Source organism: Salinigranum halophilum, assembly GCF_007004735.1.
Taxonomy (GTDB): Archaea; Halobacteriota; Halobacteria; order Halobacteriales; family Haloferacaceae; genus Salinigranum; species Salinigranum halophilum.
Genome location: NZ_ML660182.1, coordinates 222484 through 277902 on the forward strand (window position 1 = coordinate 222484; position 55419 = coordinate 277902).

Below are 55419 nucleotides of genomic sequence, written 5' to 3' on the forward strand. Positions count from 1 at the left end.
GACGTACCCGACGAACGGACGCACGAGGTGTCAGTACACCTCGAACTACCACGCGGCGACCGGGTCGGGCCCTGCGGTCCGCGTCTCGTCGGTGACGGGTGTCCGCTCCTCGCCGTACGGACCGAACGAGAGGCCGGCGATGGTTTTTGCGTATCCACGAGGTCCGGGGTGGTCGACCGCCAGCACCGCCTCGTACCGTAGCCCGGTGGGTATCCCGGCCCCGTCGGTGACCGGCAACGGTCCGACGGCTCGGCCGGGACGCGTCGTGTGCACGTGGTCTCACCGTCCGAACGGCGGGAGCCGGCGCGAAGTACTCGTGAACTGGGCTCGCGAGTCGAGAGTCGTGACTCGGACCCGGTGAGGACGAACCGTAACGCGGGCGCGAAAAGTGTCGGGAGTCGTGTCGCGTCTCAGGCGTCGTCGGCTTCCGTGTCGACGTCAGCGTCGCCGTCGACCGCCCCGCCGTCGGTCGCGACTTCGAGTTCCTCCTCGCCGCCGTCGGCGATGGCCGTCTCGAGCTTGCGCTCGTACCACTGCCACTCAGCGGTCTCGAGGCCGTAATCCTTGAGATTCCACGGGTCGCCGTCTTCGACCTTCGGGCCCTCGAGCCAGGAGTTGACGAAGTTCCAGAGCCAGATGAGCTGCCCGACGAAGATGATGAGCGCGCCCAGCGTGGCGACCTGGTGGAGCGTGGCGAACTCGGGGAGGTAGGTCGCATAGCGCCGCGGCATGCCGCCGTAGCCGAGCAGGATCATCGCGATGAACGTCACGTTCGTCCCGATCATCGAGAGCCAGAAGTGTGCCTTCCCCAGGGTCTTCTGGTACATCCGCCCCGTGTAGAGCGGGAACCAGTAGTAGAGGCCCGCGAAGCCGGCGAACGCGATACAGCCCATGACGATGTAGTGGAAGTGACCGACCACGTAGTAGGTGTCGTGGAGCACGAGGTTGACGGGAATCGAGGCGAGGAAGACGCCCGTCACGCCCCCAATGATGAAGTTGGAGACGAAGCCGATGCAGAACAGCATCGGCGTCGTCAGTCTGACCTTCCCGTTCCACAGCGTCGTGATCCAGTTGAACGTCTTGACTGCCGAGGGAATCGCGATGGCGAGCGAGACGGCCATGAACGAGGCGCGGAGGCGCGGGTCGATACCCGTCGCGAACATGTGGTGCGCCCAGACGCCGAACGAGAGCACGCCGATGGCGAGCGTCGAGTAGACGACGAACTTGAAGCCGAACAGCCGTCGTCCCGCAAAGCGTGGCAGGACGTACGAGACGATGCCCATCGGCGGGAGCACGAGGATGTACACCTCGGGATGGCCGAAGAACCAGAAGAGGTGCTGCCAGAGGATGTAGCCGCCGTCGACGGAGAAGAACGTCGTGCCGAGGTTGCGGTCCATGAGCAGCATGATGATGGCGCTGCCGAGCAGCGGGAACGCGAAGAGGATGAGCCCCGACTGGGTGAGGATGGTCCACGAGAAGATGTCGAGGTTCGCCCAGGTCACCTCCTCGGCACGCTCGGTGAAGATGGTCGCGATGAAGTTGATCGCACCCATCGTCGCCGAGACACCGGTGAGGTGGAGCCCGAGCAGCATCAGGTCGACGCCGGCGTTGGCCTGGTTGCCCGACCCGACGCCCGACGACAGCGGCGTGTACATCGTCCACGCGGTCTGTGCCGGAATGAGGTCCGGGATGGGGAAGAAGCCGGCCCAGATGAGCAGCGCACCGGGCGGGAGGAGCCAGAAGGCGATGGCGTTGATGCGCGGGAACGCCATGTCGTCCGCGTCGATGATGAGCGGGACGAGGTAGTTCGCAAAGGCTGCGATGATGGGCGTTCCGAACAGGAACAGCATCGTGATGCCGTGGCTCGTGAGCATCGAGTTGTAGAACGTGTTCGAGATGAGGGTCATGCCGGGGTCGGCGAGTTCGATTCGCATCAGCGTGACCATCACCCCACCGACGACGAACGCGACGACCGCGTACGCGCCGTAGAGGATGCCGATGTCCTTGTGGTCGACCGTCGTGAGCCAGCGGATGATTCCCGCGGGCTTCTCGCGCGACACGTAGGTACTCTCGCCGCCGAAGCCGCCACCTCCGGCCAGCGGTGTGTACGAGCGCCAGTTCTCGACCCGTGCGAGCCAGACGGCGACGATGACGAGGAACACCCCCATGAGAACCGTCAATGCCAGCTGTCCACTCATCCCCGAACCGCCGGATGACGATTGGAGAAGAGCCGACGCCAGCTGTCCGTTAGCAACCATGAGTATGCCTGAGGATTGGAGCGTAATGAAAGATTCGGGATGCACGCCATCGGGCGTTTGTCCACAGCGACCGCCGTCACATCGCCCGAACGCCGACGTCGCGAGCGCGGTGGGCACTCGTGGCCGTCCGTGACGCCCTTCGTCGCTACCGCACGGCGGGGAACGGGGACAAAAAGGACGTTACCCGTCGGTGTCGGACCGCTCGTCGCCGGCTTCGAGCTGCGGCTCGTCCGCATCGGCCTCGGCTTCGGCTTCGAGGTCGTGCAGGGGCTTCGCGCCCGTCACCGTCGCCTGGCCCGGCAGGTAGACCGTGTAGTCCTTCTCCGCGCCCGCGATGGCCTTCCCGGAGATGTACGTCAGGATCGCCAGGAGGATGAACGGGGCGATGAGCAGGCCGAACTGGATGCCTGTCGGCAGCGTCTCGACGCCGAACGGGTTGAACACCACGAACGCGACGATGAAGAAGAAGATGATGAACAGCGGGATGATGTTCACCACCAGGTCGAGCATCGTGTCCCGGTCGAATATCTCGTTCGCCATATCTCTCGCTTACGACCAGCACTCAAATAGGTTGTCGATTCTCGCTCGTGGCTGGAGCCCGCGCCGTCAGACCGCCGGGGCGTCGTCGGTGACGAAGAGCTCCCCCGCGGCCGCACCGACGACGAGGAGTACGCCGGTGACGATGATGGCGTACCCCCGAGTGACGAGGTTCAGGTCCGTGAAGGTGAACGCCGCCCCGATTCCGAGGAGGACGACGGCGAGGACGCCGAGCGCCCGCCACGGTGACTCGACGTAGCCTGCCTCCTGCAGGATGCCCGAGACGCTGCCGCAGAAGAGGATGAGCCCGCCGACCGAGAGGGGAAACAGGTCGAAGAGGATGCCCAGTTCGGCGATAGGAATCCCCAGCGCGATGAATATCGGCCACGGGCTGGCCATCCGGTACTGCTCTGAGAGCCCCGGTTGCTCGTCCATACGCTCTCTGGGGAGTGAACGGTAAGAAGCGCTTCGGTCCTCGGTAGTGGCTTCAGTGGAGTTGGTGACGCACTCAGTCGTACTCGTTGCCGTGCCCGTCCGCACGTCGCCACGCAGAATACCCGGTACGGACACGGTCATACTTACCCTCACCCGACTCGACCCCGGCGGTCACGTAGCGTCGTAATGAACAGGTTTTTCGACGGGCGTGACGGACCGTCGGACAATGGGACTGGAGGAGGAGATCGAGGAACTCCGCGAGGAGATCTCGAACACGCCCTACAACAAGTCGACCGAGCAGCATATCGGCCGGCTGAAGGCGAAGCTCGCGGAGAAGAAGGAGAAACTCGAGAATCAGTCCTCCGCGGGCGGCGGCCACGGCTACGCCGTCGAGAAGACCGGCGACGCCACGGTGGCGCTCGTCGGGTTCCCCTCCGTGGGCAAGTCCACGCTCATCAACGCGCTCACGAACGCCGACAGCGAGGTCGGTGAGTACGAGTTCACCACGCTGAACGTGAACCCGGGCATGCTGAAGTACAACGGCGCGAACATCCAGATCCTCGACGTCCCGGGGCTCATCGAGGGTGCGGCGGGCGGACGCGGCGGCGGGAAGGAAGTCCTCTCGGTCGTCCGAACCGCCGACCTCGTCGTCTTCATGCTGTCGGTGTTCGAGATCGAGAAGTACGAACGCCTCAACGAGGAGCTGTACTACAACAAGGTCCGCCTCGACACCACCCCAGCGAGCCTTTCGATCAACAAGACGGCCAAGGGCGGCATCCGGGTGACCAAGAGCGACGCCGTCTCACTCGACGAGGACACCATCAAGAGCGTCCTCCGCGAGCACGGCTTCGTCAACGCCGACGTCACCGTCCGTGGCGACTGTGACATCGACGAACTCATCGACGGCATCATGGACAACCGCGTCTACCTGCCGTCGATGGTCGCGGTGAACAAGGCCGACCTCATCGACCGCGACTACCTCCCCACGGTGGAAGAGAACCTCCGCGAGTGCGGCATCGACCCCGACGAGGCCGTCTTCATCAGCGCCGAGAAGGAGAAGGGCCTCGACGCGCTGAAAGAGAAGATGTGGGAGTCGCTCGGCCTCATCCGGGTGTACATGGACAAGCCCGGCCGCGGCGTCGACTACGACGAACCGCTGGTGCTCAAGATGGGGGAGAACACGGTCGAGGACGCCCTGCACAAACTGGGCGGCAACTTCGACGAGCGGTTCCGTTTCGCCCGCGTGACGGGGCCGAGCGCCAAACACGACGAACAACAGGTCGGTCGCAGCCACGAACTCGCAGACGAGGACGTCATGCGCATCGTCGCGCGGAAGTGACCCGCCACCTGCGGAAGCTCCCGTCCACCTCAGAGGGCTTTTCTTCGCCGACGACAACTCCCGGCCATGCCCGACCGGACCGACCGCGCCTCGTTCGTCGTGCTGCTACTCCTCGTCGCCATCCCCTGGTCGGTCCAGACCTTCTCGCGCGGCGGTGGGACGACGTTCGTCTTCGCGTGGGGCCTGTTCAACACGGCACCGCCAAACGCGACGTACATCTGGGACTTCTTCTTCGTCTACACGCAGGGACTTCCCGGGTACATCTACGCGTGGCCGCTCAGCGTGTGTTGTTACCTCGGGGCCGTCGTGAGCGGGTTCGTCGGCCTCGTCTTCGGCCGAGAGGACCCCCGCGTGACCGGTGGGTTGCTGGTCGTCGCGGGCGTGGCACAGCTGTCGCTCGCGCGTGACTTCTCGGTGCAGCCGTACCGGACCGCGTGGCCCCTCGGGACCTTCGCCTTCCTCGTCGTCGCCTGGTGGCTCTACTGGCCCGCGGCGAAGCGGCGCTTTCAGTCCGTGTGGTCCTGAGCAGTTCGGCCCGCCGACCGCGTGAACCGGGCTTCGAAAGGCCGACGATTCGACCGATACCACACCCTTTTTCGCGCACGCACGCGTGCTGTGATGCATGTCCGGAGTACTCGACCACGTCATGATTCGGGCGGAGGACCTCGACGCCTCCCTCGACTGGTATCAGACACACCTCGACTACGAGGAGAAGGACCGCTACGAGGGCGACGGCTTCACCATCGTCTACCTCGGTCCCGAGGTGATGCACGAAGACGGGGCGATGCTCGAAATCACCGCCAACCACGACGACTCCGACCTCGAGATGGGCGACGCGTGGGGCCACATCGCCGTGCGCGTCCCCGAGGACGAACTCGAGTCCTCCTACCAGCAACTCATGGACGAGGGCGTCGAGGACTACCGCGACCCCGAGTCCTGCGGCGGCCGCTACGCCTTCGTGAAAGACCCCGACGGCCACGAGGTCGAGATCGTCAAGCGCGACCACGGCGAGAAGTGGAGCATCGACCACACGATGATTCGCGTCGAGGACGCCGACGAGGCGCTCGGCTACTGGACCCGCAAGTTCGAGTACGAACACACCGGCCGCTGGGAGTCCGACACGTTCGCCAACTACTTCATGAAGCCCGAGGGGGCCTCCGAGGAGGCGATGGCGGTCGAACTCACCTACAACTACGACGGCCGCTCGTACACGATGGGCGACGCGTGGGGCCACCTCTGTGTCCGTGTCGACGACCTCCACGACGACTGGGACGAGTTGATGGTGCGTGAGGCCCCCGACTACCGTGACCCCGCGTCCTGTGACGACATGTACGCGTTCACGAAGGACCCCGATGGCCACGAGGTCGAACTCATCGAGCGCGACCCCGAGGCCGACTCGCTGTTCCCGTTCTGAGCGGTCGGACTCCTCACTCGCGGTTTTCTCGCGTCGCACCGCCGGCAACGTGGGAGCGGCCCGTGGAAACACGGCTCGCGTGCCGTGTCAACATCCGAGCAGTTGTGCAACCGGGACGTCACTAACGACAAGGACTTTAGTTCGAGACGCACATCTCGGGGTGTATGCCGGGATTGCTCTCTGACCTGCTCGGATGGGGCGTCATCCTCCTGTTCACCACCGGGGCGCTCCTCGTCGACCGCGACCGCGACCAGGCTCGCCTGGTGACGACTGCGGCCTGGGGCGGCTTCGCCGTCTTCTGGGCGCAGCTCGTCCCCTGGTTCGCCTTCAGCCACAAGAGCTACGTCGAGGGCTTCCTCTCGCTCGCGGCCGTCCCCGCCTGTCTGTACGCGGGCTATCTGGTCTACTCCGGGCGGGACACGCTGTTCGTCCTCTCGCGGGCCGTCGCGGCGATGGGCCTCGTCTACCTCCCGTTCGAGACCATCCCCGCCATCACCGTCATGGGGCTGTCGCTCCCCGCACCACAGCAGGTGCTCATCGAGACCGTCGCCGCTCAGACCGGCTTCATCACCAACCTGCTCGGCTACTCGCCCGCGCTCATTCCGGGCCCGAAAGGGTACATGAACACCTACCGCTTCGTCGAGCCGAGCGGCCACCGGTTGGAGTACACGGTCGTCCTCGCCTGTACGGGGCTCGGGAGCATGGCTATCTTCGCCGGCCTCATCGCCGCGGTCCGCGCGCCCCTCGACCGGAAGCTCCGGGCGTTCGCCATCTCCATCCCCATCATCTACGCGCTCAACATCGCCCGCGTGACGTTCATCGGCATCGTCTTCGGGAACCAGTACATGCAGTGGTTCGTCGACGAGGTGCTGTTCCTCTTCGGCGCGACCGACCCCTACCGGGTCTCGTTTTTCCTCTCCGACCGCGTCATCTCACAGATCGGCGCGGTGTTCGCACTCGTCGGCGTCATCTATCTGGTGGTGCGTGAACTCCCCGAACTCCTCACGGTCATCGAGGACGTCCTCTTCATGATGACCGGCGACGAGTACGACCTCGCCCGCCAACTGGACCTCCCGCGGGTGCCGGACGGCGGCGAGGAAGTGGAGTAGACCGCCGTTTCGCGCCTTCACACCAGCGACGCTTCGACCAGGTCGGCCGGCGCACCACACAGGTCACACAGCGCGTCGGCTTCGAGGTGATGGAGCGTCCCCGGGATAACGAGCAGGTGCAGCGGGCCGCCGAACTCCCTCTCCGAGAGGGCGGAGAGTCGGTCGGCGACGACGGTCGGCTCTGGACTCCCCGCGCGGGCGACGACCACCCCCAGGACGTCGTCCCACTCCTGTAAGAGCGAGGCCGCGACGTCGCCCGTCATGAACTCGTCGTCGTCGCTCTCCTTTCCGGGGACCTCCCCGACCTTGATGTCGAGGTAGACGAGCGTGTGCAGGCCGCGCTCGCGGTTGGCCTCGATGGACTCGACCATCGACGGCGGGACCCCCTCGCCGCCGTGGGCGTACGGGAACGGGAGCGTGACGGCCTTGCCGAACCGGTAGTTCTGGAGCCCGGTCAGCCCCGCCGCCGCGGACTGGGCGGTCACGCCGTGGACCACGCGCGTGTCGATGCCGCGCTCGACGGCACGCATCCGCAGGTCGACGTGTGTCGTCGAGATCATCGTATCCCCCGCGGTGAGAAAGACCACGTCCTCGTCTTCGGCCGCATCGAGCATGTCTTCGGGGTGCTGTTCGACCCCCGCACGGTCGCGTACCTCGATGGACTGGCCGTGATACGCTTCGAGGTCCTCGACGGTGGTGCCGACGAGGCGACTCGTGTAGAACTCCGCGTAGGCGCGGTCGGCGTTCCGGAGGGCGTCCTGCCCCTCGACGGTGACCGAGCGCTCGTCGTACAGGCCGAGGCCAACGAACGTGAGCATACGCTCTCCTGGCGAGTGGAACAGTTAAACGGCGTGGAGTGGCGGCGAGGCGTGGGCCGTCGTCCCCGCTCAGGTCATGTCGGTGGCCGTCCGGTACGAGAGGTAGGCGGTGATGTCCATCGTCGAGACCATCCCGACGACGGCCCCCTCGTCGTCGACGACCGGGAGGTGGTGGACCCCCCTGCCGATCATCTTCGCGGCGGCGTCGCGAGCGCCGTTGCGCGCGTCCAGCGTGTAGAAGTCCTCGGTCATATACTCCTCGACGGTCGTCTCCGTCGCCGGGTTCCCGGCCGAGACGGCCCGCGCGAGGTCGGTCGTCGTGAACATCCCCACGGGCTGGCTCGCGTCGTCCACGACGACCAGCGACCCGATTCCCTCCTCGACCAGCGTCTCCGCCGCCTCCGTGATGGTCGTCTCGGGGGTGACCGTCCGGATGTTCGTCGACATCAGCTCTGTGACCGGAGCACCTTCGTCCATACTGCCCCGAACGGGTGAGAGTCGCTAATACCTGTCGGCGAATTTGTATTTATTCGCGGGCGAGTACCTTTCCAGCCTCGGGTACGTCGGGCGACGTCGCACTCGACGTGTCGGTCGTGGAGACGAGACCGTGACGCACGGCCGGTTCGTTCGCTCCGCGTCAACTCTCTACGCGGGGTTCTTCGGCCTCACTTCGTTCGGCAGAAAGAGCCGGTGGAGGGATTTGAACCCTCGGCCTATTCCTTACGAAGGAATCGCTCTGCCAGCTGAGCTACACCGGCGCGCCGTCGTGCATCACCACGTACCCGCAAGAAGAAAATAAGGCTTCCGAATCGACTGCAGTACCTCGTGCACCCGAGCACTCGTCACCGGTCCCGGCGAACCAACCGCACGTCGAGACAGACGTTCACCTCGTGGGGGGCGTACGACCGCACGACGTGTTCGGTCTCGACCGTGACGTCGTACGCGGGTTCGGCAGCGGCCCGAATCGCGTCGAGTCCCGGGCCGAACGGGTCGTCCTCGTGCTGGATGTCGTAGTAATGGACGACACACTCGTCGCCGGCCAGCGCGACGGCCGTCTCGAGGAAGTCGTCGGCGGAGTGTGGGAGGTTCATGACGACGCGCGTCGCCCAGCCCTCGTAGTCGGCGGCGACGTCCCGGACGTCGCCCTCGATGGCCGTCACCCGTTCTTCGACGCCGTTGCGCCGGGCGTTCTCGCGGAGGTACGCCACCGCGTCGGGGTTGAGGTCGACGCCGACTACCTCGGCACTGCTCGCGGCCATCGGCACCACGAACGGGCCGACACCGGCGAACATGTCGAAGACGCGTTCGCCCGCCTGCACCTGCGAGACCACGCGGTGGCGCTCGGTGGCGAGGCGAGGGGAGAAGTACACCCGGGCGATGTCGAGGGCGAAGGCGTGGCCGTACTCGCGGTGGACGGTCTCGGTTTCCGCCCCGACGAGGACGTCCCAGTCGCGCACGCGGAGTTCACCCTTGACCTTCGAGGCGCGGTTCACCACGGTCTCGACGGGGAGGGCGGACTCGACGAGCGCGGCCGCGATTTCCCGCGCCCGTTCGTCGTCGTCCTCGTCGATGATGACGATGTCACCCAGCCGCTCGTAACTCGGTTCGAAGCCGAGGAGGTCGGCAGGCGTCACCTGCGCCTCTCGCGCGGGGGCGTCTCGGCGGACGACGTCGGCGTCGACGTGCTCGGCGGCGGCCGTCGGGTCCGTCACGGGGATGTATATCGACCCCTCCGCGACGGTAATCTCGTGGTCGTTGTCCAGTACGCCCGCGGCGGCGAGTTCGCGGCGGGTCGCCTCGCCAGCCTCGCGGGGGACGCACACGCAGGGGACGCTCATCACTCCCGAGGAGACCAGCGGCGCGAGTAAGGCTGACGCTTCGCGATGCCCGCGCCCCGGTCTCAGGCGATGAGTACCGGGCCCGCCTCACAGCCGGGTGCCGCCCCGTCCGCGGCGGCGTCGACCCACTCCCACGGCGTGTGTTCGACGCCGTCTTCGACACAGGGTGCGACCCACTGGAGTCGCCCGCCGCGCCGGACCGCCAGTGCGGTCTGTGGAAGCCGCAGCGCCGTACACTCCGGTCCCATCCGCCCGACACCCGTCGTCACTCGGTCGTCGAACGCCGGCAGCGCCACGCCCGCCCGCGCCGCCCACCGTCTGAACTCGCGGACCCGGTCGGCGATGGCGCTGTCTCGCGCCGTCGCGGGCTCGTCGACGACAACCTCGTGTGGCCACGTGCGGACCCGAACCGACTCGACCACGCCGCGGCGGTCGAGCGCGGCGAGCCGTCGCCGGAGCTCGTCGTGTTCTTCTCCCTCCCCGGTGGGGAGCGTGCGAATCCACAGTTCGACCGTGGGACGAGTCATCGCGGGCATTGTGCTCACCAGCTAGCGATACGTCTGTGCGATGAAAAGAGACGGCACACGGTTCCCACCACGCGGGAATCCGTCGGCGCGTCCGGGCACGCACCATCGGTTTTTGTCGTCTGCGCACGACGGCTTCCGCGTGCGCCGCCCCAGCGTGTTCGTCTCCGCCCGTGACCGCCGCCGCGCCATCGCGTTCCTCGCGGGGTACGTCCTCCTCGCGGCGTTCGTCACGTTCGGCCTCCCGGAACTCGTCCCGGCAGTGACCGACCCCGTCGCCGTCCGGACGTTCATCGACGGGGCCGGCGTGTTCGCCCCCGCCGTCTTCCTCGCCGTGCAGGCACTACAGGTCCTCATCGCGCCCGTTCCCGGGCAGGTGCTCGGCTTCGTCGCCGGCTACCTGTTCGGGGCCGTCTGGGGCACCGTGCTCAGCGTGGCGGGCGCGACGGTTGGCGGCTACGTCGCCTTCGTTCTCGCCCGGCGCTACGGCCGCCCGGTCGTGGAACGACTCGTCGAAGCGGAGGCGGTCGGCCTGTTCGACTCCTTCTCCTCGAGACACGGCGACGTCGCCCTCTTCGCAGTCTTCTTGATTCCAGGCCTGCCCGACGACGCCATCTGCTTCCTCGCGGGCGTGAGCGACATCGACGCTCGCTCGTTCCTGCTCGCCTCCATCGTCGGTCGTCTCCCGGGCTACTTCCTCGTCGCGCTCGCGGGGGCGCGCCTCGCGGAGGCGCGCACCGCCGAGACGACCGTCCTCCTCGTCGTCCTCGCGGTCGTCTCGACCGCCGGGTATCTCCTCCGTGGCTGGGTCGCCCGCTGGCTCGACGATACGGCCGACGAGTCGTGAGCGGCCCCACGCCCCACACCGAGCCAAACGGCTATGTCGACTGCGCCGGTTGTATCGCTATGGTCGAGTCAGTGACACGCACCCGGGGGGAGGACGGATGAGCGACAGCGGCGAGCACGACCGGCAGTTCGCGGCCGCGGAGAGCATCTGTCCCTTCTGCGGCGTCGGCTGTGGCATCCAGTACATGGACGGCGGCAAGGCGACCGGCTGGAAGGGCCCGGTCAACACGAAGGGTGAGATCTGTCCGAAGGGGGCGGCCGCGTGGGACGTCATCGACCACCCCGACCGACTGACGGCCCCGCTCGTCCGCGACGGTGGCGTCCTCCGGGAGGCGACGTGGGACGAGGCGCTCGACCGGGTCGTCGAGCCGTTCGAGCGCGTCCGACGCGCACACGGCCCCGACGCGCTGGCCTTCTTCGCCTCCTCGAACTGCACGAACGAGGAGAACTACGTCCTCCAGAAACTCGCCCGCGCGCTGGGGACGAACAACGTCGACAACTGTGCGCGACTGTGTCACGCCTCGACCGTCGCCGCGATGGGAGACAGATTCGGCGCGGGGGCGATGACGAACTCCCTCGACGACCTCCGTGAGGCCGACGTCTTCTTCCTCATCGGCGCGAACCCCGCCGACCAACACCCCATCATCTTCCGGTCGTACCTCCTCCCCGCGCTCAAGGCGGGCACGAAACTCGTCCACGTCGACCCACGGGAGACGACGACCACGCAGGCGGCGGACCTCCACCTCCCCGTCAGGCCGGGGTACGACATCCCGCTCCTGAACGCGATGGCGGCCGTGGTCGTCGAGGACGGACTCGTGGACGACGCGTTCGTCGCCGAACGGACCACGGGCTTCGAGTCGTATCGGGAGTTCCTCGACGGCGTCGACGTCGACGCCGCGGCCGAGCAGGCGGGCGTCGACCCCGCGGACCTCCGCGAGGCGGCCCGACTGTACGGCGAGGCCGACCGCGCGGCCGCGTTCACCGGCATGGGGATGAGCCAGCACCACTACGGGACGGAGAACGTCCACGCGCTCATCAACCTCGCGCTGCTCACGGGCAACGTCGGGCGACGCGGCACCGGCGTCAACCCGCTGCGCGGACAGAACAACGTCCAGGGCGCGGGCGACGTCGGTGCCCTCCCGAACGTGCTCCCGGGCTACCAGTCGGTCACCGACGCCGACGCCCGCGCCCGGGTCAGCGAGGTGTGGGGCTTCGAGCCCCCGGCCCTCCCGGGCCGTACCGAGGTCGAACTGACCCACGCCGCCGGCGACACGGTCCACGCGGCCTACGTCTTCGGCGAGAACCCCGCCGTCACCGAGCCCAATCAGGAACGGGTCCGGGCGGCCCTCGAGCGCTTCGACTGCCTCGTCGTCCACGACGGCTTCCTGACCGAGACGGCCGAGTACGCCGACGTCGTGCTTCCCGGGAGCCTCTGGGCCGAGAAGAGCGGAACCGTCACGAACACCGACCGGCAGGTGATGCGGATGCGGCCCAACACGACGCCACCCGGTGACGCCCGGACCGACCTCGACATCCTCTGTGCGCTCGCTGGACGCCTCACGGACCTCGACTTCGACTATCCCGACCCGGAGTCAGTCTTCGACGAACTCGCGCGCGTCTCGCCCGACTACGACGGGATGACCTACGACGGCATCGGGACGGGAAGCCAGCGATGGCCGTTCGACCGAGAGAAGGGAGAGGGAACGGCCGTCCTCCACCGCGAGGCGTTCGAGTCCGGGTCGAAGACGGCACCCTTCCGCATCGTCGACCACGTCGACCCCGCCGACGCAGTCGAGGGAGACGCGCTCGTCCTCACCACCGGCCGAGTCATCCAGCACTTCAACAGCGGGGCGCTCACCCGCCGGTCGGGGACGCTGATGCGGATGCGCGGCGAGGACGTCCTGCAGATTCACCCCGACGACGCCGACGCCCGGAGTATCGAGGACGGCACTCGGGTCGTCGTCGAGAACGACCGGGGACGCGTCGCACTCGCCGCGGAGGTGACCCCCGCTATCCGTCCCGGGACGGTGTTCATGACGTTCCACTACGCGGACCCGCTCGCGAACCGACTGACGGGCGACGCGCTCGACCCCGTCGCCAAGATTCCCGAGTTCAAACACAGCGCCGTCCACGTGCGGGTCGCGTCCGACGACTAGGCTCGGCTGTCAGCCGAACCGCGGCGTCTGCCGCCCCGTCACCGACTCGATGTCGAGTTCGAACAGCCGGACGTCGGTGTCGCCGATGTCCTCGTCGAAGATTCGAGCGGGGCCGAACCGCTCGTTGATGGCGGCCTCGTCGTACTGGTCGGGGTCGTCGACGGGCGTGACCGGACCACGGACGAGGACGCTCCACGAGTCGCCGTTCGTCGCCTCGTAGAGGACGAACGACGCCTCGGTGGTGGCGTCGAGGAACGTCAGCTTCTCGCTGTCGGCGTCGTCGGTCAGTCGGAAGAGGAGAACGCCGTCCTCGTACTTACAGTGCACCGGGACGGCGTACGCCCGGCTCTCGTCGGCGAGCGACAGCACTCCCGTCTCGGCCGCCGCGAGGTGTCGTTCGACGTCTTCCTCACTCATCCCCACCGTGTACACGTAGTCGATGTGTTCCACGCTCTGGGCACCTCCGTCGGCGTACGTCCCGTGGACGGTTAATCGTGCCCCTCGTCGGCGGACAGCGGCGTCGTCAACACCGGCACCGACGACGTCCGGACGACGCGCTCGGTGACGCTTCCGAGGTGTCTAAGCCGGTCGAGACCGCTCCGGCCGTGAGTCCCCATCACGACGAGGTCGCTGTCGTAGTCGGCGGCGGCGACGACAATCTCCTCGTGGGGCCGCCCGCGCCGGAGGTGTGGCTTGGCGTCGACGCCCGCGCGTTCGCACGCCGTCGTCACCGCCGCGAGCGCCGCTTCGGCCTCCGCCTCCAACCCCTCGACCACCACGTCGTACTCCGTGGCGGCCGCCGTCTCGTCGACGACTGAGAGCGCGTCGACGTGCGCGTCGAACCGCGTCGCGACGGCGACTGCCTGGTCGACGACGCGTTCGGTCCCCGGACTCCCATCGGTCGGTACCAGGAGGCTCTCGTACATCGTGGTACTTTATCGCACACCACGGGTATAGCTCTCTCGCCGCCGTGACCCCGCCACCACCCGCCGCCACAACGGTTAGGACGGTCCGTGTCCTGACAACGAGTATGTACGAGGTCGTCGTCCTCGCGACGGACGGGAGCACGCCCGCACGCGACGCGTGTGACCAGGCAATCGCGCTCGCTCGGGCGGAGGCGGCGACGCTGCACGTCCTCTCCGTCGTCGACGAGGGCGACCTCGACCTGTTCTCGAGCGGCGAGCTCCCGACCGTCGACGACCTGCTCAGGGGCGCGGCCGAGGACGCCGTCGACGACGCGGCCGAGCGCGCAGGTGACACGGGCGTCGACGCCGTCCGCGCGGTCCGGGTGGGGACCCCCCACCGCGAGATTGCCGACTACGCCGACGAAGTGGGTGCCGACCTCGTCGTCGTCGGCACCCACGGCCGCCGCGGGCTCTCGCGGGCGCTCCTCGGAAGCGTCGCCGCCAGGCTGCTCCGACAGTCGCCCGTCCCCGTGCTGGTCGTTCCCCAGTCGCCACCCTGAGCGTCGGTCCCCGGACGGACGTGAGCACGCGCGGTCGGTGACTCATCCGCGCAGCAGGTTCAACACCTCGTCGACGACCTCGGGTTCGACGGCGACGACGTACTGCCGGCCGGGGTCGAGTGTCGTCTCCGGGCGGGCGATACGCTCACCGTCGTCGTCGCTGATGACGAGCGTCCCCGACGGGAAGCGTACCTCCTTCAGCGTCCGTCCGGCGGCCGGGGCACCCTCCTCGACGCGAATCTGCATGATGTCGAGCGTCCCCGTGACGTCGGCGAGCGTGCGGACGTCGCTGCCGACGATCTCGTTCGCGGCGACGCGCGCACCGGCCCGCTCGGGGAACAGGACGGCGTCGACGAATCTCGTGTACGCCTCGCTGGCGGCCCGGTCGATACGACAGACCGTCCGGGTGCCCGGGGACAGTTCGCGCGCGGCCATACAGGCCGCGAGGTTCACGCCGGTCTCGCCCGTCAGCGCTGCGACGACGTCGGCGCGTTCGACGTCGGCCTGTTCGAGGATGTCGGGGTTGGCCGCGTCGCCCTCGACGACCGTCGCGAGGTACGCGTCCGAGAGGTCGTCACAGCGGTCCTCGTCGCGCTCGATGATGCTGACGTCGTGGCCCTGGTCGTCGAGTATCTCTGCTGTCTGAAAGCCGACACGTCCGCCGCCCGCGATGATGACGTCGAGTTTGGATTTCATGATTCTGGCTGAGTTCTCGGTCAGTCCTCGTCGGTGACTGCTCCGCGCTCGGAGTCCGTCGGAGTCGGTTCGTGGTCCGCTGCCGCGGCCGTCGCTGTGGGCTCTCCGGACTCGCCGCCCCCGCGCCTGTCGAGTGCGACGTACGCTATCACCCCGAGGATAATCCACCCCGCGCTGAGTATCAGCGCGAGTGGGTCCGTCCGGACGAGGAAGCTGATGAGGACGCCCGTCAGGACGAGGTTCAACACGATCCCGAGGATCGGCGGCAGCGGGTAAAAGGGCATCTCGTACGGGCGGCGCATGTTCGGCCGCTCCCGGCGGAGTTTGATGACCGCACCGTTCACGACCACGAACGAGAGCAAGAAGAACAGGCTAGACATGTTGCCCGCACTCTGTGTCGGGAGGACGACGGAGCCGAGCATGACGATGGCGCTAGAGACGATGGCGATGAACGGCGTCCCGAAGCGGTGGTGAATCTGGCCGAATCGGGGGAGGAGTTGCCCCTCCCGGCCCATCGAGAACGCCACGCGCGAGGAGGCGATGACGACCGCGTTGAGCGCCGTGAGCGTCGAGAACACCGCCCCGAAGACGATGACCGCGCCGCCGTTCTTGATGACCGGCAGTCCGGTCGGCATGAACTCGGTGGCCGCCGCGGCGATGCCGGCTTCGCCCGCCTCGGCCAGGCCGCTCGCGCCGAGCGTCCCGATCGCGACGGTGACGACGAGCAGGTAGACGACGACGGTCACGGCGAGACTGACGAAGATGGCTTTCGGGATGTTCTCGCGGGGGTTCTTCACCTCCTCTGTCACCGTCGTGATGAGGTCGTACCCCTCGAAGGCGATGAACGTCAGCCCCATCGCCGGCAGGATGGAGAACGCCGTCTTGTCGCCGGGGAACAGCGGCTGGAACTCCGCCGTCGTGAACATCGGTGAGGTGACGCCGAAGCCGACGAAGACCATCAGGATGGTGACCTTCGTCGCGGTGAAGATGGTCTCGATACTCCCGCTCGCGGCCGTCGAGACGGCGTTCAGCGCAACGAACAACAGGACGGCCGAGAAGGCCAGTCCGACCCCCGCGGGAATCCCGACGTCGACGACCGGGAGCGCGACGGCACCGACCTCGCCCGGCGGCGGCACGATGCCGTAGACGTGGAGCAGTTCGAGGAAGTTCGGTGCGAAGCCGAGCGCGTACAGCGCACCAGCAATCATGTACGCGAACCACAGCATCCAGCCCATCAGGAACGACTGGAGGTCGGCGAACACTTCCCGGACGAAGGCGTAGCCCCCGCCCGACTTCGGGATGGCCGACGCGAGTTCGGCATAGGAGAGCCCGGTGAACGCCGTGACGACGCCGTTGAGCGCGAAGACGAAGATGGCTGCCGGCCCCGACAACTCCGCCGCGAGCCCCGTGAGGACGAAGATGCCCGCGCCGATCATCGCGCCCATCCCGATCATCGTCGCGTCGAGGAGGCCGAGTTCGGCTTCCGGCGCACGCTCGCCGTGGCTACTCATGAGCGTCTCCTCACCCCGCGAGCGGGTGTCCGCTTCCCGCTCGTCTGTGGCTCCGGTATTTGTAGTTCAGCGGCCCGATACACTGTCGTCGACCGCGACGTCGACGCCCCCATGGCTGCCCTGATACAGTCGAACCCCTTTGTTTCTCTGGCTCGGTCTCGGCGACCGAGAACCGTCCCCGGCGCTCACCAGCCCGGGGGCCGGGTGTCGTCCGCGCGGCCGACCGTCCGCGTGACCGCCCGCCGTCCCGTGTCGAGGTCCCGACCGACCGATGCAATCGCCGCGAGTCCCGGGCGTCCCTCGTACAGGTACTCGGTGACGTCCGCGTCGACCGTCGTGAGTGACCGGCGGTGGCTGGCGAGCGTCGCCTGTCGGTCGTCGGCCGCCGCGTCGAGGACCGCGGCGAGGTCGTCGAGTCGGTCCCACGCGGCCAACGCGGCGTCGAAATCGGCCGACGTCGGCGCTGTCTCCCACGCTCGGGCGCGACGGAGTTCGGCCCGGACGCGCTGACAGGCCGTCTCGACCGCCTCGAGCGACGCGTCTTCGCGGTCCAGTACGGCAACGAACGACGTCCGGGCGTCGAGTGCGAGGTCGACCCGGTCGAGCAGTGCCTGTCGGTGCTGGGGTGTCAGCGACCCCGTGCAGACGACCGCCGCGAGGTCGGGGCCGAGTTCGGCCGAGACGTGCTCGGCGACCGATTCGTCGGTCTGTGTTCCGTCCGCCATCACCCGCTGGCGATAGGTTCGAACGAGCGACGTCTCCGTGGCCTCTCGAGTGGCCGCCCCGGTGCCGGGGAGCCCGCGCGTGGCGGTCGCCCCCCGAGCGACGTCGACAGCGGGCACGGCTGTCGTCGGCCCCACTCCGCCGCCGGTGTCGGCCCGAACGACCGCCGCCCGGAAGTGGCGGAACGCCTTGCACTCGGTGACGCACTCGCGCCGCTCGGCCGCGACGGCTCGTCTCGCCGCCGCCAGCGTCAACGCCACCGTAGCGCCCCGGGCACGTCCGCGCCGACCACGTCCGTGTCGACGCGTTCGTCGGCTTGCGGGAGGTCCGTGACCAGCCCGTCGTCGGCGTGCGCCGCGATACCCTGTCCGTGTGCGTTGCCGGCGGCGGCGCGGACGTACGCCTCTGCCATCCCGGCACCCTCCGCGAGCGGGACGAGGCGGACCGTCGTCCCCGCCGGGCCCGCCTCGAAAAGTAGTCCTGCCGGCGGGAACGAGCAGGTCGACGGCGCGGCGAGCTCTCGGACACCGTCGCGGGCCGCCGTCGAGGGGAGATGGACGTGTCCCGCGAGCGTGAGGACGTCACCGCGGTCCGCGAGCAGCGTGTGGAGGGTGGCGTGGTTCCGGAGCTGATAGAAGTCGCTCTCGGGGAAGGAGCCGACGTGGTCACGTGGATGAAAGAGCGGGTGGTGCATCGCCACGACGGGGTGGTCGACTTCGTCGACCGTCCGCCGAAGCCAGTCGAGGGTCGCGGCGCTCACCGCCCCTTCGTGAGTCTCCGTGAGCCGACCGCCGGCGCTCGCCGTGTCGAGACAGAGCAAATCGAGGCCGCCGACCGTCACGCGGCGCGGGTACGTCCCCAGTCCGTACCGCTCGCCGAACGCCGCGGCACTGGGGGCGACGTAGTCGTCCCACACTTTGGGGACGTCGTGGTTCCCCGGTACTGCGACGAGCGGCGACGACAGCTCCGCGAGCACGGCGTCGGCGGCGGCGTACTCACGGTCGCGACCGTCGCGTGTCAGGTCGCCGAGGAAGACGAACGCGTCGACCGCGAGGTCGTTGGCGACGTCGACGGCCGTTCGGAGACGGGTCTCGGACCGGTGGAGTACCTTCCAGGTCCCCGACGCCGTCGGTGAGACGTGGGAGTCGGCGGCGACGAACAGTCGTGTCGGCGTCTCCGGTCGGGGTCGAGCGAGATGTGCGAGGACCGGACCGAGCGTGGGACCGGCGGCCGTCCTCATCGCTCGATAGTCTCCGTGAACGTTCCCAGCGGCGTCGAACGGTGCAGACGGATCCGGCCCGTCTCTGCACAGAGGTCGATACGGAGGTCGGGTGTCAGTGGCTCGTCGTCACCCGTCATCGAGCGATGCTCCGACGCTCTCTCACCTAAACGTATCGAACATATTATATATTGTGGTAAGTATCTAGGTAGTGTAGGCCGAAGTCTATATAGTAATCTTCCCGCCTCAGCCGACGATGGCACCCGCCGTCAGGAAGACGAGCGCGCCGGCGACGGCGGCACCGCGGAAGAGGCCGAGCGCGTTCGCGGCCGGCTCGCGGACTTTCTTCCGGTCGAGGCCGTCCCGGAGGCGGCTGCTGCCGACCTCGACGAGCGCGGTGAGGCCGAGCCAGAGCGCGAGCATCACGAGGACGAGGTTACCGTTCGTGGTCGACGCGAGCGTCTCGAACGTGTACCGGGTGCCGGTGAGGTGGCCGCCGGTGAGGAACATCACCACGGCGGCGACTCGCGACCCGCGCGTCAGCGACCCCGCCATCGAGTCGAGGGGCCCGGCGTTCAGGGCCCCGCCGCGAGCGGCAGGGAGTACGACCACGGCGAAGAAGACGACGCTTCCGACCCAGAGTGCGCCGACGACGAGGTGGGTCGTCGCGAGCGCAGTATCGATGAGAGCCATACCGCGAGCCACGAACCCACCCGTCTTGAACGTACTCGTCTCCGTGCCGTCGGGCCGTCACTCGACCCGCGTGAGCGTCCCCGCCGTGACGTCGAGCGGGGCCGCGATGTGGACGAGCGGGTCTCCGCTGGGGGGTTCGAAGCCCGCCGCACGGAACAGCGACTCCTCGTGGACGGTCGCGTCGGCGGGGGCGAGTCGCCACGGTTCGTGGGCGATATCACCCCGGTAGAGGTGGGTACCACGGGTGAAAAAGCGGTAGTTCTCGGTGAGAAAGGCCGACAGCGAGTCGGCCTCCGGGACGGACGCCTCGCCGTCGACGCGCTCGTACGAGAGGTCGAGACGGGCGCGCGGTTCGCCCGCGTGGTCCCGTTCGCTCCGCAGTCGGAGGTGGTCGTCGTCGCGGTCGACGTGCATCCGCGCGCGGTAGTACGGGAGCGCGTACAACGACCGCGCAATCGACACCGAGAGGCGGTCGTCGGCGTCGAGGCTGAAGAAGTACACGCCCGACGTCCCGTCTCGCGTGACGTAGGTCCGGAGGTTCACCTCGGGGAAGCTCCGCCCTACCGGCGAGCCGCGCGGCCGGATGTCCTCCATCACGAACGCGACGATGCCGAGCCACGCGTCCCCGTCGTGGGTCGCTACCTCGACACTGTCGGGGAGGTGTCGAGCTACGACGGCCGGGTCGGCCCGCCAGTGTGCGAACACCCCGTCGCGCCAGCGCATCGAGAGCAGGTCCGTGTCCATATCGGAGCCACGGGCGCGGCGTACTTCTGGGTTCCTCGTCGCCTCGTCGATGTGGGGAAACACAAGAGATATAATCGGTTTTGAGAGAGTAGTACGCTGGGGACGGCGCGGCGTCGTGCCGATCCCGTGTATGCCATACCCACCTTACACGGACCCGTCCCCTTCTCTCGAAGCCACTCACCGAGAGCCGTCGGTCGAACGCACGCTGGATTCTTCAGACCGCCGGCCGAACGCCGACGTATGGAGTTCACCGTCGTCCAGGGCGACATCGCCGCACAGTCCGCCGACGCCCTCGTCAACGCGGCGGGTACCAGCCTCCGGATGGGCTCGGGCGTCGCCGGCGCACTCCGCCGCGGCGGCGGCCCGGAACTGAACGAGGCGGCCGTCGCGAAGGGGCCTGTCGACCTCGGCGCGGCCGCGGTCACGGACGCGTACGACCTCGACGCAGAGTACGTGGTTCACGCGGCCGCGATGCCACACGACGGCGACGGGCAAGCCACGGCCGAGAGCATCCACGACGCGACACGGAACGCGCTCGACGCGGCCGACGAACGCGGCTGCACCTCGCTCGTCATCCCCGCACTCGGCTGCGGCGTCGCGGGGTTCGACCTCGCGGACGGCGCGCGGCTCATCTGTGAGGTCGTCGACGCGTACGAGCCAACCTCGCTCTCTGACGTGCGGTTCATCGCCTACAGCGACGCCGAGTACGAGACGGTCAGCGCGGTCGCACGGGAGTTCCAGGGCCGCGACGACCGGGAGTAGCCTTTTGTCTCGGCGGTCCTCCTGGTCAGTCGATGGACGTCCCCGAGGACGCGCCCGACGTCTGCCCCGTCTGTGAGACCGCGTACGACTCGGTCTCCCGGCACGACGCGGGCCTCATGGTGAACCTCCTCGACAACGCGCGCTACCGGCGGGTGTGTTTCGAGCCCGTCTCCGAAGACGGTGTGGCGCTCGTTCGCTTCTACCACCACACCCACGACCAGGTCGGTGTGACGGCGGGAGGACCGACCGACGACGCCACCGACGCCGCCGTCCTCTCCGACCCCGTCTCGGGAGACACGCCGAGCGACTGTGGGTGACGAGAGCTCGCGTCGTCGCCTGTCTGTCCGAGCGCCCGAGCGTTCTTATCCGAAGCGGGGGCCACTCCGTCCCGTGACCTGACGAGAGCCGTGAGGTGGTCTGCGACGCGACGGCACCACCGCCTCACGACGAGCGAGCGCTCCGTGCCGTCCGCACGCCCCCCGACGTTTTGCCCCTCGAGCGCCTTCGTGTCCCATGGCTCGACTCGAGGAGCCGCTCGATATCGGCGGCCTCACCGTTCCGAACCGGCTCTACCGCGCGCCTCTCCTCGAATGTGCGGGCAACGGAGCCGATGCCGTCGACGCGCTCGTCTCGCATCTCGAACCCGCCGCGGCTGCGGGTGCCGGGCTCGTCTGTCAGGGCGCGACCATCGTCCGTGGGCCCGGTGGCTGTGCCGCACCGAACATGACGTACGTCGACGACCCGGCGTTCGTCTCGCGGCTCTCGGCGCTCACCGACGCCGTCCACGACCACGGCTCGACCATCGCCATCCAGCTCGAACACGGCGGCCTCCGGAGCATGGAGACGTGGCACGCCGGGTATCGGGAGGACCACCCCGACTACCGTCAGCTGGCGGTCTCCCCACTCCCGCCGCTCCTCGGACTCGCCGACCGGCTCGGCGTCCTCTCGTACGACCTCGACGTGCTGGCGACCGACGAGGTGTACGGCCTCGCCGCGGACTTCGGCCGCGCCGCGGGCTACGCGGTCGACGCCGGCTACGACGCGGTTCATATCGCCGGCGCGAACATGGGCATCGTCCACCAGTTCCTCTCGCCGTTCTACAACCGCCGCGACGACGAGTTCGCCGACGGCGTCCGGTTCCTGGAGGTGGTCCACGACGAGATTCGCGACCACGCCGGCGATGTTCCGCTCCTGACCAAGGTGCCTGCGGAGACGGAGGCCCCGCCGGGCGTCCCGCACATCTCCAGCCGCGAGGCGGTCCACGTCTGCCGTCGGCTCGCCGACTACGGCTACGACGCGCTCGTGCCGGTCACCGGGAGCGTGTTCTGGGACGCCAGCATCGTCCGCGGCGCGTTCCCCGACGTCGCCTGGCGCGACGAGCGGTTCCACGACGGCTACGTCGAAGCGTTCGGCGGTCGGCTCCGCGCGGGCCTCGTCGCGCTCGGGAACTGGCTGGAGTCGCTCGTCTACGACTTCGAACCCGCCTGGAACGCTGGTCTCTGCCGCGCCGTGCGCCGCGTCGTCGACGTGCCGGTCCTCGCCGAGGGCGGCATCCGAACCCGCGGAGAGATCGACCGCCTCCTCGGGACCTCCTGTGACATGGTCGGGATGGGTCGGCCGTTCTACGCCGAGCCCCGACTCCCTGCGCGCCTCCTCGATTCGCCGCCCGAGACGAGTGTCGTCTGCGCCAGTTGCAACAACTGCACCGTCCCCCAGGTGACCGGTGCAGGAGGTGTCTGCCGGACCCCAGACGTGCTCAGAGAGGCGGGACGGCTGCGGCGAGATGGCGCCTACGACGGGTCGGACGACGCCGACGACCCGAGCGGGTGACGGCGAGTAACCGGCCGCTGAGACGGGCGACCTACGGCCGAGTGGTCGGTCCAGCAGCCGTCACGTCGGGCGGAAACCCCCGAAGGTTATTAGTGGCCGAAACCGACCGAGTCGTAATGGCTCGCGACCGCTCGGGCGAGGAACCAGACGAGTTACAGTCCGTCCTCGACGCACTCGACGACGCGGACGCGAGAACCATCATTCGTGGTCTCGAAGACCCGATGACCGCGAGCGAGATCTCCGAGCGCTGTGACATCCCACTCTCGACGACGTACCGAAAACTCGACCTCCTGACCGACGCCTCGCTTCTCACTGAGGGGACGGCGATCCGGGCGGACGGCCATCACGCGACCACGTACGAGGTTTCGTTCGAGGCCGTCCGCGTGTTGCTCACCGAGGGACGAGAGTTCGAGGTCGAGATCGAAGGCGGCGAGCAGGGACCCGACGAGCGCCTCGCAGACATCTGGTCGAAGGTCCGGAGGGAAACGTAATGGTTCACACGACAGCCTCACAGACGGTCGTATCGCTCATCATCGCGGTGAAGACAGGCATCCTCGTCCTGGGTGGGCTCATCACCTACTTCAGCTATAAGGCCCACCGCCGCACCGGCGAGGAGTCGCTGCGCGCGCTGGCGCTCGGCTTCGGTATCATCACGTTCGGGGCGCTGACCGCGGGCGTGCTCGACGCCCTCCTGAACGTCTCGCTCGCCGTCGGTGTCCTCGTCGATGCGGCCCTGACGTTCCTCGGCTTCGCCGTCATCACCTACTCGCTGTACACCGACTGAGCTGGCGTGAGTGTTGCCTGTTCCGCGCAAAACCGTTAAGCTCCGTGCCCGAGTAGTTCGGGTATGTCCGATTCGGAGGAACTGGCCGACATCAGGCGAAGAAAGCGCGAGGAACTCGAACGTCGACTCGAAGGGGGCGACGCTGACGTGGACGACACGTCCGACGTGACGACGGCTCCGACGACCCCACAACAGATCGAGAGCGCGGACGACCTCGCCGAGTTCGTCGCCACACACGACGTCGTCCTCGTCGACTTCTACGCCGACTGGTGTGGCCCGTGCAAGATGCTCGAGCCGACAGTCGAGCAAGTCGCTCGCGAGACGGCCGCGGCGGTCGCGAAGGTCGACATCGACGCGCTCCAGGGGCTCGCCACACAGTACCAGGTCCGCGGCGTCCCGACCCTGCTGCTGTTCGCGGGCGGCGAACCGGCCGAGCGTGTCGTCGGCGTCCGCGACTACGGGACGCTCGCGTCGCTCGTCGCCGACTACGCTGGCTGAGGTGTCCGTTGCGTCCGGCCTAGAGTTATACACCTGACAGCTGTTCTCCGCACATGCAGTTCACCGTCGAACCGGTCGACATCGCCTCGCGGTCGCCGACAGTGCTGTTGAACGAGAGCGACGCGGCCGAACTCGGCGTGCACCCGCTCGACCGAGTCCACCTCGACCACGAGGGCGGGACGACCGTCGGCATCGTCGAACTCACCGACCAGCTCGTCCCGCCCGGCGTCGTCGGGACGACGCGTCGGCTCGATGCCGTCACAGGCCCCGTCGACGTCTCCCTGGCACCGACACCGGCGTCGGTCCGATACATCCGTAAGAAGCTCGACGACATCGAACTCGAGAGCCGCGAGTTCGAGCGAATCGTCCACGACATCACCGAAGAGCGGCTCGCTGACGTCGAACTCGGTGCCTACGTCGCTGGTGTGTACGCGAACGGCCTCTCGCTGCAGGAGACGCTGCACCTCACAGAACAGATGACGGCCGTCGGCGAGGTCATCACCTGGGACCGCGACGTCGTCGCGGACAAACACTCCATCGGGGGGGTCCCGGGCAACCGCGTCACCCCGGTACTGGTCCCGCTCGTCGCCAGTGCGGGGCTCACGATACCGAAGACGTCGTCGCGCGCCGTGACGTCGGCCGCGGGGACCGCAGACACGATGGAGGTGTTCTGCGACGTCTCTTTTACCCGCGCCGAGGTCGAACGGCTCGTCGACGAGGTCGGCGCGTGTATCGTCTGGGGGGGTGCGGTGAACCTCTCGCCGGTCGACGACAAGATCATCCGCGCGGAGACACCGCTCTCGTTGGACCCCCCTGGACAGCTCATCGCCTCGGTCCTCTCGAAGAAAAAGAGCGCGGGCTCGACCCACGTCGTCGTCGACATCCCGTACGGCGAGGGCGCGAAGATGGAGAGCCTGGCGCGCGCCCGGGAGTTCGCGACCGACATCCGTCGGGTGGGCGAACACATCGGACTGTCCGTCGAGTGTGCCATCACGCTCGGGTCACAACCCATCGGACGCGGGGTCGGACCGACGCTCGAGGCGCGCGACGTGCTCGAGACGCTCGACGGGGCGGGACCGGCCGACCTCCGACTCAAGAGCATCCGCCTCGCGGACGTGCTGTTCGAGTGCTGTGACGTCGACGCCGACGCGACCGAACTCCTCGACTCCGGCGCGGCGCTCGACCGGTTCAGGCGCATCGTCGCCGCCCAGGGCGGCGACCCGGACGTCTCGCCCGGCGACCTCTCCGCCGGGAGACACACCCGAGTCGTCCACGCCGACCGCAGTGGCATCGTCACCCACGTCGACAACCGCCTCGTGAACGACGTCGCGAGGCGGGCGGGGGCCCCGAGAGACCACGGTGCCGGCGTCGACCTCCACTGCCGCGCCGGCGACACCGTCGAAGCAGGGGAGCCGCTCTGTACCGTCCACGCCGACGTCGATGCCAAACTCGACGACGCCTCGTCGCTCATCGACCGGTCGGAGCTGATTCGCGTCCGCGGGGCGCGAGAGACGCTCGTCGAGCGCGTCTGACTCCCCGTCCAACTTTTCAGCCCCCGCGTGCTAGCCTGATACATGGACGTGCACAGGGAGGTCCACGAGACGGCTGCGGCCATCGACGCCATGGAGACACGTGGTGCCGCGGCTATCGCGGACGCGGCCGCTCGGGCCCTTCGTTCGCAGGCACGGACGAGCGACGCGGAGACGCCCGAGGCGTTTCGAGCGGAGTTACGGGCGGCGGCGCGGACCCTGTTCGAGACCCGCCCGACGGCGGTGAGCCTGCCGAACGCGCTTCGGTACGTGCTCCACGGCGCGGACGGACAGACCGTCGCGGCGCTCCGCGAGTCGGTGGAGACGACCGTCGCGGAGTTCTGCGCCCGCCTGGAGCACGCGCAGGCGGACCTCGGCGAGGTGGGCGCGAACCGGCTCCGCGACGGTGACGTCGTCATGACGCACTGTCACTCGACGGACGCGCTCGCGTGCGTCGAGGCCGCCGTCGACCAGGGCAAGGAACTGAGAGCCATCGTCAAGGAGACTCGACCCCGAAACCAGGGGCACATCACCGCGGAGGCGCTGTCCGAGTTGGGCGTCCCCGTGACGCTCATCGTCGACAGCGCGGCGCGACACTACCTGAACGACGTCGACCACGTCCTCGTCGGCGCGGACTCCATCGCCGCCGACGGGAGCGTCATCAACAAGATCGGCACCTCGGGCCTCGCGGTGAACGCCCGCGACCGGGGGACGCCCATCATGGTCGCCGCCCAGACGCTGAAGCTCCACCCGGCGACGCTCACGGGCCACACCGTCGACATCGAGACCCGGGACGTCACAGAGGTCATCGACGAGGCGACCCGGGCGAGCATCGGTGCCCCCGACGTGGTGAACCCGGCGTTCGACGTGACGCCCCCGAGATACGTCGACGCCATCGTGACCGAACGCGGCCAGTTCCCCCCGGAGAGCATCGTCACGCTGATGCGCGAACTGTTCGGCGAGGGGACGACCCGTCCGTGGGAAGAGCCGTGAGGTCGTGAGTCGCGACCGGAGGGCCGGCCAGTCGGGGTGGGGGCGCGCGGCTCCGCGGCCTCCGTGCCGCGGGGCGCTCGTGCGAGGGATGAGGACACGAGCGAACGACCGTGAGCGAGTGTCCGAAGCGGCTGGGGAGGGGGTGGGTACACCGCCCTGGCGACTCCGCCGTCGTGTTGCACCGTCGCTGGTCACGTCGGCGGCGTCATGGTCGTGTTGCACCCCCCTCGCGTGGCCACGTCTACCGCCGTAGCGGAACGGCTCACACGAACAGGAACGACGGCAGATACAGCGCGAGACAGCCGAGCGCCGCCCGGCGGCCGATGCCGCGACGCCAGTAGAACAGTCCGAGCACGAGAAGCGAGACGACGAGCATGTACGCCGCCGCCGACTGGACGGCTCCGAGGTCCGTCACGACCACGTCGGTGACGAGCGCGCCGACTCCGAGCGAGAAGACGGGGTCGGTGATGTTGCTCCCGAGAATAGACCCGACGGAGATGCCCGAATCGCCCCGGTGGGCGGCCAGTCCCGCGACGAAGACCTCCGGTGCCGTCGTCCCGAGGCCGGTGAGGATGCCGATGAGGAACTCCGACACACCGACGACACGGGCGATAGCGACTCCGTTGGTCACGAGCAGGTGTCCCCCGACGACGACCAGGGCGAGCCCACCGACGACCAGCGGTAACGCCCGCTCGGGGGGTTCGGACTCCTCGACGATCTCCTCGGCGACCTCGCTCCCGCCCTCGTTGGTGTACAGCGTGTAGACGAAGTTCACGTACGCGAGCATCATCAACACGCCCTCCGACCGCTGGACGACGCCGTCGTCGAGCGTCAGGAGCATCACGACCATCGCGAGCGTCATCGCGCCGCCGTATATCATCACGTTCCGCCGCTCGGCGACGATGGGTGAGATAAGCGCGACGATGCCGATGGCGAGCGTGATCTGCGCCGTTTCGGAGCCGACGATGTTCCCGACGACGATGTCGCCCGCGCCGTACCACGCGCCGTACACCGACGTCACCATCTCCGGTACCGACGTGCCGACCGAGATGAGCGTGACGCCGATGAAGAACGGCGAGATTCCGTAGAACTTGGCGACTTCGGCCGCGGCCGTCACGGCGCGGTCCGACCCGACGACGAGTGCCGCGAGGCCGACGACGAACAGGGCGAGTTCGACCAGCATCGTCCGTCGAGACGCCGCTCCGTGGGAAAGGTCTTACCCGTCCGACACGTCCGGTGCGAGTCGCTCTCGAACGCTCCTGAACGCCGACCCGTCACCGCCGACCACGTCCGCGACGGCGGCCGCGGCACCGAGTAGCCACTGCGCGCGCTCGACGCGCGATTCGAGGTCGCCCGGCCCGATGCGGTACTCCTCGACGAGGGCGTCCGTCGACGCGCCGTCGGCCCACTCGAGCAGGATGCGGGCGGTCTTCACCGCCTCGAGCCACCGCTCGAACCGGTCGGTCGCGCCCATGTCGGTGGTGAGTTCGGCCGCGTGGCGCCGGGCGAACTGGTACATCGCCGCCCGCTCGCGATTTCCGAGGTAGGTGCCGTGCATGTCCGGCGTGTCGCAGACGACCTCGAGCGCGGTGAGGCCGGTGACGGTCTCCATCCCCCGCATCGTCTCGATGCCACTGACGACGCGCGCGCCGGTCTGCGGCGCGATGTACTGGCGGGAGACGGCCTCGCCGAGCGTCGTCGCCGTCAGCGTCTCCGCACCCTCCCCGTTCTGGGCGGCGAGCATCTCCCACTCGACCAGGTCGTCGACCACGCTCTCGACGAGGCCAGCGAGGCCTTCCTCGGGCCGGTCGTGCGCGTAGAACGTGGCGTCGAGCAGGTCGAGTATCCCTCCCTGGGAGTCGGCGAAGCCCGAGGCGACGATGGCGAGGACGTGGGTCCGGAGCGCCTCCCGGTCGGCCAGTTGGGACTCGACGGCCTCCGGTTCCGCGCCGACGTATCGGTCTTCCAGTTCCGCCCGTCCGTCCTCGTCGTCGGCGACCAGCACCGCCTCGCCGTAAGGGTCGAGGTGCGGTCGACCCGCCCGCCCGCACATCTGGTGGACCTCGAGGACGGGGAGCCACTCCATCCCCGACCCCGTGTAGCGTTGCTGGTCGCGGATGACGACCCGCCGCGCGGGGACGTTCACCCCGGCGGCGAGCGTCGGCGTCGCGCAGATGCACTTCAGCGCTCGGTCCCGGAAGGCGTTCTCGACGAGAGCGCGGTGTTCGGCGCGGAGGCCGGCGTGGTGGAACGCGACGCCGCCCTCGACGCACTCGGCGAGTCGCCGCCCCGTGTCGGCCCGGCCGGCGTCTCGAACCTCCTCGCCGAGTTCGTCCGCCGCGGCGGCCGCCCCGACGCCGGCCTCGGCCAGGCGTGCCGCGAGCGTTTCCGCCTCGCGGCGCGAGCGCACGAACGCGAGGCACTGGCCGCCGTCGTCGATGGCCCCGCGGACGAGTTCGACCGTCGCCGCCGTCCCCGCGTCCTCGTCCCCATCCCCGTCTCCGTCCGTGTCGACCGCGACCGGCAGGGTCGAGCCGTCGTCGAAGTCGACGCGTCCCTCGGCGTAGACGCCGGTGCGGAGGTCGACGGGACGCCACCGGCTCCGGACGAGTTCGGCCCCGAGCCAGTCGGCGATCTCGTCGGGGTTGTCGACCGTCGCCGACAGCGCCACGATCTGGACGTCGGGGGCGCGGCGGCCGAGCGTCGCCATGGTCACTTCGAGTGTCGGCCCTCTGCCTTTGGAGCCGAGGAGGTGGACCTCGTCGACGACGACGCAGGCGAGGTCGTCGACCCAGGACGCCCCGCTTCTGATGGCGGAGTCGACCTTCTCGGCCGTGGCGACGACGACGTCGTACGCGCCGAGTTCCGCCGTCGAATCGAGGTCGCCCGTGGAGATGCCGACCTCGACGCCGGGGAGGTCGGAGAACGTCTCGTACTTCTCGCGGGCGAGCGCGCGGAGCGGGACGATGTACAGCGCCGGGCCGCCAGAGGTGAGCATCGCGAGCTCGGCGATGAACGTCTTTCCGCTCGCGGTGGGGACGGCGACGACGACGTTCTCGCCGCGGGTGATGCCCGCGTCGACGGCCGCCGCCTGCGGCGGATAGAGGTCGGTGATACCCGCGGCCTCGTAGTGGGCGACGAGGTCGTCGGCGAGCGGCAGGTCACGAACGCGCATTCGTTCGTTTCTGGGGCCGTTCCGGTATAAAAGTCTCCGCGCCAGTCAGTCGTCACCGTCCCGTTCGGCACGACGGGCGTCGTCGCGCCTCAGATGAGGTCGGCCGCGGCGAGGCGGTCGACGGCCTCGCGGAGGCGGTCCTCGCTCGCGGCGTAGGAGATGCGGGCGTAGCCGGGCGCGCCGAACGCGCTGCCGGGCACGGTGGCGACCTGCGCCTGTTCGAGCGCGTCCTCACACCACTGCTGGTCGTCGCCGTCGGGTGCGAACTTCGGCATCATGTAGAACGCGCCGTCGGGGTACGGCACCTCGACGTCGTGTTCGTCGAACAGTTCGAGGAGCATGTCACGGCGCTCGCGGAAGGCGTCGCGCATCTCGACGACGGTGTCGTCGGTGCGCTCCGACAGCGCCTCGACGCCCGCGTGCTGGACGAAGTTGACGGCACAGGAGACGGAGTGCGAGTGGACCTTCCCCGCCTGCGAGACGAGTTCCTCGGGCGCGCAGTAGTAGCCGAGCCGCCACCCGGTCATCGAGAACGCCTTCGAGAAGCCGTTGAGGGTGATGGTGCGGTCTTCCATCCCCTCCAGCGCGCCGAGCGAGGTCGGCTCGACGTCGTAGGCGATGCGCTCGTAGATCTCGTCGGAGATGACGGCGATGTCGTGTTCGACGGCGAGGTCGCGGACGCCTTCGAGCGCCGCGTCCGTGAACACCGACCCGGTCGGGTTCGACGGGGAGTTGACGACGAGGAGTTCGGTGTCGTCGCTGACGGCCTCGGCGAGGTCGTCGAGCGCCGGTTCGAGCTGGAAGTCGTACGGGGAGAGGTCGACGCGCGAGAGGGTGCCACCCGCGAGCTTCACCATCGCCTCGTAGGAGACCCACGCGGGGTCCAGGAGGACGACCTCGTCCCCGTCGTCGACGATTGTCTGGATGACCTCGAACAGGCCCTGCTTGCCGCCGGGAGTGACGACGATGTTCTCCGACCCACAGTCGATGCCGTTGCCCTGCAGTTTCGTCGCGATGGCCTCGCGGAGTTCGGGAATCCCGTTCGAGGAGGTGTAACCCGTGTGCCCCGCGTCGATCGCGTCCTTGCCGGCCCGGACGACGTTGTCGGGCGTCGGGAAGTCGGGTTCACCGACGGAGAGGTCGACGACGTCTTTCCCCTGTGCTTCGAGTTCCGAGGCGAGGTTCGAGATGGCGAGCGTCGCGCTCGGCTCCACCCGCTCGACGCGCGCCGCGAAGTCGAATTCGTGTTCGCTCATGCTAGTGCTTCCACCATTTCCACGGCGGCGTATACCGCTTCCGCTCCTTTGTCGACGCGCTCGCGGGCTTCGGCACCGCTCATCCCCGGCCCGGAGACGCCGAACAGCACCGGCGTGTCCCGGTCGAGGCTCACCTGCGTGAGTCCCTGCGCGGCCGCGTCGGCGATGACGCGGTCGTGGTCGGTGTCGCCGGTGACGATGGCGCCCACGACGGCCACGGCGTCGACGTCGTCGCGCCGGGCGAGACGGTCCGCCGCGAGCGGGGTGTCGTAGCTCCCCGGCACCGAGAGCGTCTCGACGATTTCCGCCTCGTGCTCGGCGGCGGCCTCTCTCGCGCGCGTCTCCATCGGTCCCGTCACCGATTCGTTGAACTTCGCGACGACCAGTCCCAGTCGAGTCATATCGGTGGGTCCGCCGGGGTGGTAAAAGAGGTGTCGTCCCGGGCCCGTCTCCGCCGTCCGTCCTGGCGACGCTCAGGGCTTGACGAGGATTTTCACCTGGTCGCTCTCGGGGTCGAGCAGCGACTCGAAGCCCTCGTCGATGATGTCGTCGAGGTCGATTCGCGCGGTGATGAGGGGGTCGACGTCCAGCGTGCCGTCCGCGAGCATGTCGATGACCATCCCGTACTCCTCGCCCGACCGTGGCCCGCCGAGGTACGCCAACGTCCCCTGTATCGAGCGCTCGCCGGTGACGATGCCGAGCGGGTGTGCGCTCGCTTCCTCCTCGAAGATGCTGACGATGGTGGTCGTCCCCTGCGGCCGGGTGGCCTGGATGGACTGCTTGTACGTCGCCTCGATGCCGGCGACCTCGAACGCGTTGTCGACACCGCCACCGGTGAGGTCGTGTATCTCCTCGACCGCGTCCACCTCCGTCGGGTCGACGAGGTGGGTCGCACCGGACTCCGTCGCCAGTTCCCGGCGGGCCTTCCGGGGTTCGGAGACGATGATGTCGCCCGCACCCGCGGCGCGGAGCGACTGGATGACCGAGAGGCCGATGGGGCCGCTGCCGAACACGGCGACCGAGTCGCCGGCCTGGACACCCGCGCGGCGGACCGCGTGCAGGCCGACGGCCAGCGGTTCGACGAGCGCCCCGTGTTCGATGGGGACCCCCTCGGCGAGCGGGACCGCCTGGTGTTCGGCCACGACCACGTTCTCGGAGAACCCACCGTCGGCGGCGAGACCGACGAAGTTGATGTCCGCACAGATGTGGTAGTTGCCCTCGGCGCACTGGCGGCACTCGCCGCAGTGGAGGATGGGGTTGATAGCGACCGCGTCACCCTCGTCGAGCGACTCGACGCCGTCGCCGACTTCGCTCACCACGCCGCTGAACTCGTGGCCCATCGTGATGGGCATCTGCTTGCCCGAGAGCGGGTGGGGTGCCTCGCCCGGAATGAAGATGGGACCTGCGGCGTACTCGTGCAGGTCCGTCCCGCAGATGCCACAGGTCTCCACGTCGACCCGCACCTGCCCCCGTCCAACTGTCGCGGGTTCGACGTCTTCGACTCTCACGTCCTTCTGACCGTAGTAAACTGCTGCGCGCATTACGACAGCAGGTACCACGCACCAAATGATAAATGATTATTATTCATATCTGTCCAGTGTGCCCTGACGAGAACGGGGCCGCACCGAACTCGCACGACGGACCCGTGACGGAACACACGGCTCGACGCGTCCGTGACGGAACACAAGAGTTGTAACCTGCGGGTGCCCGACTACCACCCATGCGTACCGACGAGGGGCCGCTCGCCTCGAGAACCTTCCTCGCCCTCCTGGGACTCTCCCTCCTCGCCCTCCTCCTCCGCGTCGTCTCGCTCGGCGGCCGCGTGATGCACTGGGACGAGGGACGCGTCGGCTACTGGATTCTCCGCTATCAGGAGACGGGGATTCACTCGTACCGCCCCATCGTCCACGGTCCGTTCCTCCCCATCGTCAACGACTACCTCTTCGCCGTCGTCCCCGCCTCTGACTTCGCCGCTCGGCTCCCCGTTGCGGTGGTCGGCGGACTCTTGCCGCTGGCCGCGTGGCTGTTCCGTGACTACCTCGACGACGACGAGGTCGTCGCGCTCGGCGCGCTGTTCGCGCTCAATCCGCTTCTCGTGTACTACTCGCGCTTCATGCGCAACGACGTCCTCGTCGCCGCGTTCTCCGTCGTCGCCCTCGGCTTCCTCCTCAGACTGCTGGTGACCCGCCGCCTCCCGTATCTGGTCGGGGCCGGTGCCTCCATGGGGCTGGCGTTCACCACGAAGGAGAACGCCCTGCTCTACGTCCTCTGTTTCCTCGGTGCCGGCGCGCTCCTCCTCGACCACCGACTCGTCCGCGAGGCGCGGGCAGGTACCCGGTTGAGCGACGTCTTCGCCGAGACGTGGCCCACCGCCGCCTACCGGTGGGTCCGCGGCGAGGAGGGGACGTTCGAGCGCGGCCTCGCCCGAGTCGGCCTCGCCGCCGTCGGGGCCCTCGCGGCGTTCTTCGTCGTCGTCGTCTTCTTCTACGCCCCGCGCCCGGACCTCTGGACCGCGCTGTCGAACCCGGCGTCGCTGCCCGGCGTGGTCGAGGCCAGTACGGTCGAACCCGCAGAACGGCTCTACGGCACCTGGATCGACGGCGGTCACCAGGACAACCCGTACCTCCCGTTCCTGCACGACTATCTGGAGACGCTCGTCTACGGCGCGCCGGTGGTCCTCGTGTTCGGCCTCGTCGGGTCGGTGGTCGACCGCTACTCGCCCGTCGACCCGGGCTTTCGGCCGCTCGTCGCCTTCGCGGTCTACTGGGGGCTCGCGAGCGTCGTCGGCTACCCGCTCGCGACGGACATCGAAGCCCCGTGGGCGGTTGTCCACGCCGTCGTTCCCTTCGCGATTCCCGCCGCGGTCGGCCTCGCGTTCGCCTTCCGCGCCGGCCTCGACGCGCTCGGCGACGACGACCGGGTCTCGACCGGCCTCGCCGCGCTCGTGCTCCTCGCCGCCCTCGGCGGGACGATGGGGGCGAACGCGGCGTACTGGAACTCCACCGAGGAGGCGGACAAGGCAGTCCTCCAGTGGGCTCAGCCCGGGAACGACCTCCGCGAATCCGTCGTGGAGATGCGGGCGGTCGTCGAGGCCAACGAGGGGACGGACGTCCTCTTCTACGGGACGACGACACCCGGCGGCGACTCCGTCGAACTGTACGTCTCCGACGAGTCCTCCGCCGACACGCCACCGCCGGGTGGCCCTGCCTGGCACTCGCGGCTCCCGCTCCCGTGGTACCTCGAACTGTCCGACGCGGAGGTGACCTCGACCGCGCCCGAGACGCCGCCCGAGGAGGCGCTCGCGGACGCGCCGCCGGTCGTCATCGCACACGACTGGGACCGCTCCGAGGTCGAACCGCACCTCGAGGGGTACACGGCCCGCGAGCACGCGTTCAAGCTCTGGGGTGAACACATCGTGGTCTTCGTCGACCAGGACGCCCTCCGGCGCGCGACGAGCTAACCCGCGCCTCGTCGGACCACACGTCCGTGTCTATCTCGCGGGGCGAGGTGGCAACTCTTATGCACTGACGTACACGACTGACGCGCGTGACACTCGACTCCGCCCCCACCCTCCCCGGGCCGACCCTCGGCGTCGTCGGCGGCGGCCAGCTCGGCCGGATGCTGGCCGAGGCCGCGGCTCCGCTCGGCGTCAGCGTGGTCGTGCTCGACCCGACCCCCGAGTGCCCCGCGTCGGTCGCTGCCGACCAGGTCGTCGGCTCCTTCGACGACCCCGAGGGGGTCGCCGACCTCGCCGCGCGGTGTGACGTCCTCACCTACGAGATCGAACTCGCCGACCCGGACCTCCTCGACGAGGTGAGCCGAGCACACGACGTCCCGGTCCACCCCTCGCCCGACACGCTCCGCGTCATCGAGGACAAGTTCCACCAGAACCGGATGCTCTCGGACGCGAACGTCCCCGTCGCGCCGTTCCGCCGCGTCGAGAGCGTCGCCGACCTCGAATCGGCCGTCGACGAGTTCGACGGCGTCATGCTCAAGGCACGCCGCGGCGGCTACGACGGCCGCGGGAACGTGCCCGTGCCGACGCCGGCCGACGCCGCCGACGCGCTCGACCAGCTCGAGGGGATGGTCATGGCCGAGGCGTTCGTCGACTTCGACCGCGAACTCTCGGTCATCGGCTGTGTCGGCGACGACGAGATCCGAACGTTCCCCGTCGGCGAGAACGTCCACGAGGAGGAGATACTCAGAGAGACCGTCGTCCCGGCACGGACGACGGACGCGGTGGCCGACCGCGCACAGCGTGTCGCCCGCGACGTCCTCGCCGAACTCGCGGGCCGCGGCGTCTACGGCATCGAACTGTTCGAGGTCGACGGCAACATCCTCGTGAACGAGATCGCCCCGCGTCCGCACAACTCGGGCCACTGGAGCATCGAGGGTGCCGTCACCTCCCAGTTCGAACAGCACGTCCGTGCCGTGTTGGGGTGGCCGCTCGGGTCGACTCGACTGCGCGCGCCGACGGTGTCGGCGAACGTCCTCGGGACCGTCGACGCGCCACGGCCGGCGCGCCTCGGTAACGTCGACGCCGTTCTCGCCGCACCCGGCGCAGCGCTGCACTGGTACGGGAAACACGAGGTCCGTCCGCTGCGGAAGATGGGCCACGTGACGCTCGTGGGCGACGCCGGCGAGGGAGACGGCGTCGACGACACGGAGACGCTCCTCTCGCGCGCGAGAGAGACACGCGACAGCCTGACGTTTCACTGACCACCACGCGACACTGACATTTCACCGACCCTGCCAATGACCGACGAATCCGACCTCATCGACAGACTCCGCGACGAAGCCGCACAGGACCGCCCCGCAGAGGAGACCCCCGACGTGGGCATCATCATGGGCTCCGACTCGGACCTCCCCGTGATGGCGGGGGCGTACGAGGCACTCTCCGAACTCGGCTTCGGCGAGCAGACAGACTTCGGGGACTCCCCCGAGGAACGGTTCACCTTCGAGAGCTACGTCGTCTCCGCACACCGGACGCCCGACCTGATGTACGCCTACGCGGACACCGCGGAGGCGCGTGGCCTCGACGTCATCGTCGCCGGTGCCGGCGGCAAGAGCGCGGACCTCCCGAACATGACCGCCTCCATCGCGTTCCCGGTGCCCGTGGTGGGTGTCCCGGTTCAGGAGAAGTCCGTCGACTCCGTCATCGGGATGCCGACCGGCGCGCCCATCACCGCGGTCGACGCGGGCAAGTCGTTCAACGCCGCCCTGTCGGCCGCGCAGGTGCTCGCGCGCGAACACGACGAGGTGAACGAGCGACTCGTCGCGTTCCACGAGGGCCAGAAGGAGGGTGTCGCGGACGTCTCCCGGGCCCTCCACGACCTGGGACTCGAGGGGTTCCGCGCGCGCTCCGACGAGTCGTAGGCGGCAAACCGCCCGACAGCGGCATCGTCACGTGATATCACATGGCACGACTTTCTGCGAACGCTGTCGCTCCGTGAAGATAGCGGACGGAGCGGTGTTCGGTCGCCCGCCAGGGCACAAATCAACGCTTATAATGGTGGTGTTCTAACCGACGGACGATAGGAGACTTCCGTATGAACGATTGGATAGCAATCGGCGCGTTGGGCCTCGTCGGAATCGGCCTCCCCCTGGGGATGATGGCCGCTTCGGCGATTCTGCGCCCGACCGTGCCGGAACAAGGCAAGAGCGCCACCTACGAGAGCGGTGAGGTGCCGACAGGGACGGCGCGCGTCCAGTTCAACATTCAGTACTACATGGTCGCGCTGCTGTTCGTCATCTTCGACATCGAAACCGTTCTCATCCTCCCGTGGACCGTCATCTACCGGTCCGCGCTCGAACAGGGCGCGAGCCTGGCGACCGTGTTGCTGCCGATGCTGATATTCATCGGCGTGCTGGTCGTCGGCCTCGTGTGGGCGTGGCGTAACGGCGCCGTCAGGTGGGTCAAGAGCCCGCGTGCGAGCCGCCGGAAGACAGAGAGACAAGACGCATGAGCAGCGACAACAAACCGTTCGTAACCGACGACGCACAAGTACAGACCGCGACCCGGGACGCCCGGATGGCTGGGGCAGACGACCGGTTCAACTCGACGCTGCGTGAGGCGTTCGGCTCCTCGCCGTTCATTCTCACGAAGTTCGACCAGTTCATGAACTGGGTCCGCGGGTCGTCGATGTTCATGCTGCAGTTCGGTATCGCCTGCTGCAGCATCGAGATGATGCACACCTACGCCGTCAAGCACGACCTCGACCGCTTCGGTGCCGGTGTGCCGCGGGCTTCCCCGCGACAGGCGGACGTCATCATCGTCCCCGGGACCATCGTCTCGAAGTTCGCCCCGCGCATGAAGCGCGTCTACGACCAGATGCCCGAGCCGAAGTTCGTCATCGGCATGGGTTCGTGTACCATCTCCGGTGGGCCGTTCCAGGAGGGGTACAACGTCATCAAGGGCGCAGAGGAGGTCATCCCGGTCGACATCCACGTCCCGGGCTGTCCCCCGCGCCCCGAGGCGCTCGTCTACGGCGTCGCGAAGCTCCAAGAGCGCATCGCCAACGGCGAGTCCTCGCCGGTGACGGTGAAACCCTACGAACTCGAACAGTTCGGCGACCTCGAGCGCGACGAAATCGTCGACCAACTGGCCGAGGAGATCGACACCGACGACCTCGTCATGCGCTACAACTGGGGTGACTCGCCATGAGTCTCGAAGAGCCCGCCGACTCGACGCCAGAACTCGTCGAGGAGTCCCTTCCGACCACGGGCGACGAGCTCGAGGAACTGCTGGGCGAGCACGTCCTCAAGCGTGACGACCACCTGAACGCGCCCGGCTTCGAGATTCGCCCCGACGCCGTCCAGGACGTCCTCTCGACGCTCAAGCAGGAGGCCGGCTTCGACCACCTCTCGTGTGTCACCGCACAGGAGTACGAGGACCGCTACGAGTCCATCTACCACCTCACCTCCTACGACGACCGCACGCGGGAGGCGAGCGTCGTCGTCCCCACCGCCAAGGACGCCCCCAAGAGCCAGACGGCCGAGCCGGTGTTCCGGACCGCCGACTGGCACGAACGCGAAGCGTACGACCTGGTCGGTATCGAGTACGAGGGTCACCCCGACCTCCGACGCATCCTCCTCCCCGAGACGTGGCAGGGTCACCCCCTCGGCCTCGACTACGACCAGGACCGCCCGCAGATCGTCACCCTCAAAGAGCACGCCAACCCGCTGCAGGAAGACCACGCCGACGACGAGGGCAACACGATGTTCGTCAACATCGGCCCGCACCACCCGGCGACCCACGGCGTGCTTCACGTGAAGACGACGCTCGACGGCGAGCAGATCGCCGACCTCGAGTCCGACATCGGCTACCTCCACCGCTGTGAAGAGCAGCTGTGCCAGCAGGGGACCTACCGCTATCAGATCATGCCGTACCCCGACCGCTGGGACTACATCTCGGCGGGGCTGCTCAACGAGTGGGCGTACGCGCGCGCGGCCGAAGACATGGCCGACATCGAGGTGCCCGAGTACGCACAGATCATCCGGACCCTGGGTGCGGAGGTCTGCCGCATCGCCTCGCACATGCTCGCCGTCGGGACGTTCGCGCTGGACGTCTACGGCGACTTCACGGCCATCTTCATGTACGCGGTCCGCGACCGCGAGAAGGCCCAGAACATCCTGGAAGACCTCACCGGACAGCGGCTGATGTTCAACTACTTCCGGTTAGGGGGAGTGGTCTGGGACCTCCCCGAACCCCGCGAGGACTTCTTCGACAAGATTCGGACGTTCCTCGACGAACTCCCCGAGGCACTCGAGGAGTACCACGACATGATCTCGGCGAACGAGATTCTGCAGGTCCGCACCGTCGGGACCGGCGTCTTACCGCCGGAGGTCGCCAAGTCCTACGGCGCGACCGGGCCGGTCGCCCGCGGGTCGGGCGTCGACTACGACCTCCGTCGGGACGACCCCTACGGCTACTACGACGAACTCGACTGGGACGTCGTCACCGAGGACGGCTGCGACAACTTCTCGCGCCTGCTCGTGCGCCTGCGCGAGGTCGAGGAGTCGGCGAAGATCATCGAACAGTGCGTCGACCTGCTCGAGGACTGGCCCGAAGAGGAGCGGAACATCCAGGCGAACGTGCCCCGGACCATCCGCCCGGACGACGACACGGAGATCTACCGGGCGGTCGAGGGGGCGAAGGGCGAACTCGGCATCTACATGCGCGCCGACGGGACGGACAAGCCCGCCCGATTCAAGATCCGCTCGCCGTGCTTCTCGAACCTCCAGACGCTCCCCGAGATGAGTGAGGGAGAGTACATCCCCGACATGATCGCCTCGCTCGGCAGCCTCGACATCGTGCTCGGTGAGGTGGATCGCTGATGCTCGCGGAGGCGCTCTTACAGTCGAGCGCGCCGCTCCCCGACGCGATCGCGCGGCTCCTCGGGCTCGACGGTCTCGCGGGTGCCGTCGTCGGCGGCCTCATCGGAGCGTTCATCATCGCGAACCTGATGCTGACGATGACGGCCGTCGCCGGCCCCTGGGCGAAGCGGAAGATCACCGCCGCCTTCACCGACAGGATCGCCGTCAACCGTATCGGTCCGTTCGGTCTGCTCATCATCGTCGCGGACGCGGTCCGACTGCTCTCGAAGGAGCTCATCGTTCCCGAAGGCGTGGACCGGCCGGCGTGGGACCTCGCACCCATCGTCCTGCCCTTCTCGGCTCTCCTCGGGTTCGCCGTCATCCCGTTCGGGAACGGCATCCAGTTGGCCGACCCCGAGACCGGGCTGGCGTTCGCCTTCGCGGCGGCGTCGATCGCCTCACTCGGCCTGGTGATGGCGGGCTACGCATCGAACAACAAGTACTCGCTGCTCGGTGGCCTGCGCTCTATCGCACAGAACATCGCGTACGAGATTCCGCTCCTGATTACGGCCGCGTCGGTCGTCATCTTCACCGGGACGCTTCAGATGAGCGGCATCGTCTCCGCACAGGCGGAGCCGCTCGTCACCGTCGCGGGCGTGACGATTCCGCAGTGGTTCGCGTTCGTCAACCCGTTCGCGTTCGTCCTGTTCATGGCGGCGAACATGGCCGAGATCGGCCGCAACCCGTTCGACATCCCGGAGGCGCCGACCGAAATCGTCGCCGGCTACCAGACGGAGTACTCCTCGGTGTACTTCGTCCTCTTCTATCTCGGCGAGTTCATCCACATCTTCCTCGGCGGCGCGCTCGCCGCCGTGTTGTTCCTCGGCGGGCCGGCCGGCCCGGTCCTGCCGGGCTTCGTGTGGATGATCATCAAGATGTGGGCGTTCTTCCTGTTCACGCAGTGGTGCCGCTCGGCGGTGCCCCGCGTCCGCATCGACCAGCTCATCGAGATCGGCTGGAAGGGTATGCTCGTCCTTTCGTTTGCGAACCTGGTGCTCACGGCCATCATCGTGGGGGTGATCGCGTAACATGATTGGAATACTCAAAGGAATGGCAGTAACGATGAAACACGCACTCGACGGTCAGACGTTCACCGTCGAGTACCCCGAAGCGGAACCCGAGGTGAGCCCGCGGTTCAGAGGGGTTCACAAGTTCTCACAGGAGCGGTGTATCTGGTGCCGCCAGTGTGAGAACGTCTGTCCGAACGACACCATCCAGATCGTCACGGACGACAAGCGCAACGGGGAGCAGTACAACCTCCACATCGGGCAGTGTATCTACTGCCGGCTCTGTGAGGAGGTCTGTCCCGTCGACGCCATCCTGCTCACGCAGAACTTCGAGTTCACCGCGGACACGAAGAACGACTTCGTCTACAACAAAGAACAGCTCAAGAACGTTCCCTGGTACAAAGGGATGGACCCGCTCAACGAGCGCAACCCCGACCGCAACGCGTGGGTCGGTGAGAGCGACGGCGAGGTCGACTACCAGTAATCGCCGAGAGCGTTCTCGAAATCTTCAAAGGGCATCCACAAGGAGACACACACAATGGCTACCGTTTATGAAATGGCCGCGTTCTTGCTGTTCGCGCTCGTCACAGTCGGGAGCAGCATCGGCGTCGTCCTCGTGCGGGACGTCTGGCACTCCGCACTGTTGCTCGGGGCGGCGCTGTTGAGCGTCGCGGTGCACTACGTGATGTTGCAGGCGGAGTTCCTCGCCGCCATGCAGATCCTCGTCTACGTGGGCGGGGTTCTCATCCTCATCACGTTCGCCGTGATGCTGACGCGGACAGAACCGACAGACGCGGACGAACCGGAGGTGAGCCGCACATGAAACCAACCACACGACCCGAACTCGACCTGGGTTCGCATCTCGTTCCCGGGCTCGCGGCGGTCGCGCTGTTCGCGGTGATGGCCGGCGCGTTCCTCACCGCACAGTTCCCCGAACCACAGGGCTTCCCGGCCGACGCGAACGTCACCGCGAGCATCGGCTACGCGATGTTCAACCTCGACTTCGGCTCCGTCCCCGCGGAGTCGTTCCTCGTGGCGTTCCTCGTCATCGCCATCGCGCTCGACGCGGCGCTCGACGGGGCGATCATCCTCGCGCGTCGCGAGGACGACGGCAAGACGGTCTCGCTGCTCACCGACGGCGGGCGCGAACTGAAGCGCACCGTCTTCGGCGACGACACCGAGTCCGAATCCGACACCGACGCCGACGAGGACACAGGCGCATCCGGAGGTGACCGCTGATGGTGCCGCCGGAGTGGTATCTCCTGCTCTCGGGGGCGGTGTTCTGCATCGGTCTGTTCGGCATCCTGACGAAGCGCAACGCGCTGCTCTTCTTGATGTCCGTCGAGCTGATGTTGAACGCCGCGAACATCAACCTCGTCGCGTTCTCTCAGTTCTGGGGGAACGTCACGGGGCAGACGTTCGGGCTGTTCACGATGGCACTCGCAGCCGCCGAGGTGGCGGTCGGTATCGGCATCATTCTCGTACTGTACCGCAACTTCAAGGACGTCGACGTGACCGTCCCGAAGACGATGAGGTGGTAAGATGGCAGGAATATTCGACTTCGCGCCGGCCATCGTCCTCTTGCCGTTCTTCTCGTTCGTCATCGCCCTCTTCGCTGGGCGATACATGCCGAAGGGCGGGGCGCTGGCGGGCATCGCGGCGACCGGCGGATCGCTTCTCCTGTCCATCGGTGTGGCCTTACAGGTCGCCGGTGGCGGGGCGTACAATCAGACGCTCTACACGTGGGCCGAAGGGCTCGATGCGGTCGACCTGACGTTCGGACTCCTCCTCGACCCGCTGAGCGCGATGATGCTCGTCATCGTCTCGCTCGTGGCGTTCCTCGTCCACCTCTTCTCGCTGGGGTATATGAACGACGAGGGCGAGACCGGACTCCCTCGGTACTACGCCGCGCTCGGCCTCTTCAGCGCGAGTATGCTCGGCTTCGTCGTCAGCGACAACCTGCTGATGGCGTTCATGTTCTTCGAGCTGGTGGGGCTGTGTTCGTACCTGCTCATCGGCTTCTGGTTCCGCGAGGCCGGCCCGCCGTCGGCGGCGAAGAAGGCGTTCTTGGTCACCCGGTTCGGTGACTACTTCTTCCTCGTCGGTGTCGTCGCCGTCTTCGCGACGTTCGGGACCGCCGCGTTCGCGGGCGAGGGGTCGTTCCCCGTCCTCGCCGAACAGGCCATCGCGGGCGAGGCGAGCGTCAACACGCTCGGCTTCGCGCCGCAGACGTGGTTCACCGTCGTCGGCCTGCTCGTCCTCGGCGGCGTCATCGGGAAGTCCGCGCAGTTCCCGCTGCACACCTGGCTCCCCGACGCGATGGAGGGCCCGACGCCCGTCTCCGCGCTCATCCACGCCGCGACGATGGTCGCAGCCGGCGTCTATCTCGTCGCGCGGATGTACGGCTTCTACGCCGTCTCGCCCACCGCCTTGGCGGTCATCGCCCTCGTCGGTGGGTTCACCGCCCTCGTCGCCGCGACGATGGGCGTCGTCAAGCGCGAGATCAAGCAGGTGCTCGCGTACTCGACCATCTCCCAGTACGGCTACATCATGCTCGGCCTGGGCGCGGGCGGCTACGTCGCCGCGACCTTCCACCTGATGACCCACGCGTTCTTCAAGGCGCTGCTCTTCTTGGGTGCGGGGTCGGTCATCATCGCGATGCACCACAACGAGAACATGTGGGACATGGGCGGACTCAAAGAGAAGATGCCCGTGACCTACTACACGTTCCTCGCGGGGTCGCTCGCGCTCGCGGGCATCTTCCCGTTCTCGGGCTTCTGGTCGAAAGACGAGGTGCTCTACGAGACGCTCATCCACGGTCTGGGTGGCTCGCCCATCCTGCTCGCCGCCTACGCGATGGGGCTGTTAGCCGTCTTCTTCACCGGCTTCTACACCTTCCGGATGGTGTTCCTCACCTTCCACGGGAAGCCGCGGTCGGAGACGGCGCGTGATCCCCACGGCGTGCGGTGGAACGTGAAGGTCCCGCTCGTGGTGCTGGGGACGCTCGCGGCCGTCACGGGCGTCGTCAACATGGTGCCGGTGGAGAAGCTCCTCGGCATCGGCGGCATCGACTTCCTCCACCAGTGGCTCGACGGCGGCTTCGAGTCGCTCACGGCCCACCACTACGGGGACGTCCTGCCCTACAGTTCGGCGTACATCGGCGGCGAGGCGGCGACCGTCGCCATCGGCGCGGCCGTCTCGCTTGGCCTCGCCCTCGCGGGTGCGCTGCTCGCGTACACGCTGTACAACGTCCCCGAGCCGGTCGAACACACCGACAAGCTCGGCGGCATCAAGACGCTGCTGTACAACAACTACTACCAGGACGAGTACCAGGTCTGGCTCGCTGAGGACGTCGTCCGGCCCATCGCTCGGGTCGCCGACAAGTTCGACCAGGGCGTCGTCGACGGCGTCGTCAACGGCGTCTCCTCCGTCAGCCTCATGACCGGCTCGCGGATGCGCCGCATCCAGACGGGTGTCGTCTCGAACTACGCGGTGCTCTTGACACTCGGGCTGACGGCGCTCTTGGTAGTGTTCGGTCTGATGGGAGGTTGGTTCGCATGATCATCGAAGCACTCATCGCGTTCACGTTCGTCGCCGCCCTCGGCGTCCTCGTCGCGCCCGACGAGTACGCCGGTCGGCTGGCGTTCGTGCTCAGTCTGGCCCCGGTCGCCGGGGCGCTCTGGATGTGGTCACAGTTCGACGCGAGCGGCAACGCCCTGATGGACGGAACCATCGCGTTCGAGACAGACGTCGTCTGGTTCACCCTCGGTGGACTGGACCTCCACTGGTTCGTCGGGGTCGACGGCATCTCGCTCCCGCTCGTCGTGTTGACGACCATCCTGACGTCGCTCGCCATCGTCTCGGCCTGGACGCCCATCGATATGCGGCAGAGCCAGTTCTACGGGCTGATGCTCTTTATGGAGGCGAACCTCATCGGCGTGTTCACCGCGCTGGACTTCTTCGTCTGGTTCGTCTTCTGGGAGGCCGTCCTCGTCCCGATGTACTTCCTCGTCGGTGTCTGGGGAGGACCTCGGAGAAAGTACGCCGCGATCAAGTTCTTCGTCTACACGAACGTCGCCTCGCTGGTGATGTTCATCGGCTTCATCGCCCTGGTCTTCGGCCTGGGTGACTCCGTCGGCTCGATGCGCCTGCCGGAGATCGCGATGGCGCTCCGCGCCGACGAACTCGGCTCCCTGTACGGCATCGCGCCGAGTACGCTCGCCGCGGCCGCCTTCGTGGCGATGTTCATCGGGTTCGCGGTGAAGGTGCCCGTCGCCCCCCTGCACACGTGGCTGCCCGACGCCCACGTCGAGGCCCCCACGCCCGTGTCGGTGATGCTGGCGGGGGTCCTCCTGAAGATGGGGACCTACGCGCTGCTCCGGTTCAACTTCACGATGCTCCCCGAGGTCGCCGTCGACTTCGCGGTGCCCATCGCGATTCTGGCCGTCATCTCGGTCATCTACGGCGCGCTGCTCGCGCTGGCCCAAGAGGACCTCAAGCGCATCGTCGCCTACTCGTCGGTGTCGTCGATGGGGTACGTCATCCTCGGCCTCATCGCCTACACCACCTACGGCGTGGGCGGCGCGACGTTCCAGATGGTCGCGCACGGCCTCATCTCGGGGCTGATGTTCATGACCGTCGGCGTCGTCTACAACACGACCCACACCCGGATGGTCGGCGACATGTCCGGTATCGCCGACCGGATGCCCGTCACCGCGGGCATCTTCGTCGCCGGCGCGTTCGCCTACATGGGGCTGCCGCTGATGGCCGGCTTCGCGGGCGAGTTCTTCATCTTCAAGGGCTCGTTCGAGTCGACCACCTTCGCGGGGATGCCGCTGTTCACGGCGGCGGCGATGTTCGGCATCGTCATCGTCGCGGGCTATCTCCTCTTGGCGATGCAGCGCACGCTGTTCGGCCCGTTCAGGTTCGACGGCGACTACACCGTCGCAGAGGCACCCGTCCACGACGTGGCGCCGCTGGCGGTGCTGCTCGCGCTCATCATCGTCCTGGGCGTGGCCCCGGACCTGTTCTTCGGGATGATTCAAGACGCCGTCAACCCCATCCTGGGAGGTGTCTCGTAGATGTTCGCTGACGTCTTCATCCAATCGTCGAGCCTGCCCGACTGGGCCGCCACGGCACCCATCCTGGCGCTCGCCGCGGCGTCGATCGTCCTCTTGCTCGCGGACACGATCGACCCCGACACGTCGAACAGCACGCTGCTCGCGGCCATCGCCACGGTCGGTTCGCTCGTGTCGTTCGGTATCGCCGGCTGGTACCTCGTGTCCGGCACGGGCCAGCCCAGTACGGGCGGCGCCATCGAACTGTACGGTGCCTCGCTCGTCGTCGACGGGATGGCGCTGTTCTTCCAGCTCATCTTCGCCTCCGTCACGGCGCTGGTCGTCATCGCCTCGTACGACTATCTGGAGGGCGAGGCCTACCAGGGTGAGTTCTACTCGCTCGTGCTCTTCGCGGCGACCGGGATGAGCCTCATGGCGGCCTCGAACTCCCTCGCGACCGTGTTCGTCTCGCTCGAACTCGCCTCGCTTCCGTCCTACGCGCTCGTCGCGTTCCTCAAGCGCAACCGGGGCAGTGTCGAGGCGAGTCTCAAGTACTTCCTCATCGGCGCGGTCTCCTCGGCCGTCCTTGCATTTGGGATCTCGCTCGTCTACGCCGCCACGGGGTCGCTCGTCCTCGGTGACGTCGCGTCCGGACTGGTGGACGCGACGGGGATGGTCGGTGTCGCCGGCATCGGCGTCTTCATGATCATCGGCGGCTTCGCGTTCAAGACCGCCTCCGTCCCGTTCCACTTCTGGGCCCCGGAGGCGTACGAGGGCGCGCCCGCGCCCATCTCGGGCTTCCTCTCGTCGGCTTCGAAGGCCGCCGGCTTCGCGGTCGCGTTCCGCGTGTTCACGGTGGCGTTCCCCGTCAGCGAACTGGTCCCGATGGGTATCGACTGGCCGCTCGCGTTCGCCGTGCTGGCCGTCGTGACGATGACGCTCGGCAACTTCGCGGCCGCCACGCAGGAGAACGTCAAGCGCATGCTGGCGTACTCCTCTATCGGCCACGCGGGCTACGCGCTCATCGGCCTCGCCGCCGTCTCCAGTGGCGGCCCGAACGGTGACGTCATCGGCGCGTCGATGGCGCACCTCCTGGTCTACGGCTTCATGAACACCGGCGCGTTCATCTTCATCGCCATGACCGAGTACTGGGGCCTGGGTCGGAAATTCGAGGACCTCAACGGTCTCTCGACGCAGGCCCCGATGGCCTGTATCGCCATGACCGTCTTCATGTTCTCGCTGGCCGGTCTGCCGCCGTTCGGCGGGTTCCTCTCGAAGTACGCCCTCTTCTACTCGGCCATCGAGGGCGGCTTCTGGTGGCTCGCGGCCGTCGGCGCGATCAACAGCGCGCTGTCGCTGTTCTACTACTCGCGCGTCGTGAAGGCGATGTGGATCGAAGACCCCATGGGCGACTTCGAGATCGAGTCGCGTCCCATCGGGCTGTACGTCGCCGTCATGGCCGCCGCGCTCGGAACAGTCCTGCTGCTGCCGGCCTTCGCGCCCGTCGTCGAGACGGCGCAGGCATCGGCTGCCGCGCTGTTCTGAGGCTGTCGCGTTCACTCCGTTTCTCGTTCGATGTAGAGACGCGCCAGGCGTCGCACTAGCTCTCGACAGCACGATGCGGCAGGGTTTTTGGCGAGTACTGGCAACCTCCGCTAATGTCGCGGCCAAGCCGTCTGGTGCTCGGATGGAGCCCGGTCGCCCGCGAGGTCGTCCGGTCCGCCCGGACGCGTCCGGGGACGCTCCACGTCGTCTCGGAGGCCCGGAGTCGCGTGGACTCGCTGCGCGACGACGGTGTCGACGCGAGGGTGGGCGACCCGACCGACCCGGAGACGTACCCCGACGACGTGACGACGGTCGTCGTCGCGGGCACGGACGGCGAACGCAACCGTGTCGCCGCCGAGGTCGCACGTGAGCAGTTCTCGGACGCGCTCGTCGTCGCGTACGCGGGTGACGACCCACACGAGGAGACCGTCGCCGCGCTCGACGCCGTCGCCGACCGCGTCGTCGACCCGCACGGGTCAGTGGCGAGGGCGTTCCTCGACACCGCGACGGGGGAGACGGTGACGCGCGTCACCCGACTCCTGCGCGTCCTCCGGACCATCGACGGGACGCTGGCCGTCGTGATGCACGACAATCCCGACCCGGACGCTATCGCGTCGGCGCTCGCACTCGTGCGCATCGCGGACCTGGTCGGTATCGACGCCGTCCCCTGTTACTTCGGCGAGGTCTCTCACCAGGAGAACCGGGCGCTCATCAACCTGCTCGACCTCTCGCTCCGGAACCTCGAACCGGGCGCGACGATGGACGAGTACGACGGCATCGCCCTCGTCGACCACTCGCGCCCCGGCGTCAACGACGGGCTCGCACCCGACACGCGCGTCGACATCGCCATCGACCACCACCCCCCGCGCGCGCCGGTCGAAGCGCGCTGTCTCGACCTGCGGAGCGGGGTCGGCGCGACGAGCACGCTCCTGACGGAGTATCTGCGTCGGCTCCGCATCGAACCCGACACGACGCTCGCGACCGCCCTGTTGTTCGGAATCCGCATCGACACGAAGGACTTCTCGCGGGAGGTGTCGAACGCGGACTTCGAGGCGGCGTCGTTCCTCAGTCCGTACGTCGACCACTCGGCGCTCGACCGCATCGAGGCCCCGAGCATGGGACCGGAGGTCCTCGACACGCTCGCGCGGGCCATCCGTAACCGCGAGGTGCGTGGCGACGCGCTGGCGACGAACGTCGGTGAAATCGCCGACCGCGACGCGCTCGCGCAGGCGGCCGACCGTCTCCTCGACATGGAAGGCGTTCGCCTCACGCTCGTCTACGGCTACCGCGACGACACCCTCTACGCCTCCGGCCGCGCCCGCGGGACCGCCGTCGACCTCGGCGAGACGCTGCGCGACGCGTTCGGCTCCATCGGGAGCGCCGGCGGCCACGCCGACATGGCCGGCGCGCAGGTCGACCTCGGCGTCTGGGACGCGGCGTACGTCGAGGGCGACGATGAGTTCGAAGAACTCGTCACGGAGGTCATGAACGCCCGCTTCTTCGAGACGCTCGAGACCGCGCCGGCGTCGCTGTCGAGCGTCCACAGCGAACTCGGGTTCGAGTACCCCTTCGAGCGGTGAGCGTTCGCCCCCGGCGTGGGGTAGGGTTTTCTTCCCCCTCGGCGTACGACGCTCCATGCCCGGGAAGGCGACCGTCCAGGAGTACATGACCCGTGACGTCGCGACGGTCTCACCGACGGACACCGTCGCCGCCGTCGCGCGGCGTATCGTCGAGAGCGACGGCCACAACGGCTTCCCCGTCTGTGAGGCGCGCAAGGTCGAGGGGTTCATCACCGCGAGCGACCTGCTTCTCGCCGCCGACGACGCCCTCATCTTCACCGTGATGACGGAGGACCTCATCGTCGCCCATCCGGATATGGACATCAACGACGCCGCGCGCGTCATCCTCCGGTCGGGCATCCGCAAACTGCCCGTCGTCGACGACGCCGGCAACCTCGTCGGTATCATCTCCAACACGGACGTCATCCGCTCACAGATCGAGCGCGCGACGCCCGAGAAGGTGGGGAAGCTGATGCGCACCCTCGAACAGATACACGGTATCAAGGTCCACGAGGAGCGAAACGTCGTCCCGCTCGACGGCCTCATCCCGACGCAAGCGCGTGTCTACGCCGACGAACTCGAGGGCAGACAGTACGAACTCGAGCGGGGGCTCGCCGAACCGCTCGTCGTCATCGACAACGCGGGGACAAACCTGCTCGCGGACGGCCATCACCGGGTCATGGCGGCCGACAGGCTGGGCATCGAGGAGATGGACGCCTACGTCATCGTCGTCGACGACCCCGTCGAGTTGGGGATGGAGCGAACCGCGCGGAAGGAGGGGCTCGAGTCGATTCGCGACATCGAGGTCGTCGACTACGCCCGTCACCCGCTCGTGGAGACGACGCGTCGACTCCAGTGACTGCGCTTTACCGCTCCGCGACGTCGTACGTCTCCCGCCACTCGGCGGCAACTCGCTCGGCCTCGTCGCGGGTCTCGGCGCGCTCGTCGAGGTACAACGACCCCTCCGGAGCCTGCGTGAGTCGGTCGAGGCGGACAATCCACCCGTCGTGGCGCGTTCGGAGGCGGATGGTCGCCCAGCCGTCGTCGCGCACCCACTCGGTGTGTACGTTCCGTTCGTCGTTCGTCTCGGTCCAGGTCACGTGGGCTCGGTCGCACCCGACGGGCCTGTAGCTTACTCTCTGCGTCTCCAGCTCACGACGACCGCCCCACGAAGTCCAGTCGTTCGTCCAGTCGCCCCAGGAGCGCCAGCCCGTAGTACCGGAAGTAGGTCACGACGGGCACCTGCACGACGACGCTCAAGACGGCGACGAGCAGCGTGAACCCGACGGCGAGGACGCCGAGGACGACCAGGCCGATCCCCTGGACCCCGACGGTAGCGACGACGCCGCCGCCGACGAGTGCGAAGGGAATCGCGACGACGAGCGCACCGAGACCGACGGCGAGGCCGACGACGACGGCGGCGGCCGCACCGAGGACCAGTCGGACGACGAGGTAGAGCGCGACCTCACGCCACGCCGCCCGACAGAGCGGGGCGAACCGACGCCACGCCGACAGGAGTGTCCGTCCCTCGCCGACCATCGTCGGGACGACGAAGTCCGTCGTGAGTCGGAGGACGAGCGCCCCGACGAGCCAGACGACGCCGACACCAGCGAGCAGAAGCGGGAGGAGCACGACACGCCAGCCGGCCCCGGCGACGGGAGCCGGGCTGATGAAGAAGGCGACCGGGATGGCGGCGCTGGCGAGCAGTCCGAGGAGGACGAGCGTCCGGAAGGCGAACAGGCGGAGTCCGGGGACGAGGAACTGACGGAACGGCCGTCGGAGGTCGACCTGCCGCGTCCGCAACGACTCGACGAGGACGAACTCCATGACCGCCCCGGCGACCACGTAGCCGAGCGCGAGGACGACGGTGATGGCGACGATGACGACGATGAGCGCACCCACGCGCTCGGGCGCGAGCGTCGGCACCGGGGGCAACTCGAGGCTGTGCAGGGCGGTCTCCGGCGGCGACGGCGAGGAGACGGCTCCCTGTGCCGCCTGCCCTGCACCGCCACCACCGCCGACACCACCGACGAAGAACGTCACGACGACGAGTCGGAGCCACGTCCGCCACGAGAGGGGGAGAAGCAGCGACTCCGTCGCGGCCCGAGCGTCGTCGAGCGAGTCGACCGCGTTCCACGACATTCACTCGCCGTGACGCTCGCGGGCTACAAAAGTCGCAGGGAACAGCTACTTGCGCTCGTGGGTGAAACAGCGTCGCGTGACTGTACACGAGCGACGAACCAGGGCCTGTCAGGAGCGCCTTCGGGAGCGGGGAGCGGCCCTCGCCGTGCTCGCGCCCGGCGCGAACCTCCGGTACCTGACCGGCGTGGCGGAGACCCCCTCCGAACGGCTGTTCTGCTGTCTCCTCCCCCCGACCGGCGACCCCGCCTTCGTCGTCCCCGAACTCTCGAGCGAACAGGTTCGCGAGGCGACCTGGGTCTCGACCGTACGAAGCTGGCGCGACGGCGACGACCCGGTGGACACGCTCGACGCCGCGGTCGACGAGTGTGTCGCCGACGCGGGGCGGGTGCTCCTCGACGGGACGATGTGGGCGCGACACACCCTCGACGTCCAGTCCGTCCTCGGCGGCCGGACGTTCGGCCTGGCCGAGGAGGTACTCGGCCCGCTCCGGGCCCGAAAAGACGAGACGGAACTCGACGCGCTGCGCCGCGCCGGTGCCGTCGCCGACGAGGTGATGGCGAGCCTCTTCGCCGATGCCGGCTCCCTCGTCGGCGAGTCGGAGGCCGCACTCGCGCGCGAGGTGGAGCGCCGACTCGTCGACGCCGGCGGCGAGGGCGTCTCCTTCGAGCCCATCGTCGCCGCCGGACCGAACGGCGCGAAGCCACATCACCACCACGGGACACGGACCGTCGAACCGGGCGACCCCGTCGTCTTCGACTTCGGGACGCGCGTCGATGGCTACCCGAGCGACACCACCCGGACGGTCGTCCTCGATGGCACACCGTCGAGCGAGTTCGAGGCGGTCCACGAGGTGGTTCGAGCGGCACAGGCCGCGGCCGTCGAGGCCGTCGACCCCGGCGTCGAAGCCCGTGCGGTCGACCGGGCCGCCCGCGACGTCATCGAGGCCGCGGGGTACGGCGAGCAGTTCGTCCACCGGACCGGCCACGGCGTCGGGCTCGACGTCCACGAGGAGCCGTACGTCAGCGCGGACTCGACGGCGACGCTCGAGCCGGGGATGGTGTTCAGCGTCGAACCCGGCGTGTATCTGCCCGACGAGTTCGGCGTCCGCATCGAGGACCTCGTCGTCGTCACCGACGACGGCTGTGAGCGACTGAACGACTCGTCGCGCGACTGGCGAGTCGGCGGCTAGCCGTCACGCTCACGAGCGCTCACGAGCGCTCACGGGCGTTCGCGAGCGGGAGGCGGAGGGTGACGACGCTTCCGGTCGGGTCGTTCTCGCCGAACGAGACTGTCCCTCGCGACTCCGAGACGATCCAGTTGACGAGCCAGAGCCCGATGCCGCTCCCGTGTTCGAGCGGCGTCTCCCGCCCGTCGACCAGCACGTTCCGTTCTTGCGGCGGGATGCCGGGGCCGTAGTCCGCGACGGCGACCTCGACCGCCGAGTCGCCGACACGACGGACCGCCACCTCGACCGTCGGCGAGAGCGACGTCGTGTGGATGACGGCGTTCTCGAGGAGGTTGTCGAGCGCCACGCCGAGCAGGTCACTCGACTGCACCACGACCGGCTCGTCGGGGACGTCGAGTGCGAACTCGGCGAACGGTCGCTCCCGGCGCGCCTCGGTGACGCGCTCCGTGACGAGGTCGCCGACGTCGACCGCAGTGACGAGGCGGTCGGTCCGCCCGAGCGTCTGTTCGGCCTCGCGGACCTTCGTGGCGAGGTCGACGAGGCGGGTCGCCTTCGACCGGATGACCGCCGAGGAGTCCGCCGTGGCCGAGGGGTCCGTCGCGATGAGTTCGGCGTGGCCCTGGATGACGTTCAGGTCGTTCCGGAGGTCGTGTCGGAGGATGCGGTTGAGCACCGCGAGCCGTTGCTGGTGGCGGTACGTCCGGGTGACGTCGCGTATCGTGACGAGCCGACCGCTGACGAGGCCGCGGAGGTGCTCGAACGACGACTCCCGGAGTTCGTACCGACGGCGCTCGCCGTCCCGGGTGAGTTCGACCTCGGTCGGGAGGTTCGCGAGGTGGTCGTCGAACGAGTCGAGGGTCGCGAGGAGGTCCTCGGCGACCCGGTTCGTGTCCAGCACGCGGCCGTCCTCCGAGAGGACGACGACGCCGTCGTCCATCGTCTCGATGACCGCGTCGCGGGCGACCTCGCGGGCGACGGGGAGGCTGTCGAACAGGCCCCACTCGGCGAGCGACACGGTGAGGACGACCCCGGTGACGACGAAGCCGAACGGCGTCGGGTCGAGGGGGAGGTCGACCGTCCCCGAGAGGAAGAGGGCGTTCGCCATCCAGGGGACGGCGACGGCCGCGAGGACGGCGAGAGCGTGCCGCGAGCGGTCGCTCGAAACGACGTACATCAGCACGAACAGGACCGTCCCGGCCCCGAGCAGCAGATACGAGTACGCGGCGTGTACCCAGAACCACGGGCCGCGGCCCGTCGTCAGCACGTCCCCATCGGCGGGTGCGAGAAGGAGCGGGTGTCCGGCGACGGCGAGGGCGGCCGTCACCGTCGGGACCACGAGGAGCGCGACAGCCAGCCGCGGCGTCACGCGCGGCCCGCGTCCCGTGTACTCGACGGCGAAGACGAGCCACGCGACCGGGACGTACGCGACGGCGACGAGCGAGACGTGCGAGAAGCGACGTCGAACGACCGCGTCGGCCGCGAACAGTTCGCCGCCGTAGCTGACACACCACGCGGCGACGAGCAGCATCAACACCGCGAGTGGGGTTCCTGCGACGACGGCTCGCTCTCGGACGGCCGCGACGGCGACGCCGACCGCGAGCGCGACGGCGGCCAGGAGCGACGCTGCTACCATCGGCCATCCACCGACGACGGACGCCCCGAACGCTGGCCCCACGGTTAGTGAGAGCGCGTCTGTCCGGTAGTTGAACGTATCGCACGGGGTATCAGTCCTGAGAGTCGTCCATCGACTGCCGGGGAGCGGTCTCCGCCCAAACACTCTCTATCTCTGGGTGTCTGGGTGGTGTCATGCCACGGCTCTCTTCCGCGGACCGTGACCGACTCCGTGCCGCGTTCGACCGACAACTCGACGTCGGCCTCCACGACGGAGCCCAGTTGGCCGTCTACGTCGACGGGGAACTCGCCGTCGACTTCGCCGGCGGGACCGACGGTCGCGGCGGCGAGACCACTGCGGACACGCGCCACCTCGTCTTCTCGTGCACGAAACCGTACGCGGGCGTGGGCCTCCACCAGCTCGTCGAGGCGGGCGAACTCGCTTACGACGACCCCGTCGTCGACCACTGGCCCGACTTCGCCGACGAGGGGAGCGAGAAGGCCGAAATCACCGTCCGACAGGTGCTGAGTCACACTGCGGGCATCCCCGCGAGTGACCTCGACACCCAGCCCGAACTGTGGGGTGACTGGGACGCCGTGGTGGAGGCGATGGAGGCCGTCGAGCCGCAGTTCCCTCCGGGTGAGCAACCGGCGTACCACACGTTCAACTACGGCTGGCTGGTGGGCGAACTCATCAGGCGAGTGAGCGGCCAACCCGTCGAGGAGTACGTCGCAGAACACGTGTTCGACCCGCTGGGGATGGACCGGACGTCCATCGGTCTGCGTGCCGACGAGGAGGACGACGTCGCTGCCCTCTCGGGCTTCGAGGTGTTCGACCGGTGTCGCGACCCCGGTGAGGGGCTCGGTATCCCGGCGTCGGAGTCGGCGGCCGCGTTCAACGACGAGGCGGTCCACCGCGCCGTGATGCCGGCCGCGAACGGTATCGGGACCGCCCGCGACATGGCGCGCTTTTACGCCTGTGTCGCGAACGGGGGCGAACTGGACGGGACGCGACTCCTCTCCGAGGAGACGGTCGAAGAGGCGACCCGGACACACGCCGAGACCGACAGCGACGGGACCCTGTCGCGGCCGGCGCGGTACGCGCTCGGCTTCTGGACCGGCGGCCTCGCGAACGACATGTTCGGGTCGGTCAGCCACGAGCGGATGGTCGGTCACGCCGGCCTCGGGAGCATCTTCGGGTGGGCGGACCTCGACGCGAACGTGGGGTTCGCCTACGTCACGAACGGTATCCGCGAGGAGTCGTGGGAGCACGCGGCGCGCGTGGCGGAGCTGTCAGACGCGGTGCGGCTGTTGCTCCGGCGCTGAGCCCGACCTACGCCTCGTCCGCGTCTTCGTCCTCGGCGTCGGCGTCGCTGCCGTCGTTCGCGTTCGCGTCCGCAGTCGCTGCGCCGACGAGCGAATCGACGTCGGTGTGTTCGAACAGGAGGGTGCGCATCTGTTCGACCGTCTCCGTGTCGCGGGTCCGTCCGCTGTGGACGACGTCTTCACACCGTTCGACGACCGAGAGGGTGTCGCCGCTGACCATGAGGACGGGGACGCCCTTCTGTTCGGCCTTGCCGATGACCGCACCCGGCGGGCGGTGCGCCCCGGTGAGGAGCAGACACTTCACGCCCGGTGCCTCCAGCGCGGCCGTGTGTATTTCCGCGCGGTCACCGCCGGTGATGACCGCGGCGTCCTTCGTCCGCCGGAAGTACCGCAGCGCCTCGTCGCCGCCCATCGCCCCGACGAGGAAGCGCTCGACGAACGCGCCGGTCGGCGCGTCG

The 55419-nt window shown here is 68.2% G+C and carries 59 protein-coding genes and 1 tRNA gene (1 of these 60 only partly in view); 33 read left to right on the forward strand and 27 right to left on the reverse strand.

Annotated features, from left to right (window positions below):
* Nucleotides 1-45: 45 nt before the first annotated feature.
* The 4 genes from E6N53_RS01130 to E6N53_RS01145 all read right to left on the reverse strand — a co-directional run bounded on the left by E6N53_RS01130 (nt 46) and on the right by E6N53_RS01145 (nt 3230).
* Nucleotides 46-273, reverse strand: coding sequence for a hypothetical protein (locus tag E6N53_RS01130; protein ID WP_142856232.1), 228 nt, complete (start codon nt 271-273; stop codon nt 46-48).
* Between the two features lie 137 nt (nt 274-410).
* A complete protein-coding gene (locus E6N53_RS01135; RefSeq protein ID WP_142857225.1) occupies nt 411-2168 on the reverse strand; it encodes a cbb3-type cytochrome c oxidase subunit I in 1758 nt (585 codons plus the stop codon).
* 270 nt (nt 2169-2438) lie between these two features.
* Nucleotides 2439-2798, reverse strand: a complete 360-nt coding sequence (locus tag E6N53_RS01140) for a DUF6684 family protein (protein ID WP_142856234.1) — start codon at nt 2796-2798, stop codon at nt 2439-2441.
* Nucleotides 2799-2864: 66 nt separating this feature from the next.
* Nucleotides 2865-3230 carry a DUF7541 family protein gene (locus tag E6N53_RS01145; protein WP_136602157.1) on the reverse strand — a complete coding sequence of 122 codons (366 nt, stop codon included), beginning with the start codon at nt 3228-3230 and terminating at the stop codon, nt 2865-2867.
* A 226-nt stretch (nt 3231-3456) separates the two neighbouring features.
* On the opposite strand from E6N53_RS01145, the gene E6N53_RS01150 reads away from it, so the two are divergent.
* The 4 genes from E6N53_RS01150 to artA all read left to right on the forward strand — a co-directional run bounded on the left by E6N53_RS01150 (nt 3457) and on the right by artA (nt 7092).
* Nucleotides 3457-4569 (forward strand): OBG GTPase family GTP-binding protein, encoded by a 1113-nt coding sequence (locus E6N53_RS01150; protein WP_142856236.1) that lies wholly within the window; start codon nt 3457-3459, stop codon nt 4567-4569.
* 66 nt (nt 4570-4635) lie between these two features.
* The gene (locus tag E6N53_RS01155; protein ID WP_136588634.1) at nt 4636-5094 is read left to right on the forward strand and encodes a TIGR04206 family protein; all 459 of its coding nucleotides are present in this window, start codon (nt 4636-4638) and stop codon (nt 5092-5094) included.
* Nucleotides 5095-5191: 97 nt separating this feature from the next.
* Nucleotides 5192-5983 (forward strand): VOC family protein, encoded by a 792-nt coding sequence (locus tag E6N53_RS01160; RefSeq protein ID WP_142856238.1) that lies wholly within the window; start codon nt 5192-5194, stop codon nt 5981-5983.
* A 164-nt stretch (nt 5984-6147) separates the two neighbouring features.
* Nucleotides 6148-7092: an archaeosortase A gene (gene artA / locus E6N53_RS01165; protein WP_142856241.1), complete on the forward strand. Its 945-nt coding sequence runs from the start codon at nt 6148-6150 to the stop codon at nt 7090-7092.
* 17 nt (nt 7093-7109) lie between these two features.
* Here artA and dph5 read toward each other — a convergent pair whose 3' ends face one another.
* From dph5 to E6N53_RS01190, 5 genes are all read right to left on the reverse strand, one after another.
* Entirely contained in the window at nt 7110-7910 is an 801-nt protein-coding gene (gene dph5, locus E6N53_RS01170; protein WP_142856243.1) for a diphthine synthase, read from the reverse strand.
* 69 nt (nt 7911-7979) lie between these two features.
* Nucleotides 7980-8387: a CBS domain-containing protein gene (locus E6N53_RS01175; RefSeq protein ID WP_142856245.1), complete on the reverse strand. Its 408-nt coding sequence runs from the start codon at nt 8385-8387 to the stop codon at nt 7980-7982.
* Nucleotides 8388-8595: 208 nt separating this feature from the next.
* Nucleotides 8596-8668: transfer RNA gene (locus E6N53_RS01180), tRNA-Thr, on the reverse strand.
* Between the two features lie 84 nt (nt 8669-8752).
* On the reverse strand, nt 8753-9748 hold the full coding sequence (locus E6N53_RS01185; protein WP_142856247.1) for a class I SAM-dependent methyltransferase: 996 nt from the start codon (nt 9746-9748) through the stop codon (nt 8753-8755).
* 62 nt (nt 9749-9810) lie between these two features.
* A complete protein-coding gene (locus tag E6N53_RS01190) occupies nt 9811-10275 on the reverse strand; it encodes an HTH domain-containing protein (protein WP_142856249.1) in 465 nt (154 codons plus the stop codon).
* A gap of 139 nt (nt 10276-10414) precedes the next feature.
* Between E6N53_RS01190 and E6N53_RS01195 the strand changes: the two genes are divergently transcribed.
* Together E6N53_RS01195 and fdhF are read left to right on the forward strand one after the other, a co-directional pair.
* A complete protein-coding gene (locus E6N53_RS01195; protein ID WP_161596498.1) occupies nt 10415-11119 on the forward strand; it encodes a TVP38/TMEM64 family protein in 705 nt (234 codons plus the stop codon).
* A gap of 97 nt (nt 11120-11216) precedes the next feature.
* Nucleotides 11217-13274, forward strand: coding sequence for a formate dehydrogenase subunit alpha (gene fdhF / locus E6N53_RS01200; protein WP_142856253.1), 2058 nt, complete (start codon nt 11217-11219; stop codon nt 13272-13274).
* Between the two features lie 9 nt (nt 13275-13283).
* Here the strand turns inward: fdhF and E6N53_RS01205 are convergent, their stop codons facing one another.
* Nucleotides 13284-13724, reverse strand: a complete 441-nt coding sequence (locus E6N53_RS01205) for a pyridoxamine 5'-phosphate oxidase family protein (RefSeq protein WP_142856255.1) — start codon at nt 13722-13724, stop codon at nt 13284-13286.
* Nucleotides 13725-13762: 38 nt separating this feature from the next.
* Nucleotides 13763-14200: a universal stress protein gene (locus E6N53_RS01210; RefSeq protein ID WP_142856257.1), complete on the reverse strand. Its 438-nt coding sequence runs from the start codon at nt 14198-14200 to the stop codon at nt 13763-13765.
* Nucleotides 14201-14304: 104 nt separating this feature from the next.
* Between E6N53_RS01210 and E6N53_RS01215 the strand changes: the two genes are divergently transcribed.
* Nucleotides 14305-14739, forward strand: a complete 435-nt coding sequence (locus E6N53_RS01215; protein ID WP_142856259.1) for a universal stress protein — start codon at nt 14305-14307, stop codon at nt 14737-14739.
* 42 nt (nt 14740-14781) lie between these two features.
* Here the strand turns inward: E6N53_RS01215 and E6N53_RS01220 are convergent, their stop codons facing one another.
* The 7 genes from E6N53_RS01220 to E6N53_RS01245 all read right to left on the reverse strand — a co-directional run bounded on the left by E6N53_RS01220 (nt 14782) and on the right by E6N53_RS01245 (nt 20325).
* Entirely contained in the window at nt 14782-15435 is a 654-nt protein-coding gene (locus E6N53_RS01220; protein ID WP_142856261.1) for a potassium channel family protein, read from the reverse strand.
* 20 nt (nt 15436-15455) lie between these two features.
* Entirely contained in the window at nt 15456-16946 is a 1491-nt protein-coding gene (locus E6N53_RS01225; RefSeq protein ID WP_142856263.1) for an APC family permease, read from the reverse strand.
* A 185-nt stretch (nt 16947-17131) separates the two neighbouring features.
* Complete coding sequence (locus tag E6N53_RS01230) at nt 17132-17929, reverse strand: DUF7260 family protein (RefSeq protein ID WP_142856265.1); 798 nt, start codon at nt 17927-17929, stop codon at nt 17132-17134.
* Entirely contained in the window at nt 17920-18909 is a 990-nt protein-coding gene (locus E6N53_RS01235) for a metallophosphoesterase family protein (protein WP_142856268.1), read from the reverse strand. The genes E6N53_RS01230 and E6N53_RS01235 overlap by 10 nt, the downstream gene beginning before the upstream one ends.
* On the reverse strand, nt 18906-19028 hold the full coding sequence (locus E6N53_RS21385; RefSeq protein WP_268951682.1) for a hypothetical protein: 123 nt from the start codon (nt 19026-19028) through the stop codon (nt 18906-18908). Before E6N53_RS21385 ends, E6N53_RS01235 begins: the two co-directional genes overlap by 4 nt.
* A gap of 106 nt (nt 19029-19134) precedes the next feature.
* A complete protein-coding gene (locus tag E6N53_RS01240) occupies nt 19135-19581 on the reverse strand; it encodes a CopD family protein (RefSeq protein ID WP_142856270.1) in 447 nt (148 codons plus the stop codon).
* A gap of 57 nt (nt 19582-19638) precedes the next feature.
* Nucleotides 19639-20325: a YqjF family protein gene (locus tag E6N53_RS01245; protein WP_142856272.1), complete on the reverse strand. Its 687-nt coding sequence runs from the start codon at nt 20323-20325 to the stop codon at nt 19639-19641.
* A gap of 240 nt (nt 20326-20565) precedes the next feature.
* Between E6N53_RS01245 and E6N53_RS01250 the strand changes: the two genes are divergently transcribed.
* The 8 genes from E6N53_RS01250 to E6N53_RS01285 all read left to right on the forward strand — a co-directional run bounded on the left by E6N53_RS01250 (nt 20566) and on the right by E6N53_RS01285 (nt 26721).
* Complete coding sequence (locus E6N53_RS01250) at nt 20566-21087, forward strand: macro domain-containing protein (protein ID WP_142856274.1); 522 nt, start codon at nt 20566-20568, stop codon at nt 21085-21087.
* Between the two features lie 32 nt (nt 21088-21119).
* Nucleotides 21120-21404: a DUF8145 family protein gene (locus tag E6N53_RS01255; RefSeq protein ID WP_142856276.1), complete on the forward strand. Its 285-nt coding sequence runs from the start codon at nt 21120-21122 to the stop codon at nt 21402-21404.
* Nucleotides 21405-21600: 196 nt separating this feature from the next.
* Nucleotides 21601-22917, forward strand: a complete 1317-nt coding sequence (locus E6N53_RS01260; protein WP_142856278.1) for an oxidoreductase — start codon at nt 21601-21603, stop codon at nt 22915-22917.
* A 116-nt stretch (nt 22918-23033) separates the two neighbouring features.
* Nucleotides 23034-23408: a winged helix-turn-helix domain-containing protein gene (locus tag E6N53_RS01265; RefSeq protein ID WP_136588656.1), complete on the forward strand. Its 375-nt coding sequence runs from the start codon at nt 23034-23036 to the stop codon at nt 23406-23408.
* Nucleotides 23408-23701, forward strand: a complete 294-nt coding sequence (locus E6N53_RS01270) for a DUF7521 family protein (RefSeq protein WP_136588657.1) — start codon at nt 23408-23410, stop codon at nt 23699-23701. The genes E6N53_RS01265 and E6N53_RS01270 overlap by 1 nt, the downstream gene beginning before the upstream one ends.
* Before the next feature lie 63 nt (nt 23702-23764).
* Complete coding sequence (gene trxA / locus E6N53_RS01275) at nt 23765-24199, forward strand: thioredoxin (RefSeq protein WP_142856280.1); 435 nt, start codon at nt 23765-23767, stop codon at nt 24197-24199.
* 53 nt (nt 24200-24252) lie between these two features.
* Nucleotides 24253-25731 (forward strand): AMP phosphorylase, encoded by a 1479-nt coding sequence (locus E6N53_RS01280; protein ID WP_142856282.1) that lies wholly within the window; start codon nt 24253-24255, stop codon nt 25729-25731.
* Between the two features lie 42 nt (nt 25732-25773).
* A complete protein-coding gene (locus tag E6N53_RS01285) occupies nt 25774-26721 on the forward strand; it encodes a ribose 1,5-bisphosphate isomerase (protein WP_142856284.1) in 948 nt (315 codons plus the stop codon).
* 262 nt (nt 26722-26983) lie between these two features.
* Here the strand turns inward: E6N53_RS01285 and E6N53_RS01290 are convergent, their stop codons facing one another.
* The 5 genes from E6N53_RS01290 to E6N53_RS01310 form a co-directional block, all read right to left on the reverse strand.
* Nucleotides 26984-27904, reverse strand: coding sequence for a sodium:calcium antiporter (locus E6N53_RS01290; RefSeq protein WP_136602178.1), 921 nt, complete (start codon nt 27902-27904; stop codon nt 26984-26986).
* Between the two features lie 33 nt (nt 27905-27937).
* Nucleotides 27938-29896 carry a DEAD/DEAH box helicase gene (locus tag E6N53_RS01295; RefSeq protein WP_142856286.1) on the reverse strand — a complete coding sequence of 653 codons (1959 nt, stop codon included), beginning with the start codon at nt 29894-29896 and terminating at the stop codon, nt 27938-27940.
* 89 nt (nt 29897-29985) lie between these two features.
* Nucleotides 29986-31152, reverse strand: coding sequence for a pyridoxal phosphate-dependent aminotransferase (locus E6N53_RS01300; RefSeq protein ID WP_142856288.1), 1167 nt, complete (start codon nt 31150-31152; stop codon nt 29986-29988).
* Entirely contained in the window at nt 31149-31553 is a 405-nt protein-coding gene (gene ribH / locus E6N53_RS01305; RefSeq protein ID WP_142856291.1) for a 6,7-dimethyl-8-ribityllumazine synthase, read from the reverse strand. Before ribH ends, E6N53_RS01300 begins: the two co-directional genes overlap by 4 nt.
* 72 nt (nt 31554-31625) lie before the next feature.
* Nucleotides 31626-32693, reverse strand: a complete 1068-nt coding sequence (locus E6N53_RS01310) for a 2,3-butanediol dehydrogenase (protein WP_142856293.1) — start codon at nt 32691-32693, stop codon at nt 31626-31628.
* 179 nt (nt 32694-32872) lie between these two features.
* On the opposite strand from E6N53_RS01310, the gene E6N53_RS01315 reads away from it, so the two are divergent.
* From E6N53_RS01315 to E6N53_RS01390, 16 genes are all read left to right on the forward strand, one after another.
* A complete protein-coding gene (locus E6N53_RS01315; protein WP_142856295.1) occupies nt 32873-34612 on the forward strand; it encodes a flippase activity-associated protein Agl23 in 1740 nt (579 codons plus the stop codon).
* 86 nt (nt 34613-34698) lie between these two features.
* Nucleotides 34699-35871 (forward strand): 5-(carboxyamino)imidazole ribonucleotide synthase, encoded by a 1173-nt coding sequence (locus tag E6N53_RS01320; protein WP_269090086.1) that lies wholly within the window; start codon nt 34699-34701, stop codon nt 35869-35871.
* Between the two features lie 36 nt (nt 35872-35907).
* On the forward strand, nt 35908-36528 hold the full coding sequence (purE, locus tag E6N53_RS01325) for a 5-(carboxyamino)imidazole ribonucleotide mutase (protein WP_142856297.1): 621 nt from the start codon (nt 35908-35910) through the stop codon (nt 36526-36528).
* A 173-nt stretch (nt 36529-36701) separates the two neighbouring features.
* Nucleotides 36702-37118 carry an NADH-quinone oxidoreductase subunit A gene (locus E6N53_RS01330; protein ID WP_136588668.1) on the forward strand — a complete coding sequence of 139 codons (417 nt, stop codon included), beginning with the start codon at nt 36702-36704 and terminating at the stop codon, nt 37116-37118.
* The gene (locus E6N53_RS01335; protein WP_136588669.1) at nt 37115-37816 is read left to right on the forward strand and encodes an NADH-quinone oxidoreductase subunit B; all 702 of its coding nucleotides are present in this window, start codon (nt 37115-37117) and stop codon (nt 37814-37816) included. The genes E6N53_RS01330 and E6N53_RS01335 overlap by 4 nt, the downstream gene beginning before the upstream one ends.
* Nucleotides 37813-39489 (forward strand): NADH-quinone oxidoreductase subunit D, encoded by a 1677-nt coding sequence (locus tag E6N53_RS01340; protein ID WP_142856299.1) that lies wholly within the window; start codon nt 37813-37815, stop codon nt 39487-39489. Before E6N53_RS01335 ends, E6N53_RS01340 begins: the two co-directional genes overlap by 4 nt.
* Nucleotides 39489-40556 (forward strand): complex I subunit 1/NuoH family protein, encoded by a 1068-nt coding sequence (locus tag E6N53_RS01345; RefSeq protein WP_136588671.1) that lies wholly within the window; start codon nt 39489-39491, stop codon nt 40554-40556. Before E6N53_RS01340 ends, E6N53_RS01345 begins: the two co-directional genes overlap by 1 nt.
* A gap of 1 nt (nt 40557) precedes the next feature.
* Complete coding sequence (locus E6N53_RS01350) at nt 40558-41019, forward strand: NuoI/complex I 23 kDa subunit family protein (RefSeq protein ID WP_136588672.1); 462 nt, start codon at nt 40558-40560, stop codon at nt 41017-41019.
* A gap of 54 nt (nt 41020-41073) precedes the next feature.
* Nucleotides 41074-41358 carry an NADH-quinone oxidoreductase subunit J gene (locus tag E6N53_RS01355; RefSeq protein ID WP_136588673.1) on the forward strand — a complete coding sequence of 95 codons (285 nt, stop codon included), beginning with the start codon at nt 41074-41076 and terminating at the stop codon, nt 41356-41358.
* Entirely contained in the window at nt 41355-41774 is a 420-nt protein-coding gene (locus E6N53_RS01360) for an NADH-quinone oxidoreductase subunit J family protein (RefSeq protein WP_142856301.1), read from the forward strand. The genes E6N53_RS01355 and E6N53_RS01360 overlap by 4 nt, the downstream gene beginning before the upstream one ends.
* Nucleotides 41774-42076, forward strand: a complete 303-nt coding sequence (nuoK, locus tag E6N53_RS01365; RefSeq protein ID WP_136588675.1) for an NADH-quinone oxidoreductase subunit NuoK — start codon at nt 41774-41776, stop codon at nt 42074-42076. The genes E6N53_RS01360 and nuoK overlap by 1 nt, the downstream gene beginning before the upstream one ends.
* Nucleotide 42077: 1 nt before the next feature.
* On the forward strand, nt 42078-44096 hold the full coding sequence (gene nuoL, locus E6N53_RS01370) for an NADH-quinone oxidoreductase subunit L (RefSeq protein WP_142856303.1): 2019 nt from the start codon (nt 42078-42080) through the stop codon (nt 44094-44096).
* Nucleotides 44093-45616, forward strand: coding sequence for a complex I subunit 4 family protein (locus tag E6N53_RS01375; protein ID WP_136588677.1), 1524 nt, complete (start codon nt 44093-44095; stop codon nt 45614-45616). The genes nuoL and E6N53_RS01375 overlap by 4 nt, the downstream gene beginning before the upstream one ends.
* Entirely contained in the window at nt 45617-47137 is a 1521-nt protein-coding gene (locus E6N53_RS01380) for an NADH-quinone oxidoreductase subunit N (protein ID WP_142856305.1), read from the forward strand.
* Nucleotides 47138-47250: 113 nt separating this feature from the next.
* A complete protein-coding gene (locus E6N53_RS01385) occupies nt 47251-48717 on the forward strand; it encodes a DHH family phosphoesterase (RefSeq protein ID WP_142856307.1) in 1467 nt (488 codons plus the stop codon).
* A gap of 55 nt (nt 48718-48772) precedes the next feature.
* The gene (locus E6N53_RS01390; protein WP_136602189.1) at nt 48773-49555 is read left to right on the forward strand and encodes a CBS pair associated ParBc domain-containing protein; all 783 of its coding nucleotides are present in this window, start codon (nt 48773-48775) and stop codon (nt 49553-49555) included.
* A 7-nt stretch (nt 49556-49562) separates the two neighbouring features.
* Here the strand turns inward: E6N53_RS01390 and E6N53_RS01395 are convergent, their stop codons facing one another.
* Nucleotides 49563-49796, reverse strand: coding sequence for a DUF7543 family protein (locus E6N53_RS01395; protein ID WP_142856309.1), 234 nt, complete (start codon nt 49794-49796; stop codon nt 49563-49565).
* Nucleotides 49797-49848: 52 nt separating this feature from the next.
* On the reverse strand, nt 49849-50838 hold the full coding sequence (locus E6N53_RS01400; RefSeq protein ID WP_142856311.1) for a DUF7544 domain-containing protein: 990 nt from the start codon (nt 50836-50838) through the stop codon (nt 49849-49851).
* 76 nt (nt 50839-50914) lie between these two features.
* On the opposite strand from E6N53_RS01400, the gene E6N53_RS01405 reads away from it, so the two are divergent.
* Entirely contained in the window at nt 50915-52027 is a 1113-nt protein-coding gene (locus E6N53_RS01405; protein WP_142856313.1) for a M24 family metallopeptidase, read from the forward strand.
* A 19-nt stretch (nt 52028-52046) separates the two neighbouring features.
* On the opposite strand, the gene E6N53_RS01410 is transcribed toward E6N53_RS01405, so the two are convergent.
* A complete protein-coding gene (locus tag E6N53_RS01410; protein ID WP_142856315.1) occupies nt 52047-53657 on the reverse strand; it encodes a sensor histidine kinase in 1611 nt (536 codons plus the stop codon).
* Nucleotides 53658-53830: 173 nt separating this feature from the next.
* Between E6N53_RS01410 and E6N53_RS01415 the strand changes: the two genes are divergently transcribed.
* Entirely contained in the window at nt 53831-54961 is a 1131-nt protein-coding gene (locus tag E6N53_RS01415; RefSeq protein WP_142856317.1) for a serine hydrolase domain-containing protein, read from the forward strand.
* A gap of 7 nt (nt 54962-54968) precedes the next feature.
* Here E6N53_RS01415 and E6N53_RS01420 read toward each other — a convergent pair whose 3' ends face one another.
* Nucleotides 54969-55419, reverse strand: the 3' end of a protein-coding gene (locus tag E6N53_RS01420) for a phosphotransacetylase family protein (RefSeq protein ID WP_142856319.1). The gene runs 692 nt beyond the window's last position; only the last 451 of its 1143 coding nucleotides appear in the window; its start codon lies off the right edge, out of view; the stop codon is at nt 54969-54971.

What these genes read in the sequence shown, in the direction of transcription:
- E6N53_RS01135 (WP_142857225.1), bottom strand. Translation starts at nt 2,168, where the DNA reads ATGGGGGTGTTCCTCGTCATCGTCGCCGTCTGGCTCGCACGGGTCGAG.
- E6N53_RS01140 (WP_142856234.1), bottom strand. Translation starts at nt 2,798, where the DNA reads ATGGCGAACGAGATATTCGACCGGGACACGATGCTCGACCTGGTGGTG.
- E6N53_RS01145 (WP_136602157.1), bottom strand. Translation starts at nt 3,230, where the DNA reads ATGGACGAGCAACCGGGGCTCTCAGAGCAGTACCGGATGGCCAGCCCG.
- E6N53_RS01150 (WP_142856236.1), top strand. Translation starts at nt 3,457, where the DNA reads ATGGGACTGGAGGAGGAGATCGAGGAACTCCGCGAGGAGATCTCGAAC.
- E6N53_RS01155 (WP_136588634.1), top strand. Translation starts at nt 4,636, where the DNA reads ATGCCCGACCGGACCGACCGCGCCTCGTTCGTCGTGCTGCTACTCCTC.
- E6N53_RS01160 (WP_142856238.1), top strand. Translation starts at nt 5,192, where the DNA reads ATGTCCGGAGTACTCGACCACGTCATGATTCGGGCGGAGGACCTCGAC.
- artA (WP_142856241.1), top strand. Translation starts at nt 6,148, where the DNA reads ATGCCGGGATTGCTCTCTGACCTGCTCGGATGGGGCGTCATCCTCCTG.
- dph5 (WP_142856243.1), bottom strand. Translation starts at nt 7,910, where the DNA reads ATGCTCACGTTCGTTGGCCTCGGCCTGTACGACGAGCGCTCGGTCACC.
- E6N53_RS01175 (WP_142856245.1), bottom strand. Translation starts at nt 8,387, where the DNA reads ATGGACGAAGGTGCTCCGGTCACAGAGCTGATGTCGACGAACATCCGG.
- E6N53_RS01185 (WP_142856247.1), bottom strand. Translation starts at nt 9,748, where the DNA reads ATGAGCGTCCCCTGCGTGTGCGTCCCCCGCGAGGCTGGCGAGGCGACC.
- E6N53_RS01190 (WP_142856249.1), bottom strand. Translation starts at nt 10,275, where the DNA reads ATGACTCGTCCCACGGTCGAACTGTGGATTCGCACGCTCCCCACCGGG.
- fdhF (WP_142856253.1), top strand. Translation starts at nt 11,217, where the DNA reads ATGAGCGACAGCGGCGAGCACGACCGGCAGTTCGCGGCCGCGGAGAGC.
- E6N53_RS01210 (WP_142856257.1), bottom strand. Translation starts at nt 14,200, where the DNA reads ATGTACGAGAGCCTCCTGGTACCGACCGATGGGAGTCCGGGGACCGAA.
- E6N53_RS01215 (WP_142856259.1), top strand. Translation starts at nt 14,305, where the DNA reads ATGTACGAGGTCGTCGTCCTCGCGACGGACGGGAGCACGCCCGCACGC.
- E6N53_RS01220 (WP_142856261.1), bottom strand. Translation starts at nt 15,435, where the DNA reads ATGAAATCCAAACTCGACGTCATCATCGCGGGCGGCGGACGTGTCGGC.
- E6N53_RS01225 (WP_142856263.1), bottom strand. Translation starts at nt 16,946, where the DNA reads ATGAGTAGCCACGGCGAGCGTGCGCCGGAAGCCGAACTCGGCCTCCTC.
- E6N53_RS01235 (WP_142856268.1), bottom strand. Translation starts at nt 18,909, where the DNA reads ATGAGGACGGCCGCCGGTCCCACGCTCGGTCCGGTCCTCGCACATCTC.
- E6N53_RS21385 (WP_268951682.1), bottom strand. Translation starts at nt 19,028, where the DNA reads ATGACGGGTGACGACGAGCCACTGACACCCGACCTCCGTATCGACCTC.
- E6N53_RS01240 (WP_142856270.1), bottom strand. Translation starts at nt 19,581, where the DNA reads ATGGCTCTCATCGATACTGCGCTCGCGACGACCCACCTCGTCGTCGGC.
- E6N53_RS01245 (WP_142856272.1), bottom strand. Translation starts at nt 20,325, where the DNA reads ATGGACACGGACCTGCTCTCGATGCGCTGGCGCGACGGGGTGTTCGCA.
- E6N53_RS01250 (WP_142856274.1), top strand. Translation starts at nt 20,566, where the DNA reads ATGGAGTTCACCGTCGTCCAGGGCGACATCGCCGCACAGTCCGCCGAC.
- E6N53_RS01255 (WP_142856276.1), top strand. Translation starts at nt 21,120, where the DNA reads ATGGACGTCCCCGAGGACGCGCCCGACGTCTGCCCCGTCTGTGAGACC.
- E6N53_RS01260 (WP_142856278.1), top strand. Translation starts at nt 21,601, where the DNA reads ATGGCTCGACTCGAGGAGCCGCTCGATATCGGCGGCCTCACCGTTCCG.
- E6N53_RS01265 (WP_136588656.1), top strand. Translation starts at nt 23,034, where the DNA reads ATGGCTCGCGACCGCTCGGGCGAGGAACCAGACGAGTTACAGTCCGTC.
- E6N53_RS01270 (WP_136588657.1), top strand. Translation starts at nt 23,408, where the DNA reads ATGGTTCACACGACAGCCTCACAGACGGTCGTATCGCTCATCATCGCG.
- trxA (WP_142856280.1), top strand. Translation starts at nt 23,765, where the DNA reads ATGTCCGATTCGGAGGAACTGGCCGACATCAGGCGAAGAAAGCGCGAG.
- E6N53_RS01280 (WP_142856282.1), top strand. Translation starts at nt 24,253, where the DNA reads ATGCAGTTCACCGTCGAACCGGTCGACATCGCCTCGCGGTCGCCGACA.
- E6N53_RS01285 (WP_142856284.1), top strand. Translation starts at nt 25,774, where the DNA reads ATGGACGTGCACAGGGAGGTCCACGAGACGGCTGCGGCCATCGACGCC.
- E6N53_RS01290 (WP_136602178.1), bottom strand. Translation starts at nt 27,904, where the DNA reads ATGCTGGTCGAACTCGCCCTGTTCGTCGTCGGCCTCGCGGCACTCGTC.
- E6N53_RS01295 (WP_142856286.1), bottom strand. Translation starts at nt 29,896, where the DNA reads ATGCGCGTTCGTGACCTGCCGCTCGCCGACGACCTCGTCGCCCACTAC.
- E6N53_RS01300 (WP_142856288.1), bottom strand. Translation starts at nt 31,152, where the DNA reads ATGAGCGAACACGAATTCGACTTCGCGGCGCGCGTCGAGCGGGTGGAG.
- ribH (WP_142856291.1), bottom strand. Translation starts at nt 31,553, where the DNA reads ATGACTCGACTGGGACTGGTCGTCGCGAAGTTCAACGAATCGGTGACG.
- E6N53_RS01310 (WP_142856293.1), bottom strand. Translation starts at nt 32,693, where the DNA reads ATGCGCGCAGCAGTTTACTACGGTCAGAAGGACGTGAGAGTCGAAGAC.
- E6N53_RS01315 (WP_142856295.1), top strand. Translation starts at nt 32,873, where the DNA reads ATGCGTACCGACGAGGGGCCGCTCGCCTCGAGAACCTTCCTCGCCCTC.
- purE (WP_142856297.1), top strand. Translation starts at nt 35,908, where the DNA reads ATGACCGACGAATCCGACCTCATCGACAGACTCCGCGACGAAGCCGCA.
- E6N53_RS01330 (WP_136588668.1), top strand. Translation starts at nt 36,702, where the DNA reads ATGAACGATTGGATAGCAATCGGCGCGTTGGGCCTCGTCGGAATCGGC.
- E6N53_RS01335 (WP_136588669.1), top strand. Translation starts at nt 37,115, where the DNA reads ATGAGCAGCGACAACAAACCGTTCGTAACCGACGACGCACAAGTACAG.
- E6N53_RS01340 (WP_142856299.1), top strand. Translation starts at nt 37,813, where the DNA reads ATGAGTCTCGAAGAGCCCGCCGACTCGACGCCAGAACTCGTCGAGGAG.
- E6N53_RS01345 (WP_136588671.1), top strand. Translation starts at nt 39,489, where the DNA reads ATGCTCGCGGAGGCGCTCTTACAGTCGAGCGCGCCGCTCCCCGACGCG.
- E6N53_RS01350 (WP_136588672.1), top strand. Translation starts at nt 40,558, where the DNA reads ATGATTGGAATACTCAAAGGAATGGCAGTAACGATGAAACACGCACTC.
- E6N53_RS01355 (WP_136588673.1), top strand. Translation starts at nt 41,074, where the DNA reads ATGGCTACCGTTTATGAAATGGCCGCGTTCTTGCTGTTCGCGCTCGTC.
- E6N53_RS01360 (WP_142856301.1), top strand. Translation starts at nt 41,355, where the DNA reads ATGAAACCAACCACACGACCCGAACTCGACCTGGGTTCGCATCTCGTT.
- nuoK (WP_136588675.1), top strand. Translation starts at nt 41,774, where the DNA reads ATGGTGCCGCCGGAGTGGTATCTCCTGCTCTCGGGGGCGGTGTTCTGC.
- nuoL (WP_142856303.1), top strand. Translation starts at nt 42,078, where the DNA reads ATGGCAGGAATATTCGACTTCGCGCCGGCCATCGTCCTCTTGCCGTTC.
- E6N53_RS01375 (WP_136588677.1), top strand. Translation starts at nt 44,093, where the DNA reads ATGATCATCGAAGCACTCATCGCGTTCACGTTCGTCGCCGCCCTCGGC.
- E6N53_RS01380 (WP_142856305.1), top strand. Translation starts at nt 45,617, where the DNA reads ATGTTCGCTGACGTCTTCATCCAATCGTCGAGCCTGCCCGACTGGGCC.
- E6N53_RS01385 (WP_142856307.1), top strand. Translation starts at nt 47,251, where the DNA reads ATGTCGCGGCCAAGCCGTCTGGTGCTCGGATGGAGCCCGGTCGCCCGC.
- E6N53_RS01390 (WP_136602189.1), top strand. Translation starts at nt 48,773, where the DNA reads ATGCCCGGGAAGGCGACCGTCCAGGAGTACATGACCCGTGACGTCGCG.
- E6N53_RS01400 (WP_142856311.1), bottom strand. Translation starts at nt 50,838, where the DNA reads ATGTCGTGGAACGCGGTCGACTCGCTCGACGACGCTCGGGCCGCGACG.
- E6N53_RS01410 (WP_142856315.1), bottom strand. Translation starts at nt 53,657, where the DNA reads ATGGTAGCAGCGTCGCTCCTGGCCGCCGTCGCGCTCGCGGTCGGCGTC.
- E6N53_RS01415 (WP_142856317.1), top strand. Translation starts at nt 53,831, where the DNA reads ATGCCACGGCTCTCTTCCGCGGACCGTGACCGACTCCGTGCCGCGTTC.